We start from the raw sequence: 53906 nt of genomic DNA, 5'->3' as shown, positions 1-53906 counted from the left end.
GCTCGTCGATCGACTCCGCGCCGATGACGCCGAGCATGTCGGCGCGATCTTCGGGGGTAAGGGGGAGGTAGCGCATGAGATCACCTGGGGCTGTCATCCCGGCCGTAGCGGAGCGAAGAGCCGGGACCGCCGGAAGCGCGTGCGCTCTGGGTCGGTCCCGGATCGGCGCGCTGCGCGCTTGTCCGGGATGACAAGGAAATTAGAGGGTCGAGAGGAACGCTTCGTACGCGTCGCGATCCATCAGGACGTCGAGCTCGGCCGGATTGCTCAGCTTGATCCTGGCGAACCAGCCGCCGGTTTCCGGCAGGGCGTTGACGGTCTCGGGGCTGTCGGAAAGCTCGCCATTGGCCTCGACCACCTCGCCCGACACCGGGGCGTAGACGTCCGACGCGGCCTTGACGCTCTCGACCACGGCCAGGGCCTCGCCCTGCTTGACGGTCTTGCCGACGTCAGGCGTCTCGACGAACACCACGTCGCCCAGCTGCTCGGCGGCGTAGGCGGTGATGCCGACCGTGGCGATGTCGCCGGCGACTTCGACCCACTCGTGGTCCTTGGTGAACTTCATGGTCTGGCCCTTTGGTCTGAGTGCTAGATCTTGCGCACGTAGCGGGTGGGAACGAACGGCGAGGTCACGACCTCGGCCCTCTGCGGCTTGCCGCGGACGATGACGTTCAGGGTCGAACCGACCACCGCCAGGGCGGGCGGAACGAAGCCGATGGCGATGGCGCCGCCGAAACTGGGACCAAAGCCGCCGCTGGTGACCCTGCCGACGACGTTTCCAGCCGCGTCGGCGATCTCCGCGCCTTCGCGGGCCGGCGCGCCTTCCAGCACCTTCAGATTGACGCGCACGCGCGCGAGGTCGCCGGCCAGTTCCTTGAGGATCCGTTCGGCGCCTGGGAAGTCGCCGGCCTCGCGGCGGCTCTTGCCGACGGCGAACGGCATGCCGGCCTCGATCGGCGAGACGGTCTCGTCCATGTCATGGCCGTACAGCGGCAGGCCGGCCTCCAGCCGCAGGCTGTCGCGGGCGCCCAGGCCGATGGCCTTCACGCGCTCGTCTTCCAGCAGGGTGTTCCAGATGCGGGCGGCTTCGGCGGCCGGCACGGAAATCTCGTAGCCGTCCTCGCCGGTATAGCCCGAGCGGGAAATGATGGCGTCGGTCCCGAAGGCGGTCACGGCGGCGGTGTCCATGAACACCATGGTCGCCGCTTGCGGGACGTGGGCGGCCATGACGGCGGCGGCCTCGGGGCCTTGCAGGGCCAGCAGGGCGCGGTCTTCCAGGCGCTCGACGGTCGCCTCGCCCTCCAGGGCCTCGGCGATGATCCTGTAGTCGTTGTCCTTGCAGGCCCCGTTGACGACGATGAACAGGCCGTCATCGTCGGGACGGGCGGTCATCAGGTCGTCGATCACCCCGCCCTGGTCGTTCAGCAGCACCGCGTAGCGCTGCTTGCCGGGCTTGAGGCCCTGGTAATCGGCCGAGACCAGCTTCTCGAAGCTCTTGGCGGGGTTCTCACCGCGCAGCCGGGCCTGGCCCATGTGCGAGACGTCGAACAGGCCCGCGTGCTCGCGGGTCCACAGGTGCTCCTTCAGCACCCCGTCCTTGTACTGCACCGGCATGGAATAGCCCGCGAACGGGACCATCCGCGCGCCGGCCGCGACGTGCGCGTCGTACAGCGGGGTCTTCTTGAGGTCTTGCTCGGACACGCTTTGGCTGGACAATGGGGGCTCCAATCGGGGTCGGCGACGCCGCCCGGCTTTCGCCAGGTGGTCTCGCCCCCGCTGTCCCTTTGACCTGAGAGATTCCGGCCTTGTGAAGAGGCCTTGCTCCTTCGGCGGGCAGTGCTTTCACACTGCCTCTTTCCAGCGTTCCTAAACCCGCGCGGTCCTTTTGCCTGAGCGTTTCCGGGGCGGTTGCGCCTTCGGCCTCGGGACAGAATCCCGACGTCTCCCGCGAGGGTCGTGGCGTGTTTGGGCGACGGGGCGACGGGAGTCAACTGGGGAGGCGGAAGGGCTTTGCGATGGATACACTTACAAATTGCAATCCACCACGCGCGTCGCCAAACTTGAGGTCACAATTTGCAACCTCAAAAATCGGGCATGACCAGCGAACGCGCGCCAACCACCAGCTTTGAAGTCGATCAGGCGCCTCCGGTCTTGGAGGTCCGTGGGCTTTCGGTCATCTTGGACGCTGATCTTGCTAGACTTTTCAACGTCGAAACGAGACGCCTAAACCAACAGGTCCGTCGCAACACAACCAAGTTCGACGGCTTCGCCTTCCAGCCGACATCGGCCGAAGTCGCCAACTTGAGATCACAGATTGTGATGTCAAGTTCGCCGCACGGCGGCTCTCGTCATCGCCCCTACGTCTTCACCGAGCACGGTGTCGTTATGGCTGCGACGGTTTTACAGTCCGAGCAGGCCATCGCCGCCTCGCGTTTCATCATCAAGGTATTCGTCGAGGCTCGCCGCAAATCGCTGGTCTCCGACGGCGCCAACCTGCCGTCGCTGATCGACGCGCGCGGGCTGCTGCCGCTGGAGCGCGAAGCCCGCACCGGCCTGATGAGCAAGCTCAACGACGCCCTGGGCCGGGTGCTCGACGCCATCGCCGATCCGGAGACCCAGACCACCGTCCGCGACGAGGCTCACGCCATCGCCGCCGAGGGCCTGCGCAGCATCAAGGACTATCTGAAGCGGGCCGGCGTCCAGAACGAGAAAACCCTGGCCGAGGTCCGAAAGCTGCTGGCCGAAGCCGACGCCCTGGAGGCCGAGACCGCCCAGAAGCGCACCGAGAACCAGCACCGCCAGCTGGCCCTGCTGGCCAAGCAGCTGCGCCTGGTGCTGGTGGCCCAACAGTATCTGGAAACCGGTGGGGTCGAGGGCCTGCTGGCGACGCTCAAGGACCTTGAGCGCCCCTAGCGGCCTACATCCGTTCCGGCGCTTCAATGCCCAGCAGGTTCAGCGCCAGTTCCAGCTGCTTCAGCGTCGTCTCGGCCAGGGCGAGGCGCGAGGCCCGGACCGCTGGCTCGTCGGCGGTCAGGATCGGACAGGCGGCATAGAACCTCGAGAAGGTCTGGGCCAGCTTGTAGGCGTGCTCGGCGACGAAGTTGGGGGCCTTCTTGTCGTAGGCCTCCGACAGGGCGCCCTCGAACGCGTCCAGCAGCAGGGTCAGGTCGCGCTCGGCCGGCTCGCCGACGACGATCGGGCCCGAGGCGACCTTCTGCTCGGCCGCCTTGCGCAGGATGCTCTTGATGCGCACCGACTGGTACAGAAGGTACGGTCCGGTCTTGCCCTCGAAGCTGGTGAAGCGGTCGAGATCGAAGACGTAGGACGTGCCGCGGAAGTTCTGCAGGTCGGCGAACTTCAGGGCCGCGACGCCGACCTTGTGGGCGATGTCCTCGAAGGCCTCGTCGGAGAGCTCGGCGCCGAGGCCGGCTTCGCGCAGGCGCTCGCGGGCCTTTTCACGGGCCATTTCGATCAGGTCGTGCAGCTTCAGCACGCCGCCGGCGCGGGTCTTGAACGGCTTGCCGTCGGCGCCGTTCATGGTGCCGAAGCCGATATGCTCCAGCCCGCCCGGTTCAGCGTAGCCGGCCAGGTACGAGGCGCGGAACACCTGCTCGAAGTGATCGGCCTGGCGCTGATCGACGGCGTAGAGGACCAGGTGCGGGTCGAACGACCGGCGGCGGTCCAGGACCGTGGCTAGGTCGGTCGTGCCGTACATGGCCGAGCCTTCCGACGACACGACCAGCAGCGGGTCGGGGCTCTCGACCTCGACCACCGAACCGTCGGGCAGCTTCTTCTTCTTGGTCTCGCCGGGACGCGCGACACGAACGATCCGGGCGCCCTGGTCGTCGACCAGCAGGCCCTTGTCCTCCAGCTCGCGGACCATCGGGGCGATCAGGTCCTGCACGTCGCTCTCGCCCTTCCAGAGGTCGAAATCGACGCCCAGGGCGTGGAACTCGCGCTCCAGGGCCACGCGGCTGATGTTGACGAAGTGACGCCACAGCAGGCGGTAGCCGAAGCGACCGTTCTGCAGCTCGGCGGTGGCCTTGCGGGCCCGCTCCTTGAACTCGGGATCCTCCTTCTGGCGCGCCGAGGCGGCCGGGTAGAGGCGGTCCAGGTCCTCGAGGCTGACGCGCGAGGCGAACTCGGCCATCACCTGGTCCTCGTCGGCTTGGGAAAAGCCGTTCGGGGCCTCGACCAGGCGCTCGAGCACGGCGCGGATCGCGGCGTCCTCCTCCATGATGGCGCTGATCAGCAGCCCCATCTGGAAGCCCCAGTCGCCGAAATGGGCGTCGCCCACCACCTCGTCGCCGCGGAAGCGGTACAGGCGCTTGACCGACTCGCCGATGATCGAGGCGCGCAGGTGGCCCACATGCATCGGCTTGGCGACGTTCGGCCCGGCATAGTCGACCAGCACCCGGCGCGGATTGGCCAGCGGCTCGGCCCCGGCGCGGGGGTCGGCGGCGATCTCGTTGGCGCGGACCGACAAGGCCTCGCCGGAGACGCGCATGTTGATGAAGCCGGCGCCGGCGATCTCGACGGAGGCCAGGCGCGGATCGGCCTTCAGGATGTCGACGACCTGCACGGCGATCTCGCGCGGATTGCGCTTGGCGCTCTTGGCGGCCGCCAGGGCCCCGTTGCATTGGAAGTCGGCCAGGTCGGGCCGGTCGGACGCGGTGACGCGACCGAAGTCGGGGGACAGTCCGGCGGCCTGGAAGGCGGCCGCGGCCGCCTCGCTCAGGGACCGCTTCAAATCACTCATGGCTTGGGCGTGTTTCCGGGTTGGGCCGTCTGGGCCTGCTGCGTCTGGCCGGCGTTGACGCGGAAGCGCTTGCCGTCGCGGTTGAAGGCGGCCATTTCCGGGGTCACGTCGAAGCCGATCAGGACCTCGAAATTGCTGCCGCTGACCTTCTCGTCGGCCCGCGGGATGGTGATGGTCTTCAGGGTCTCGGTGGCGTAGACGCGATCCTGGCCCTCGCGGAAGGTCACTGGCAGGTCGAAATACTCCTTGGCCAGGACGTCCTTGTTGCGCTCGGTCACCGCGACCCAATAGCGATAGGCCTTCTGGCCGCCCGTCGCCTGCGGGCCGCGGCCCAGTTCGAACAGGATCTGGACCTGCATCTTGATCGGGTCGTTGCTCTTGTACGCGCAGCCCGAGCTCAGGCCCTGGATCTCGCCGGTATAGGCGGTCTGGGCGGCGGACTCCTTGCCGTCCTTGAATTCGACATAGCGGCTGGCGTCGTACAGCACCTTCACATAGGGGCACGGGCCGGCGTTGCGCAGCTGGGCCAGCGGAGCCTTGGGCTGGTTCCACTCGTCGTCGCGCTTCTTCCTCTTGGCGGCCTGGTCGTCATCGCCGCCGCCTTGGTCCTGGCCGCCCCGGCCGCCCATCTGGGCGTGGGCGGTCGCCGCCGTGGCGGCGATCGAAAGGGCCATCAGGGCGCTGAGGGCGACGGAAAGGTTACGGCGCATGAAACGTCCGGTTCGAAATTGGAAAGCTTGAGCGGGAATTCCCACCAGCGTCATGGAGCCTGATAAAGGCATATGCGTGACGTCGCAATGCGCAGCAGATTTCACGGAGTTTCCGTCGGATGCTGGCGCGGACGGCCGGGAACCCTTAGGTTCGGCCCCATGAACGCCCATTCGCCCATCTCCAGCCCCAGCCGGCGCGAACTCCGCGTGGTCCTGGCCAGCCCGCGCGGCTTCTGCGCAGGCGTCGACCGGGCGATCCAGATCGTCGAGCGCACGATCGAGAAGTTCGGCGCGCCGGTCTATGTGCGCCACGAGATCGTCCACAACCGCCACGTCGTCGACCGGCTGAAGGCCCTGGGCGCGGTGTTCATCGAGGAGCTGGACGAGGCCCCGGCCGACCGTCCCGTGGTGTTCTCGGCCCATGGCGTGCCCAAGTCGGTGCCGGCCGAGGCCAGGTCGCGCGAAATGGTCTATCTGGACGCCACCTGCCCGCTGGTCTCCAAGGTCCATGTCGAGGCCCAGAAGCACTATGACGCCGGCCGCGAGATCGTGCTGATCGGCCATGCCGGCCACCCCGAGGTGGTCGGCACCATGGGCCAGCTGCCCGAGGGCACGGTCACCCTGATCGAGGACATCGACGACGCCCGCGCCTGGGTCCCCAGGAACCCGGCCAACGTCGCCTTCCTGACCCAGACCACCCTGTCGGTCGACGACACCGCCGAGATGGTCGAGCTGCTCAAGCAGCGCTTCCCCGGCATCGCCGCCCCGCACAAGGAAGACATCTGCTACGCCACCACCAACCGCCAGGAGGCGGTGAAGATGCTGGCCGGCGTGTCGGATCTGATCCTGGTGGTCGGCTCGAGGAATTCCTCCAACTCGGTGCGGCTGATGGAGGTCGGCAAGCGGGCCGGCGCCAGGGACGCCCGGCTGATCGACGACGCGCGGGGCATCGACTGGTCGTGGTTCGAGGGCGTGACGACGGTCGGCATCACGGCGGGAGCCTCCGCGCCGGAGGACCTAGTCCAGGGCGTGATCGACGCCATCGCCACGCGCTACGACGTCACGGTCGACGAACTGGTCGAGGCTCGCGAGACGGTGACCTTCAAGCTGCCGCGGCTGCTGACGGCCTGAGGCGATCACTTGCGGGAAACGACCGGGAAGGCGAACTTCAGGTTTTCTCGGGCGCGAACGACGAAAAAGCGCGGACGCTCGCTCTTGACCGCCAGCGCCTCGTCCCGCATCCCCGCCCCATGGCCGTCTATACCGACATCACCGACGACGAACTCTCAGCCTTCCTGGGCGACTATGACCTGGGCCGGGCCCTGGCGTTCAAGGGCATCGCCGAGGGGGTGGAGAACTCCAACTTCCTGCTGGAGACCGAAAGCGGTCGCTTCATCCTCACCGTCTACGAGCGACGCGCCAAGCCCGAGGACCTGCCCTATTTCCTCGACCTGCTGACCTGGCTGGCCGATCGCGGCTATCCCAGCGCCAAGCCGATCGCCGACCGCGCGGGGGCCACCCTGAAGACCATCCGCGGCAAGCCCGCCGCCCTGGTCGAGTTCCTGCCCGGCCTGTCGGCCCGTCGCCCGACCGTGGCCCACTGCCGCGAGGCCGGCGAGGGCCTGGCCTGGCTGCACCTGGTCGGCGAGGGCTATCCGGCCCGCCGCGCCAACGACCTGGGCCAGCCGCACTGGGCGCCGCTGTTCGCCAAGCACCGCACGGCGGCCGAGGCCCTCAAACCCGGCCTGTCGGCCACCATAGACAGGGACCTGGCCGAGCTGGCCCTGGCGTGGCCGCGCGGCCTGCCGTCGGGCGTGATCCATGCCGACTACTTTCCCGACAACGTGTTCTTCCGGCCGGACGGCAAGTTCGCCGCGGCCATCGACTTCTACTTCGCCTGCGACGACGCCTACGCCTACGACATCGCCGTGACCCTGAACGCCTGGTGCTTCGAGGCCGACGGCAGCTTCAACATCACCGCCGCCCGGGCGCTGGTCGCCGGCTACGAGCGCCGCCGCCCGCTCAGCCCCGCCGAGCGCGACGCCATTCCGATCCTGGCGCGCGGCGCGGCGATGCGCTTCTTCCTGACCCGCCTGGCCGACTGGGGCGCGACCCCGGCCGGAGCCCTGGTCAAGCCGAAGGACCCGCTGGAGTACGAACGCAAGCTGGCCGTGCACCGCGAGGGCCTCAGCCTGTTCGGGGCCGGCGCGTGACCCCCAGGCTGGTGATCTATACCGACGGCGCCTGCCGCGGGAATCCCGGCCCCGGCGGCTGGGGCGCCCTGCTGATGTACGGCGACAAGAAGAAGGAAATCTGCGGCGGCGAGCTGGCGACCACCAACAACCGCATGGAGCTAATGGCGGCGATCCAGGCCCTGGAGGCCCTGAACAAGCCGACCAAGGCCGAGCTGCACACCGACAGCCAGTACGTGATGAAAGGCGTCACCCAGTGGATCCATGGCTGGAAGGCCAAGGGCTGGAAGACCGCCGACAAGAGCCCCGTCAAGAACGTCGACCTGTGGCAGCGCCTCGACGCCGCCCGGGCCCGCCACGAGGTCGACTGGCGCTGGGTCAAGGGCCACGCCGGACACGTGCATAACGAGCGCGCGGACGAGCTGGCGCGGCTGGGCATGCTGAAGGCCCTGGGCGAGCGCGCTTAGGGAACCGTCGAACGTCGGTCGGAAGAAAAAGGGGCCGGCCCACGAATGGACCGGCCCTCAGGGGCTTCACGAGGAGAGTGAAGATCAGAAGGTGGCGCGCGCCGTCAGGGTGTAGGTGCGGCCGTCATAGTCGACCCAGCGCGAGACCCGATGGTCGTTCTCGTATTCGAACCGCTTGGCGTTGGTCAGGTTGTAGGCGTCCAGCGACAGGGTGAAGGTGTCGGTCACGTTGTAGGAAGCCGACAGGTCCAGCTGGCCGCGCGCCTTCACCGAACGGGCGCCGCCGGTATAGGTGCCGTTGGCGTTCAGCGGGTAGTCCGAGCGATAGTTGTAGACCGCGCGCACGCCGTACTTCGGCGTCTCGTAGTAGCCGATCAGGTTGACGTTGTGCTTGGAGATGCCCGGGAACGGCGCGATCGCCGGACTCTTCGACGTCGTGTAGGCATAGTTGAAGCTGCCGCCGAAGTTCGCCCAGAAGCCCGGCAGGAAGTCGAGGTTCTGCTGGATGTTGAACTCGACGCCCTCGACCGTGGTCTTCTTGTCGAGGTTGTAGGCGCCGCTGGCGTTGACGTGGACCTGCTTGGTGGCGCTGGAGAGGCTGGTAGCGTTGCAGTAGGTCCCATCCCAAGACAGGGCGCCGAAGCCCCAGGTCGAGCCGTCGGCCGGGCACAGCAGGGCCGGATCCGAGGTCGAGGCGATGCGGCCAGTGATGTTCTTGCGGAAATAGGCCAGCGAGATCAGGCCGTTGGGGCGATTGTACCACTCCAGCGACAGGTCGAAGGACTCCGCCAGATAGGGCCGCAGCTTGTTGTTGCCGATCGCCACCGAGACGTCGTAGACGCTGACCGAGCCTGAGCTGAGGCCGGTGTTCAGGATCTGGCCGGGATTGACCTTGGTCGACGGCGAGTATTGACGCGGGTGCGGGCGCACATAGGTCTTGTAGTAGGCGCCACGCAGGATCAGGTCGTCGGTGACGTCGGCCACGAAGATCGCCGACGGCAGGAAGTAGTCGTACTTGTTGACGTATTGGTCGGTCTTGAAATCGTTCGGCGAACCGATCGAGTCGACCGGCGGCTTCGTCCGGTCCAGAGTCGTGATGGTGTTCTTGGTGTCTTCGTAGCGGCCGCCGAAGTTGCCGCGCACGCCGTGGCCGAAGATCTCGGTGTCGTACTTGGCCTGGATATAGAACTGATTGATATCGTTCTCGTTGGTGAAGTTCTTGTCGTAGTAGGCGCCGTCCGAGTATTGGATGTTCAGGCCCGTGGGCGACAGGCTGCCGCCCGGATAGACCGCGACGGGGGTGACCGCGTTCAGGAAGCCGCGGATGTCCAGGGTCTGCCAGTTCTTGGTGTAGTTACCGGCGGCGCCGCCCATGAAGTCTTCGACGAACGGGGCGGTGCTCAGCATGCCAGGCGTGATCTTCGACAGCTGAATGCCGTAACCGAACACGCGATAGCCGGTCGACACGAACTTCTCGCGCTCGAAGCGGGCGCCAGCCTGGATGCTCTTGATCGGACCCCATTCGACGAAGCGCTCGCCGTCCAGGCTTAGGCTGTTCAGGTCGTTCTTGGCGTAGCTTTGCGAGCCCTCCATGCCCAGACGGGCCGAGCTGTTGGCCGATGTGCCGTTGTTGTAATACGAGACCGGGTCGTTGACGCCACCCCAGGTCCAGACGGCGCCCGCCGGGCCCAGCGAATTCTGCGGGCTTAGCTGGGTGACGTAGGAGAAGCCGCCGATATCGTCCAGGCCGGTGGAGATGGAACCGTTGATGCCGTTGCCGCCCGCGCGGGTGGGGTTGACCACGTCGACCGAGGTCTCGACCGAGGCGTTGGAACCCGACGACAGGCTCAGGGCGGCGGCCAGGCGCCACTTGTCGTTGCTCCAGTCGATGTTGCCGATGACACCGTTCGACTTCTGGTGCTGCGAGTACAGACGCGTCGACGACAGCCCGTTCATGTTGGTGAAGTCGTAGCTTTCGTACAGGTAACGGCCGTCATTGGTCTGGATCGGCGTTCCGGTCGGCGTGATCACCGTACCCGCGCCCGGGGTCGAGGACGGCGCGACGTAGTTGATCAAGAAGTACTGGACGGTGTCGGGCAGGTTGCGATCGGTCGAGAAGCCGATCAGGCCGACCTTGGTGTTGTCGTTCGGCTTCCACTCGACGCCGGCCGCGCCCGACCAGACCTTGCCCACATTCATGCGGGTATACTGACGAATGGCGCTGTTGGCCCAGAGGCCGTTGGTGCTCTTGGAGCCGGTGTTGCTGGTGACATAGGGCGTCGCGTTCGCCTGCGACAGGCCCAGGGCCTGGCCCAGCGAACGACAGTACGAGGTCGTGTTGCTGGCGCAGGCGGTCGGGGAGAAGTACTGGCCGTAGGCGGCGTTGAACTGGGTCGGCGTCAGGCCCGTCATCGCCGAGGTCAGATAGTCGTAGTTGTTCAGCCGGATCGTATCGCGGCGGAAGTTCTCCTTCTTGTAGGCGATCGTTCCGAAGACGGCGAAATCGTCCGTCAGGTGCTTGTTGTAGCCGATCGTGGCGGCCGGGGCGTTGAGGTCGCCCAGGGTGTTGTGCTCGTAGGACAGCTTCACCGAGCCGCCGTCCTTGCGCGACAGGGCCGGGGCGATCTGCATGTCGACATTGCCGGAAAGGCCGCCGGACACGGTGTTGGCCATCGGCGACTTCTGGATCACGAACGCCGAGAAGATGTCGGAGTTGAACGCGCCCAGCGGCGAGCCCTGGTTGTCGCGCAGCAGGGCGGGTCCGGCGAACGACTGGCCGTTCAGGGTGTTGCGGGCGTATTCGCCCGGCATGCCGCGCAGGTTGATGGTGGCGTCGCGGCCCTCGGCCTCGCGGTTGATCTGGACGCCCGGGATGCGCTGGAGGGCTTCGCCGACGTTCAGGTCCGGAAAACGGCCCAGGCCGTCCGAAGAGATGCCGTCGGTGATCTCGACGGCGTTCTTCTTGGCCCGTACGGCGTTGGCGTAGCTCTGCTTGAAGCCCGTCACGACGACCGCGTCGAGCGTATCGCCCTGGGACGCGGCCTGCGGCGCGGCCGCCTCTTGGGCCGCGGCGAGCGCGGGCGCTCCGCCGATGAAGGTGGCCGACAGGAGCGCGACCTTCAGGGCGCGCGCGGATCCGGTTCTCAAGCTCAAGTCATCCCTCCTTGCGTACCGAGCCGCCTTGGCGCGGCCCTTATTGGCCTGACCTCTTCATGTTTCCCACCCGGCCAGCCACAGGCAATTTCTCATATAAATATTATTTTGTGAATGAAAAGCTTTTGTCGCAGGCGGAGATTTTCATTAAAATATTGATTTTATTAGCAATATTCCTTCGTCCTGGCGGGGCGGAGAATTCTTACCTGCACACATGTTGGAACAAGTATTTCAAATAGTGGAATTGGTCAGGCCAAAAGCCGACCGTCGCCACGGTCCGGCGACGGAGACGGAAAGGCGCGCGCCCGACTTCCCGGAAATCGCGGCTCGTGATCCGCGGCCGGTCCGCGATGACGACGGCTGAGCCGCTGAAAGCCGCGAAACGACGGACGGAGTGGGGACGGGGAGCCGGGCCACGACGCCGGCCGCCTCGCGGTCCAGGAAGGTCTGGTCCAGAGACGGAGGCGATGCATCGCCGCGAACGACCGCCGGTGAACCCCAGGCCTAGAACGGCTTCCGAGAGTCGGGCCGCCCGCAGCCCGCGTCCAGGACAGGGCGCATGAAGCTGCGCTGGTAGCTGACGATGCAGCGTGTCCGGTCGGCCAACGCCAGGGCCTCCCGGCATCCGGGATCCCCCGGGATCCTCGCGCGATAGGCCTCGTAGGCGGCCAGGCTGGGAAAGCTGAACAGCGCCACGGCGATGTTGTTGGGGCCTTCGCCGGGCAGGAAGTAGCCGTGATGGATCCCGCCCATCCGGTTGACCAGCGGGATCCACAGTTTCGCATAGGCCTCGAACTCGGCCAGCTTGTAGGGGTCGATGACGTAGCGCAGGTAGCAGGTGATCATGCGGGGTCTCCGTTCCGCGACCTAACCTGGATGGGGCGCAAGGCGGCCGTCGCTCCTGGAAGAGAGGCCCAGAAGCGACGGCTCCGGGTTACGCCGTCATCGCTCCCGGCTTCGGGCCCGTGGCGAACTGCAAGCCTTCGTCGTGCCAGCCGGTGACGCCGCCAATCATCAGCTTCACGGGACGGCCCAGCATCGCCAGCTTCAGCGCAGCGCGGTCGGCGCCGTTGCAGTGCGGGCCTGCGCAGTAGACCACGAACAAGGTTTCGGCCGGCCACGCCGCCATGCGTTCGGCCGTGATCTCGGCGTGGGGCAGGTGCAGGGCGCCGGGCAGGTGCCGGCGGGCGTAGGCCTGGGGCGTGCCCACCACGTGCAGCAGCACGAAATCGACCTCGCCGGCCCGGATCGCCGCCGCCACGTCGGCGCAGTCCGTCTCGAGGCTGAGCCGACGGGCGAAATGGGCGGCGGCTTCCGGCGACGGCGCGGCGGGAATGGCGGAAACAAAGCTCAAGATGGCCTCCTCTGCTGACGGGGAGACTTGCCCCAGACGGCCGTCCGGGGTTAGCAGGCACGATCGCCATAGACCGTAAAGATCATGCCAAACCCATCGCGCGTTTCCGGTCCCGCCAACCGGCCGAAGAACCTGAAGGTCGTCGCCCTGGCCTATGACGGCCTGCGCACCTTCGAGTTCGGGTCGATGGTCGAGCTGTTCGCCCTGCCCCGGCCGGAAATGGGTCCCGTCTGGTATGAGTTCGCCACGGCGGCGATCGAGCCGGGCCCCCTGCGCGGCCTGGGCGGCGTCCAGGTCGTCGCCGACGGGGGACTCGAGCTGGCCGAACGGGCCGGCACGATCATCGTCGCGGGCTGGCGCGGCGCCGACACGCCCGTGCCCGCATCGCTGATCGAGGCGCTGCGGAAGGCCCACGCCAACGGCGCGCGGGTGTTGTCGGTCTGCTCGGGCGTCTTCGTGCTGGCGGCGGCCGGCCTGCTGGCGGGGCGGCGGGCCACCACCCACTGGCATGACGTCGACAAGCTGCGCGCCCGCTATCCCGACATCGATGTGCAGCCCGACGTGCTCTATGTCGACGAGGGCCAAGTCCTGACCTCGGCCGGCAGCGCCGCGGGCCTGGACCTCGGCCTGCATCTGATCCGCCGCGACTTCGGCCCGGAGGCGGCCAATATCGTGGCCCGGCGGCTGGTGATCCCGTCGCACCGCGACGGCGGCCAGGCCCAGTTCATCCAGCGGCCGGTTCCGACCGCGCACGAGGCCTCGCGCCTGTCGCCGATCCTGGACCGCATGCGCGCCGACCTCTCGCGCGAGCACACGATCAAGGCCCTGGCCGACGCGGCCGGCATGAGCCCGCGCACGTTCCTGCGGCGGTTCGAGGCCGCCACCGGCACGACCCCGGCCCGCTGGCTGCTGGCCGAGCGCCTGGCCCAGGCCCGAGAACTGCTGGAGACCACCCCGGCCGGCGTCGAGCAGATCGCCCACGCCGTCGGCTTCGGCGCCGCGGCCCTGCGCCACCACTTCAGGAAATCGCTGGCCACCACGCCCCAGGCCTATCGGGCGCGGTTCGGGGGCTAAACAGTGGGATTAGCGAGACGGCGGGAACAAGGCCGCCAACTTCTGGAGATAGGCCGCGCGGAACAGGGTTGAGGCAAGCCGCCCGACCTGCTTTCCCGTCTGCGTGTCGAAAGCCCCATAGCCTGGCGCCGCCGCACCGTCGTGGACAACGCCCGCGCGGAGTTCGGCGCGGTCACGCGCCACCGCCCAGCCGACCTCAAGGGCGGCCAGGTAGCCGCCGCCGTTTCGAAGCAAGTCACCGGCGCAGGCCGCAGCGGCCAGGGCCAGCGAAAGGCCGGCATAGCCTCGCAACCGTTCCCGCCAGGATCTGATCATGTCCGGCGGCATCGGGATCTCCCGCCCGTCCCGCCCCAGCGGCGTCATCGCGTCCCCACCAAGCTTGACCGTCGACCCAGCATCGCTGGAGCCGGAGCAAAAGCCCTGCTCGCGCGGAAGGTGTCGCTCGACACAAGGTCGCACTACCGTAACGAACTCGCCGCGAAATGACCTTGGTCGCGCCGTTGCGAAGCCCCGTTCGGATCCCAATCTCTTACTCGACGCGGACAACCCGGCTTCTCCCCCCCGGCCGGCCCCAGCGTCCCTAGAAGCGCAGCGTCCGTGCCCTCCCCCTCGGCACGGGCGCTGTTTGCGTTTCGGGCCTTGGCGGCCGCTCAATCGAACATTGTTCTGGTAACGCTAACATTCCGCGCTATCCTGCGGCCCGAAACCTTCCGTCCGTCGAGACCGAAGGATCACGGGAGCGAAGCGGTCATGCGGGCATGGGCCTACGCCTTGACGATCCTGGTCGCGTGCGGCGCCGCCCGGGCCGCCACGCCGCCCCGTCCACCGGCGAGGCCGCCGATCGTCTCGGTGTCGCACCTGGCGGTTCACGCGGCCGACCCGGCCAGGAGCGAGGCCTTCTACCTCCATGACCTGGGCGCGGTGAAAGGGCCCGACCCCGAAAACCCCAAGGGCGCGCGCTACTACTTCAGCCCCACCCAGTTCGTCGAGGTCCTGCCCCCGCCGCCCGGCCCGCCGTCCATCGACCGGCTGGACCACGCCGCCTTCAACACCACTGACGCCGAGGCTCTGCGCGCCTACCTGGCCTCCAAGGGCGTGACCGTTCCGGGCCGGGTCGAGACGGGCGCGGACGGCGGCCGCTGGTTCGACGTTGCCGATCCCGAGGGCGTGCGGATCCAGTTCGTCCAGCCGCCGGCGACCCCACCCGCCATCGCCGTCAATCCGCTGTCCAGCCGCATCATCCATGTCGGCTTCATCGTCCACGACCGGGCGCGGCAGGACGCCTTCTATCGCGGGATCCTGGGTTTCAGGCCCTACTGGTTCGGCGGAATGACGGACGAGGCGCCGTCCTGGGTCTCGCTGCAGGTTCCCGACGGGTCCGACTGGCTGGAATACATGATCGTCGCCCCGCCCGACGGCCGCGGGCCGCCGCCCGGCATGAGCCAGGCCACGGCCGGCGTGCTCGACCATTTCTCGCTGGGCGTGCCCGACACCCGCCTGGCCTACACCCTTCTGTGGAACGGCGGACGCCTCGAGGGCCAGAAGGAGACGCCGAAGATCGGCCGCGACGCCAAGTGGCAGCTCAACCTGTTCGACCCCGACGGCACGCGCGCCGAGATCATGGAGTTCCACGCCGTCGGCAAGCCGTGCTGCTCGCCCTTCACCGCCGACGATCCCAGACCCTAGCCACGACAATCCGCTTGAAGCCGAAGGAGAGACCGATGCCCATTTCCAGACGCAGCCTCCTGGGCGCGGCCGGCGCCTCGGCGGCCCTGGCCCCCGCCGTCGCCAAGGCCAGGGCGGCGCAGGCCGCCCCGTCCGACAAGGTCGGCTTCGCCATCGTCGGCCTTGGCAAGCTGAGCCTGGGCCAGCTGATCCCCGGCCTGAAGGTCGCCAAGGGGGCCCGGCTGGCGGCCGTGGTCAGCGGCCATCCCGACAAGGCCCGCCGGGTCGCCGCCGAAAACGGCCTGCCGGCCGACGCGGTCTACGGCTACGACGACTACGACCGCATCGCCAAGGATCCGCGCATCCAGGTCGTCTATGTGGTGCTGCCCAACGCGATGCACGCCGACCACACGATCCGGGCGCTAAAGGCGGGCAAGCACGTGCTGTGCGAGAAGCCGATGGCCACCAGGATCGAGGACGCCGAGGCGATGATCGCCGCCGCCAAGGCCGCCCAGCGCCACCTGATGATCGCCTATCGCTGCCACTACGAACCGATGAACCTGGACGTCATGCGCCGCCTGCGCGCCCGGTCGCTGGGGCGGGTCCGGCAGATCAACACCACCATGGGACGGCAGGCCGACCCTTCCGATCCCTCCGACGCCTGGCGGCTGGACGGCGAGATGTCCGGCGGCGGGGCCCTGGGCGACATGGGCGTCTACGGGATCAACGCCGCCCGCTACCTGCTGAACGAGGAGCCGATCGCCGTCCAGGCCTGGGCCCAGACCGACCGGTCCGATCCCCGGTTCAAGGAGACGCAGGACCTGATCAACTGGCAGTTCCGCTTTCCCTCGGGCGTGATCGCCAACGGCTCCACCTCGTTCGCCTACGCCCCGACCATGGCCTTCGAGGCGATCTGCGAGCGGGGCCGGCTGATCGCCGATCCGGCGGCCTTCTACGGCGGCAACCGCCTGACCGTGGTCAAGGGCGGCCAGGCCCAGCCGCCGGTCCCCGCCCCGCCCGGCGACCAGTTCGCCCGTGAGATGGACTGGATGGCCGACGTGGTGCGCGGCAGGGCGCCGATGGTCTCTCCCGGCGAGGAGGGACTGCAGGACATGCGCCTGATGCAGGCGATCCTGGAGTCCGCGGCCAAGGACGGGGCGACCGTGCGGACGGACTGGGGGTACAGGCGAGCGGTCGATCCGGCGGTCGCGGTGGATGCGCCCAAGACCATCTGACTTACCCCTAAAAACTCCGCTCATCCCGGCGAATGCCGGGACCCAGATGGAAGGGCGGCGTGGCTGACGCCAGGTGCGCTGAGCCCTTCCAGTCATGCGCTCCGCCAAGGGATCTGGGTCCCGGCATTCGCCGGGATGAGCGGATGAAGGGGAAAGTCACCTCCCCCGCAGCAACCGCCACCAGCTCTCCGCCAGCGCGTCCAGCAGCGGTTCCAGCGGGGCCGAGGCGCGCTGCACGAGCATCACGTAGGACAGGCGCTCGAACTGCACGAGCTGCATCAGCATCCGCGTGCGCGCCGCCGGCCGCTCGGCGTCGGAGAACCGCGCCAGGTAGTTGGGCATGGCGTCGATGAACAGGTTGATGAAGCGCAGGTAGTCGTCGGCGAGGCCGGGATCGGCGACATTGGCCTCGGTGGCCACGGCCAGCAGGTTGCGGCGCTCCTCGGTCTGCTCGGCCATGCCCTGGGCCAGCCAGGCGCGGACGTCCGCCAGGCTCGGATCCGGGATCGCGTCGAGCGCGGCGAAGGTGGCCTGGATGTTGGGGACCAGCCGGTCGCCGATGGCGTTGGCCACGTCCTCCTTGTTGCGGAAGTGCAGGTAGAAGGTGGCGCGGTTGGCGCCGGCCTCGGCGGCGATCTGCTCGATGGTCACCGCCCTGAAGCCGCGCCGGCCGAACAGGGCCACGGCGGCGTCGACCAGCCGCTCGCGGGTCAGCCGGCGCTGGGCTTCGCGCAGGCCGCCCGTTCGCTCCGCCGATCTCGCCAAGGTTCGTTCTCCGCCATTGCGTGCGTCGCGGACAGACAGTTGTTCTCCGGCGTTCGCCCAAGACGCGGAGCGCTCGGAGACGAGCGTCCGTCCCGTCCGATCCACGAAGGTTCTGCCACGTCCCCAGATTCGACGCTAGTCGATTGACTCGACATGTGTCGTCTGAACTACTCGCCGACGCCACGCGACGGAGCGCGCGGGCTCACAGGGAGGACGCCCATGGCCATGCAGCTTGTCAGCGAAACCGCGTCCGACGGAATCCCGGGCCCCGGCGCCCCGACACTGTTTCCGACGCTGGACGGGATCGACCTCTCCAACATCGAGCAGTTCACCCGCGGCCAGCCCTATGGCGACTTCGCCCGGCTGCGCGCCCAGGCCCCGGTCATGTGGCACCCCGAGCCCTACGGCGGGCCGGGCTTCTGGGCGGTCACCCGCCACGCCGACATCATGGCCGTCGAGGCCGATCCCCAGACCTTCTCGTCGCGCAAGGGCGGCATACTGATGGCGCATGGCGACCCGCAGAAGCGCCACGCCCTGCTCTATCGCGCCTCGATGGACGCCATGATCAATCTCGACGGCGCCGAGCACCTGCAGCTGCGCCGCGAGCACATGGCCTATTTCACGCCGGCCTATCTGCGCGGGGTCGCCGAGGCGGTGCGGGCCGAGGTCGGCCGGCTGCTGGACGAGATGGCGCCGCTGGGCCGCTGCGACCTGGTCGAGGCGTTCTCGTCCAGGCTGCCGCTGTTCACCCTGTGCGAGATCCTGGGCGTGCCGGCCGAGGACCGCGGCAAGTTCCTGACCTGGATGCACTACCTGGAGATGGCCCAGGACCTGGCGCTGAAGCAGCACCTGGCCCCGATCGAGCCGACCCTGGAGCTGATGCAGTTCGTCCAGGACTTCAACACCCAGGTCGAGGCGATGTTCGAGTACGGCCGGACCATGCTGCACAAGCGTCGGCTGGAGCCCAGGGGCGACCTGATGAGCGCCATCGCCCGCGCCCAGGTCGACGGGACCCTGCTCAGCGACGAGTACCTGGACGGCTCGTGGCTGCTGATCGTCTTCGCCGGCAACGACACGACGCGCAACACCCTGTCGGGCACGATGAAGCTCTTGACCGAATTCCCCGACCAGAAGGCGCGGCTGATCGCCGATCCGTCGCTGATCGGCGGGGCGGTCAACGAGTTCATCCGCATGGTCAGCCCGGTGATCTACATGCGCCGCACCGCGACCCGCGACGCGCGGATCGCCGGCCAGGCCATTCGCGAGGGCGAGAAGGTGGTGATGTACTACGGCGCGGCCAACCGCGACGAGGCGGTGTTCGCCTACCCCGACCGGCTGGACATCACCCGGACCAACGCCGACAAGCACATCGCCTTCGGCTACGGCCCGCACGTCTGCATCGGCAAGCGGGTGGCGCAGATCCAGCTGGAAGAGGCCTACCGCCAGATCCTGGGCCGCTTCCCCGATATCCGCTGGACCGGCGGGATCGACATCGCCCCCAACAACTTCGTCCACGCCATCAGTAGGCTGGACGTCGAATTCACTCCGGGCGGGACGGCCTGAGACGGAACGCGAGGCCGCCGGAACAGGTCCAGGGATGACGGCGGGGTGGGAACGCGGAAGCGAACTCACAAACTTCCGCTCATAAGCCCTATCAGCCCTAGCCAAGTCGCCGCCCTGGCCCCATCTGGCTCAGGCGGCCCGGTTCCAGGGCGGGACGGCCGCTCACCAGGGGCCCCATGGCGATCATTTCCGTTTCCGGTCTGACCAAGACCTATGCTTCAGGCCACCAGGCCCTGAAGACCGTCGACCTCGACATACGCAAGGGCGAGATCTTCGCCCTGCTCGGCCCCAACGGGGCCGGCAAGACCACGCTGATCAGCATCATCTGCGGCATCGTCAATCCCAGCACCGGGACGGTGACGGCCGACGGCCACGACGTGGTCAAGGACTACCGCGCCGCCCGCACCAAGATCGGGCTGGTGCCGCAGGAGCTGCACACCGACGCCTTCGAGACCGTCTGGGCCACCACCAATTTCAGCCGCGGCCTGTTCGGCAAGGCCCCGAACCCCGCCTATATCGAGAAGATCCTCCGCGACCTGTCCCTGTGGGACAAGAAGGACGCCAAGATCATGACCCTGTCGGGCGGCATGAAGCGACGGGTGATGATCGCCAAGGCCCTGAGCCACGAGCCCACCATCCTGTTCCTGGACGAGCCCACCGCCGGCGTCGACGTCGAGCTGCGCCGCGACATGTGGGAGATGGTCCGCAAGCTGCGCGAAAGCGGCGTCACCATCATCCTGACCACCCACTATATCGAAGAGGCCGAGGAGATGGCCGACCGGATCGGGGTGATCAGCAAGGGCGAGATCATCCTGGTCGAAGACAAGGACGTGCTCATGCGCAAGCTGGGCAAGAAGCAGCTGACCCTGCAGCTGCAGAGCCCGCTGGAGGCCATCCCCGCCCGTCTGTCCGACTATCCGCTGGAGCTGGCGGCCGACGGCCACGAGCTGGTCTACACCTTCGACGCCCAGGCCGAGGAGACCGGCATCGCCGGCCTGCTGCGCCGCCTCTCCGAGGAGGGCGTCGACTTCAAGGACCTGCACACCAGCCAGAGCTCGCTGGAAGACATCTTCGTCAGCCTGGTGAGGGCGCCGCAATGAACATCCACGCCATCAAGTCCATCTACCGCTTCGAGATGGCGCGCTGGTTCCGCACCCTGGCCCAGAGCGTGATCTCGCCGGTGCTGTCGACCAGCCTGTATTTCGTGGTGTTCGGCTCGGCGATCGGCTCGCGCATGCAGGCCATCGACGGGGTCAGCTACGCGGCCTTCATCATCCCGGGCCTGATCATGCTGTCGCTGCTGGGCGAGAGCATCTCCAACGCCTCGTTCGGCATCTACATGCCCAAGTGGGCCGGCACGATCTACGAGCTTCTGTCGGCGCCCGTGTCGTGGATCGAGACGGTGATCGGCTATGTCGGGGCGGCGGCGACCAAGTCGGTGTGCCTGGGCCTGCTGATCCTGGCCACGGCCCGGATCTTCGTGCCCTACGAGATCGCCCACCCGTTCTGGATGCTGGGCTTCCTGGTGCTGACGGCGATCACCTTCAGCCTGTTCGGCTTCGTGATCGGGGTCTGGGCCACCGACTTCCAGAAGCTGCAGATCGTGCCGATGCTGGTGGTCACGCCCCTGACCTTCCTGGGCGGCAGCTTCTATTCGATCAGCATGCTGCCGCCGATCTGGCAGAAGATCACCCTGTTCAACCCGGTGGTCTATCTGGTCAGCGGCTTCCGCTGGAGCTTCTACGGCGTGTCGGACCTCAACCCGATCGTCAGCTTCGGGGCGACGCTCTGCTTCCTGGCCGCCTGCCTGACGGCGGTGTGGTGGGTGTTCAAGACCGGGTATCGGCTGAAGGTCTAGACGTGGCCGGGGGCATGCACGTGGCAGGTTCCCGTCACTTCACCGTCAGCACCGCGCCATCGACGGCCACCACCAGCACCCGCTGGCCCGCCGCCGGGGCCGCGCCGTCGGTCGCGACCGCGGCCCAGTCCTTGCCGTCGACGAACACCCGGCCCTTGCCGTTGACGAAGGCGTCCAGCACCTCGCCATCGCGGCCGACCAGGCGCAGCGACGGGTCGTTGAGGTCGGGGTTCTTGGCGTCCAGCACCGGCCTGAGGAATCGCCGGGCCAGATAGGTCGTCGCGATGGTCAGCACCGCGAACAGGGCCAGCTCGACCGGCAGCCCCAGGGGCGCGGCCAGGGAGAGCAGCCCCACCAGGAAGGCGCTGGCGGCCGGCCACAGCAGCCAGCCCGTGCCGGTGGCCACCTCGACCGCCAGGAAGATCGCCGCCACCGCCAGCCAGACCCAGAACGGATGGGTCGCGTAGAACGCCATCAGGCCGTGCATGGCGCTAGGCTCCGCGCTTGGGCGTCGGCGGGACAGCCGGACGCGCCCCGCCCTCGGCGCCGCCCAGGGTCTTCACCAACTCGGCGACGCCGGCCACCGTGCCGGTCAGGCCGGCGAAGTCGGCCGGCACGATCACCGTCTTGGCGTTGGGCGAGCGGGCCAGGTCGCCGAAGGCTTCGACGTACTTCTGGGCGATGAAATAGTTGATGGCGTTGACGTCGCCCTTGGAGATGGCCTCCGACACGAAGGCCGTCGCCTTGGCCTCGGCCTCGGCCTCCCGTTCGCGGGCCTCGGCGTCGCGGAAGGCGGCTTCGCGGCGCCCCTCGGCCTGCAGGATGGCCGACTGCTTCTGGCCTTCGGCGCGGGCGATCTGGGCCTGCTTCTCGCCCTCGGCCTCGGTGATCACCGCGCGGCGCTCACGTTCGGCCTTCATCTGCCGGGCCATGGCGTTGGTGATGTCGGCCGGCGGCGTCAGGTCCTTGATCTCGATGCGCGCCACCTTGACCCCCCAGGGGTTGGTGGCGTGGTCGATGGTGGCCAGCAGCCGGGTGTTGATCAGGTCGCGCTGGCTGAGCACCTCGTCCAGCTCCATCGAGCCGACCACGGTGCGCAGGTTGGTCTGGGTCAGCTGGGTGATGGCGTACATCAGGTTGTCGACCCGGTAGGCGGCCTGCGAGGCCTCCATCACCTGAATGAAGACGATGGCGTCGACCTTCACCGAGACGTTGTCCTTGGTGATGACCTCCTGCTGGGGGACGTCCAGCACCTGCTCCATCATGTTCACCCGCCGGCCGATGCTCTCGACGAACGGGGTCAGGATGCTGATGCCGGGCTTCAGCGTGCGGGTGTAGCGGCCGAACCGCTCGACGGTGAACTCGCGCCCCTGGGGTACGATCTTGATAACGTTGACGACCAGGAAGATCGCCAGCGCCACGAGCACCAGCGGAACAAGGTAAGACAGCACTGGAGAGCCTCCCACAACCGATGGAAGCGACCCTAGCGCGTGGGTCAGTGGTCCGCCACGGATTCCGGCGCCGCTTGGTCGGAAGGCGGGCGAACCCGCATCGAACGGGCCAGCCTGGCCGCCAGGGTCCGCCCCTTGACGGCCGCCTGCTGCTCGGCCCGCAAGCTGGCCTCGCCGCATTCCGTGAACTCGCCCTGGCCGGCGGCGAAGCCGGTGTTGAACCTGTCGCGCAGCTGGGCGTCGAAGGCCTGGTCGGCCTTTTCCACGTCGGTCAGCCGCATCATGCGCGAGCGCCAGTACTGGTCGCCCGCCCCCTCGCAGACCTGTCGCAGGGCGTGGCTTTCACCCAGGGTGAAGGCCAGGTCGAGAAGGGTCTGGCGCTCCACCGGGCCTCGGTCCTGGGCCAGGGCCGAACCGGTTCCGACGAGAGCGGTCAAGGCGAGCAAGGCGTTGAGCGGCAGGCGTTTCATGGCCCGCACTATCTCCGCTGGCGGCTGTCCTGTCACCGGTCCACGCGCCTTGGGCGAACGGCTTGGCGAACCAAGACTCCGATAGGCCTTGCGAAGGCCTCGGATCGGAGCGACCCTGTGGATAACGTGGGGAACAACACGCGCAGGGAGGTCGTCATGGCTGAAGTGCATTACGGGGTGGTTCGCGTTGGAGAGACCTGGGCCATCATCGGCGACCAGCTTCGGGTTGGCGCCTACGCCACGCGCCGGCAGGCCGAGACCGCCGCCCGGCGCCTGGCCGAACAGGTCACGGGCGTGGGGCTTCCCGTCCGCATGCACCTGCAGGACGACACCGGACAGTTGCACAAGCCGACGCTGCTGAGCTGACGGCCCGCGACGGCGCCAGGCCGGCAGGAAACTGATCGCGTCGTCGCGCGCTTTGCTCCTGAAGAAGCTCGGCTGTTTTTCAGGAGGCGAACGTGGCCGATACCGCTGAATTGGCCCCCGTGGGTACAGTCCTGCCGCCGGGCTGCGCGGGCAACCGCCTGTTGGCCGCCTTGCGTCCCGGAGACCTGGCGATGCTGGCCCCGCACCTGTCGCCGCTGGCCCTGAGCACCGGCCAGACCCTGTTCGAGGCCGGCGAGGACGTCGCCACCACGGTCCTGCCCTGCTATTCGACCATGGCTTCGCTGCTGGTCGTGACGCGCGACGGCGACGAGATCGAGGTCGCCTCGATCGGTCGCGAGGGGGCCATCGGCGGCATCGTCAGCGCCGGCTTCAAGCCCGCCTACGGCCGCGCCGTGGTCCGCATCCCCGGCGCCGCCCTCAGCCTTCCCACCAACCGGCTGGAGGAGGCCAAGCTGCGCTCGCCGGCCCTGGCCGACCTGTTCGCCCGCTACGCCGACGTGCTGCTAGCCCAGATGATGCAGTCCTCGGCCTGCAACGCCCTGCACAGCATCGACCAGCGGATGTGCCGCTGGCTGCTGTCGACCCACGACCGGGCCAATGACGCCACGATCCGCCTGACCCAGGAGACCCTGGCCGACATGCTGGGCGTGCAGCGCACCACGGTCACCGCCGTGGCCAAGGCCCTGCAGGACGAGGGGCTGATCCGCACCGGCCGCGGCCGCATCGAGATCCTCGACCGGCCGCGCCTGGAACGCCGGGCCTGCGAGTGCCACGCCCAGGTCGAGGCGCACTTCCAGCGCATGCTGCCGGAGGTGAAGACCTGAGGCGCCGCGGCGGCTGGCGCTGCCCCTTGTGGGTCGCTTCGCGGTCAGGCAGGGGGCAAGTCAGTGGCCCACCAGCCCCGCCGTCCGCCCGATCGCCGCCTCCGCCTCGGCCATGATCCGGCGCACGATCTCGCCCGCCGGCAGCACGTCGCGGATCCCGCCGGCGCTCTGGCCCATGGCGAAGCACGACCGGTCGGGGTCCAGCCCCTCGACCTGGCCGCCGACGCCGCCCATGGCCCCGGCCTGGATCGAGACGATGGCCTGCTGCGGAAACGGCTGGATATCGGCCGGGCGAGCCTCCCAGTCGTCGACCCAGGCGTTCTTGCGCACCCGCATCGGCTTGCCCGAATAGGCGCGGGTGCGGACGGTGTCCTCGTCGGCCGCCGCCAGCACCGCCTGGCGATAGAGGTCGCCGGCGTGGGCCTCGGTTGAGGCGATGAACCGCGTGCCCATCCACACGCCCTGGGCGCCCAGGGCCAGGGCCGCCGCCAGGCCGCGTCCGTCGAACAGGCCGCCGGCGGCGATCACCGGGATGTCGACCGCGTCCACGGCCTGGGCGACCAGCGGCAGGGTCCCGACCAGGCCGGTATGGCCGCCACCTTCGCCGCCCTGGCAGATCACCGCGTCGCAGCCGGCCGCCTGCGCCCTGACCGCGTGCTTCACCGCCCCGCAGACGACCATGACCTTCAGTCCCGCCCCCTTCAGCGTCTCGATGATCGGCAGGGGCAGGCCCAGGCCGGCGACGAACGACGAGGCCCCGCCGGCGATGATCGCGTCGACCGAGGCCGTCAGGGCGTCGGGCGTGGCGGCCAGCAGGTCGACGCCGAAAGGCCTGTCGGTCAGGTCGCGGACCTGGGCCATCTGCAGGCGGATGAAGTCGGGACTGGTTCCGGCCATGCCCAGCACGCCGTAGCCGCCGGCGTTCGACACCGCGGCCGCCAGCGGGGCGTAGGACACCCCGCCCATGCCGGCCAGCAGGATCGGATGCTCGACGCCGAGCAGGTCGCATAGCGGAGTGCGCAGGGACATGGGGATCCTCCCGTCGTTTCCGGAAGGATGGGCGCTTCAGGCCTGGCGGCAAGCGTGCCGCGAGGGCAGGCCTAGTTGTTCAGTCCCGCGAGACGAACTCCGGCTGGACCTCGGCCTCCGACGTCCAGAAACAGGCCGCCATCGAGGTCAGGATCATCGCGATCAGGGCCAGCATGCCTCTGGGCGGGGCCAGGCCCACGATGTCTTGCGGCGTCATCCGTCGTTTCCTCCGACGACGCCCGGGTCTGAGGCCCAGGCTGTCCAGGAAACCTTCCCATCGACCGAACGGTTCCACAAGTCTCTAATTTATAAGGACATTTACTGGACTTCACGGTCCAGCTTTCCTCCCGCCGGCTTGTGCCCGCCCCTACCCGCCGAACCGCTCGAACGTGTCGGCGATGACCTGGCGCGTCACGTCCCACTCGACCATGGCCAGCGCCTCGTCCAGCGACACGAACCGGGCGTCGGCCGCGTCGTCGCCGGCCACCGGTTCGCCCGACACCCAGCGCGCGGCGTAGTCGATCATCACATAGTGCCGCGTCGTCTCGCCGGTCTCGCGCGAGGTGAACAGGCCGTCGACCACGTCGACCAGGCCCAGCAGCTCGGCCTGCACGCCGGTCTCCTCGGCCAGTTCGCGCAGGGCGGCGACGGCCGTGGTCTCGCCGCGTTCCAGCCGGCCGCCGGGCAAGCTCCATTGGCCCAGCCGCGGCGGCGTGCCGCGCTTGATCAACAGCACCTGGTCGCCGCGCAGGCAGACGACGCCGACGGTGGGGACGGGGCGCCCGGACGCGACAGGCGCGGACGAAGGAACGGCGGAAGCGGAAACCATGGCGCGTCAGATACGCCCGGCTCGGGCCGCGTCAAGCAACTGGGACGTCAAACTTTTCGGTTGTCATCCCGGACGAGCGCGCAGCGCGAAGATCCGGGACCGACTCGTGAACTCGGCGCTTCCCGCGGTCCCGGATCGGCGGCCCTTCGGACCTTGTCCGGGATGACAGTTGAGGAGTTCACGGAAACCCGGCCTTCAGGTCCAGGCTGGAACTGACCCCCACCTGGGTCACGCAATCGCCCAGCCAGTCGTCGGCGGCCTTGTATCCCCGCGCGCGCAGGTCGGTCAGGAAGCTCCATTCGGTGTCGAACTTGCTGCCCAGCGACAGGTCGGCCAGGGCTTTGTCGGCGGTGATGGCGTGCATCAGCATGCGCCGGTAGCGGCCCCGGGCGTTGTCCTTCAGGAGGCCTTCGTCCAGCAGCTTCCGCACGAATCCGATGGCCCGCAGCTCGCTGGCCAGGGCGGCGTTGAAGGTGATCTCGTTCAGCCGGTCCATGATCTCGCCCGGGGTCTTGGGCGTCTCGTCGCGGACGAACGGATTGAGGCTGACCAGCAGGATGTCGTCCGGCGTGTCGTCATAGAACAGCGGCCACAGCGGCGGATTGGCCAGGAACCCGCCGTCCCAATAGGGTTCGCCGTCGATCTCCACCGCCTGGAACACCTGGGGCAGGCAGGCGCTGGCCATGATGTGGCGGGCGGTCAGCTCGGTCTCGCGGAACACCTTGGCCCGGCTGGTGCGCACCTGGGTGGCGGCGATGTAGAGCTTGATCGGCGAGCGCTCGCGCAGCGCCTTGAAGTCGATCTCGCCCTCCAGGGCGTCGTGCAGCGGGTTCAGGTTGAACGGGTTGAACTCGTAGGGGCTCATCGACAGGGCGAAGGTCTCGGCCAGCCGCCAGCCGGGGCTGTTCTTGAGCCAGTCGGCCCCGCCGGCGAAGGCGTTGGTCCAGATGCTGGTGTCGCCGAACACGTTGCGGCCGCCGTTGCGGTTGACCTGTTTCCAGAACCGTTCCAGCCGGGCCTTGGCGCCGTCGCGGCCGCCGTCGATCAGGCCCTGGGCCAGGCAGACGGCGTTCATCGCCCCGGCCGAGGCGGCGGTCGCCGCCTGGATCTCCAGGCTCTCTTCCTCCAGCAGGCGGTCCAGCACGCCCCACTCGAACGCCCCGTGCGAGCCGCCGCCCTGCAGGGCCAGGGTGATGGGCCTGGGGCCGGCGGGCTTCTTCTTGAACGGAGGGATGGGCATGGGGACTCCTGTTCGAGACAACTGGACGCTTCCTCGCCCCCGACGTTGTCATCGCGGAAAGCGCATAGCGCTTGTCCGGGACCCAGGTGAGCCGCACCGCCTTCGCCCAGTCCCCTGGGTCCCGGACAGCCTCTGCGAGGCTTCCGGGATGACAACCGGCTTTTGGGCCTGACGCCCTACTACCGCTACTGCGCCGTCCAGCCGCCGTCGATGCTGAAGGCCGCGCCGTTGGCCGAGGCCCCGGCGTCGGAGACCAGGTACAGCAGCATGCCGTTCAACTGGTCGAAGGTGACGAACTGCTTGGTCGGCTGGGCGGCCAGGATCACGTCCTTCATCACCGCCTCCTCCGAGATCCCCCGAGCCTTGGCCTGATCGACGATCTGAGCCTCGACCAGCGGGGTCTTCACGAAGCCCGGACAGATGGCGTTACAGGTGATCCCGAAGGTGGCGGTTTCCAGCGCCACGGTCTTGGTCAGGCCCAGGATCCCGTGCTTGGCGGCGACATAGGCGCTCTTGAACGGCGAGGCGACCAGGCCGTGGGCCGAGGCGATGTTGACGATCCGCCCGCGCCCCTGCTCCTTCATGATCGGCACGGCCGCGCGGGTGGCGTGGAAGGCCGACGACAGGTTGATGGCGATGATCAGGTCCCACTGGTCGACCGGGAAGTCCTCGATCGGCGCCACGTGCTGGACGCCGGCGTTGTTGACCAGGATGTCCAGCTCGCCGAACTCGGCCTTGGCCGCCAGCACCATCTCGGCGATCTGGCCGGGCTTGGTCATGTCGGCGCCGTTGTAGAGCACCTCCACCCCATGCTTCTCGGCCAGTTCGGCGCGGGTCTTCTCGATGGCGGTCATCTCGCCCAGGCCATTGAGGACGATGTTGACGCCCTGGGCGGCCAGGGCGTCGGCCATGGCGTGGCCGATGCCGCTGGTCGAACCGGTCACGATCGCGACCTGACCCTGCAAACCGAAATCCACGGCCATCGGCGTCTCCCTGGGCTCAGCGCTCATAATGCTGCAACGCAACATACAGCTCGCACCCGCCCAAGTACACTGGCGATCCGCGAGCCTCTTTTATTTCACCGGTAGATGAAATCAGGGCTGGAGGCGAGCGAAAACCCAGTCGGCCGGCGTCGAGAGGTCGGCGCGGTATTTGTAGCCGTCCAGGTCGAAGGCCTTCAGGTCGTCGACGCGGTCGATCCGGTTGTCGATGGCGAAGCGGGCCATGCGGCCGCGGGCCTTCTTGGCGAAGAAGCCCAGCACCCGCAGGGCGTTGCCCTTCTCTTCCTTGAAGTGGCAGGTGACGGTCGGCAGCTTCAGGGCCTTGGCGTCGACGGCGCCGAAATATTCCTGGCTGGCCAGGTTCACCAGGGTCGGGTCGGCATGGTCCTGGGCGGCGGCGTTCAGGGTCTTGGCGATGGTCTCGCCCCAGAAGTCGTAGAGGTTGGCGCCTTTCTTGGTCTTCAGGCGCGTGCCCATCTCCAGCCGGTAGGCCTGCAGGGCGTCCAGCGGCCGCAGCACGCCGTACAGGCCCGACAGGATGCGAAGATGGTCCTGGGCCCAGTCCAGGGCGGGACGGTCCAGTTCACGCGCGTTCAGCCCGGCATAGACGTCGCCGTTGAAGGCGATCACCGCCTGCAGGCCGTCCTCGACCTGGGCGTCGAAGTCCTGGAACCGGGCGTGGTTCAGGGTCGCCAGCTTCTCGGAGATATGCATCAGCCGGCGCAGGTCGGCGACCGTCAGCTTGCGCGCCGCCTTGGCCAGCTCGGCGATCTGCGGCTTCAGCTCGGGCGTGGTCAGCGGCAGCACCTGGTCGGGCGCGGTGAAGTCCAGCGATTTGGCGGGGGAGATGACCATCAGCATGGCGGTGCAGATAGAGGCTTGGAAGGGCCAGGGCTAGTGCGGCGCTGGACAATGGCCTTGCCGGCCGCGATGTTGCCGATAGTAAAGCTTCGGGGGACGGCATGATTGATTTCGCAGCGGCCTGGCGTAGGGCGGGGCTGATGGCGATGTGCGTCGCGGTGATGGCCCTGGCCGGCTGCAAGGCGCCCGCCTTGGACCCCGAGACCGACGCCATGGCCCGCGCGGTCTACAGCGACCTGAGGACTCACTCGCCCGCGCTGAAGGCGAAGCTGGCGCCGGAGCTCATGACCCCGACGACCGACGCCGAAATCACCAAGGTGGAGGCGTATATTCCCACGGGCGAGCCTGGCCTGGGCAAGGCCGTAGGCTGGAACTATGTGTCCATGGTCGGCCAGGGCAAGACAGCCACCCTGAACCACGAGTACGACTATCCGGGCAAGGTCGTTCTGGCCCAGGTATCGCTCAAGCGCCCCGAAGGCGCCAAGGCCTGGACCGTCACGGGCTTCCACATCCAGACCGCCACGACGCAGGAGCTCAAGGCTCTCGACTTCTCGCTGATCGGCAAATCCCCGGTCCACTACATCTTTCTGACGGCGATGCTCGCCAGCTTCGGCCTGATGCTGGCCGCCGCGCTCAAGGTGGTCCGCACTCCAGGCCTCAAGCGCAAGTGGCTGTGGGTGATCGCCTCGGCGTTCTGTGTCCTGGGCTTCCAGATCAACTGGTTCAACGGCGCGGTAACCTGGAAATTGAACTTCGGGCTGATAAACGCCGGCGTGCTGAACGGGACGTCGCGTTTCGACCCCTGGATCCTGTTCTTCTCGTTGCCGTTGGGCGCGATCTTGATCCTGGCCGGCGTCTGGGCCAAACCCAAGGCCGCTCCGCCCGTGGACACCGCGTTCTGATGCCCCATACCCTTCCCACCGCCCTGGGCCTCCTAGCCGCCCTTCTCTGCCCGCTGGTGATGTTCGTGGGCCTGTTCCTGGTGATCCGCACGCCGGGCCTGAAATGGCGCATCGCCTGGGCGGTGCTGTGCTTCGTCGGGATCGGGGCGTTCTGGATGCGGGCGTCCACGGGCGAGTGGGGCTTCATGCCGGCGGCGATCAACCTGTTGGGTCCGGGCCAGCAGCCCGGTTTCTACAAGGCCACGATCCCGGTCGGCGCCCTGGCCTCGATCTTCGTGTGCGTCAGCGTCCGGCGCGCCCAACGGGCGGCCCTGGCGGCGAAACAGACCGACGACGCGGCTTAGAGCCCAGTCCGAAACCTAGAAAAGCACCCGCGGATTCATGATCCGCTTCGGGTCCAGGGCCGCGCGGACCGCGCGCAGGGCCTCGACCTCGACGGCGCTCTTGTAGCGCAGGGCCTCTTCCGACTTCATCGCCCCCAGGCCGTGCTCGGCGCTGATCGAGCCGTTCAGGCTGGCGACGATGTCGTGGACGATGCGCGCGCCCTCGTCGCGCAAGGCGTCGTGAGCGTCGTCGGAGCCGCCGTCGGCGCGCAGCACATCGTAGTGCACATTGCCGTCGCCGACATGGCCGAAGGCCACCACCCGCACGCCGGGCGACAGCCTTTCGACCGCCGCCGTGGCCCGGTCGATGAAGTCGGCCACCTTGGAGACCGGGACGGAAACATCGTGCTTCCAGGCCGCGCCCTCGAGCTTCTGGCCGCCGGACTGGTTCTCGCGCACCGCCCAGAAGGCGTGGGCCTGGGCTTGCGTCTGGGCGATGGCGGCGTCCTGGATCAGGCCGGCCTCCAGCGCCCCGGCCAACAGGCGCTCCAGGGCCGCCTCGGCCGCGCCGGGCTCGCCCGAGGCGGTCTCGACCAGCACGTACCAGGGATGCACGGCCTCCAGCGGCTCGCGCAGGCCGGGGATGTTCTTGAGGGCGAAGGCCACGCCCAGGCGGCTCATCAGCTCGAAGGCCTCGACCGCCCCGCCCGTCTCGTCCTTGGCGCGGGCCAGCAGGGCGATGGCGTCGTGCGGGGTCGCCACGGCGGCGATCCCCACGCTGCGCGAGGCCAGCAGGGGATGGAGCTTGAGGCTGGCGGCGGTGATGATCCCCAGCGTGCCCTCGGCCCCGATCAGCAGGTGCTTGAGGTCGTAGCCGGTGTTGTCCTTGCGCAGGCGCTTGAGGCCGTTCCAGACCTCGCCGTTGGGCAGCACCGCCTCGATCCCCAGGATCTGGTCGCGCATCACCCCATAGCGCAGCACGGCCGTGCCGCCGGCGTTGGTCGAGGCCAGGCCGCCGATGGTGCACGAGCCCTCGGAGGCCAAGCTTAGCGGAAAGCGGCGGTTGACCGACAGGGCGACCTCGTGGGCCTTGGCCAGGGTGACGCCGGCCTCCAGCACCATCACGTCGTCGAAGGCGTCGACATCGCGTACGACAGTCAGTTTCTCGGTGGAGAGCAGGATCTCGCCCCGCGGGATCTGGCCGGCGACCAGGCCTGTGTTGCCGCCCTGCGGGGTGATGGCCACGCCGTCGGCCGCGCAGATCCCGACCACCGCCGCGACCTCCGCCGTCGAGCGCGGCAGGGCCAGGAGCGGCGTCTCGCCGGTCCACCGTCCGCGCCATTCCTGGAGCTTGGGGGCCAACCGGTCGGGGTCCTGGCTCCAGCCGCCCTCGCCGAGCACGGCCTTCAGGCGGGACAGGGTGTCGGCGGGAACGGGCTTGGTCATGGCGGCGGAGGATACGCTTCCGGGCGGCCGGGGCATAGTATATACTCGATATATACCGGAGGCCGTCATGGGCATCTTCATCAAGAACCCCGAGACCGAGAAGGCCGTGCGCGAGATCGCCGCCCTGCGGGGCGAAACGATCACGGGGGTCATCGACGCCCTGGCGCGCGAGGCGCTGGAGCGGGAGACGCCGGCTCCGCCGAAACGACGCCCGACTCTCGCGGAAATGATGGCCGCGACCGACGAGTTTCGTCGCGCCGTCGGCCTGGACAAGCGCAAGCTCAACGTCACCAAGGCCGACTTCGACGAGTTGAACGAAATCCCCGGGCTCGAACTGCGCGATGACGCCCCGTGATCGTGGTCGACGCCTCGGCCCTGGTCGCGATCGGCGATCTCGAGGATGACGCGGAGCGTTTCGCCGACGCCATTTCCCGCGCCTCGGCGGCGGTCATCTCGCCGATCAACGCGGTCGAGGCCGGCCTCATCCTGATCGGTCGCCACCGCTTCGCCGACATCGCCGACTTCAATCGATGGCTTGCGAGGCTTGGCGTCGAAGTCAGCAGCGAGCCGGTGGATCATTCAGCAGCGCTGGCCGCCTATATGAGCTTTGGCCGCAACTATCATCGCGCGCGTCTCAACTTCGCCGACTGCTTCGCCTACGCCCTGGCCAAGTCGCTCGACGCGCCCCTGCTCTACAAGGGCGACGACTTTCCCATGACGGACGCGCCCTCGGCGCTGGGCTAGAGCATTTCCCGACCTGACTGCGTCAGACCTGGGCTCTAGACACTTGCTTTAACGCATTTTCTGACGACGAACCGGTGTCCACATCGTCGGAGAAAGACTCTAGATCTTGGCCCTAGGCAGGCCGCGAATGTCGCGCCAGTATTCCTCGGCGACGTCGGCGTCGATTTCCACGGCGGCGCCGCCGGGATAGAGCCGGTCGGCGCCGTCCTTGCGCGGACCCGAGATCCAAAAATGCTCCCCGGTCGCCTCGTCGAAGTAGTTGGCCTTGAAGCCCCGGCCGCCGAGCCCCAGGAAGGTGCGCCCGCCGTAATAGATCGACTTGCCAGTCTTGGAATAGGTCACGCGGCCAATGCGGGCCGGCCCATTCAGGCCCTGCGACTTGTCCTCGATGTACATGATCCGGGTCTTCATCGCGATCACCCCACGAACCCCGCCGCCCGGCGCAGGCGGTCATTGATCGCCTCGCCCAGGCCCTCGTCGGGGATCGGGGCGACGGCGATGGCGGAGGGCTTCACCCGGTCGGCGGCGCGGAGATAGGCGAACAGGTTGGCGGCCGCCTCGGCCAAGTCGCCGGAGGGGCTGAGGTTGAACACGCCCTCCCTTTCCGGCCATTCCCCGAAAGCCAGGAACGCCTCGCCGGCCTCGGGCGCCGCGGCGTCGATCCGCACCGGGGCGTCGGGCGCGTAGTGCAGGGCCAGGCGGCCGGGCGAGCGCCTGGCGTCGTTGTCGGCCTGCGCCAGGGGACCGACCACGGCCTCCAGCTGGGCGCGGGTCACCGCGCCGGGGCGCAGCAGGCGGACCGGGCCGTCGAGCACGGCGACGACCGTGGACTCCAGGCCGACCGCGCAGGGCCCGCCGTCCAGGGCGGCGGCGGCCTTGTCGCCGGTCTCGGCGAAGGCGTCGTCGAAGGTTGTGGGGCTGGGCCGGCCCGAGCGGTTGGCCGAGGGCGCGACCACCGCCCCCCCGAACGCCGCCAGCACGGCGCGCGACAAGGGGTGGCCCGGCACGCGGATGGCCACCGTGTCCAGCCCCGCCCGGGCCAGGTCGCAGACGGCGGCCGGATCGCGGATCGGGGCGACGATGGTCAGCGGACCGGGCCAGAACGCCTTCGCCAGGGCCCGGGCGCGGTCGTCGAAGGCGGCGATGCGGCCCGCCGCCTCCGCGTCGTGGACATGGGCGATCAGCGGGTTGAAGCGCGGGCGGCCCTTGGCCTCGAAGATCGCCGCCACGGCCGCGGGGTTCGAGGCGTCCGCGCCCAGGCCGTAGACGGTCTCGGTCGGCAGCAGCACCAGCCCGCCGTCGCGGAGGGCCCGGGCCGCGGCGTCTATTTCCGCTTGGCCGTGATGGCGAAGCTGACCTTCACCTTGCCGCTGATCTGATCCGTAGACGCCCATTCGCCCTGTCCAACCCCGAACGCCGTCCGGTCCAGGGTGGTTACACCGCGCGCCGTGGCCGTGTCGCCGTCGATCTTCAGGGTGAAGGGCAGGCTGACCGGCTTCCTGACACCGCGCAGGTCCAGCGTCCCGTCGGCGACGAACTTGCCCTCGCCGGTCTTGCGGAACTTGCTGGCCGTATAGGTCGCCTTGGGGTGGCTGGCCGTGTCGAAGAAATCCCCGCTGGGCAGGCTGGAGTCGCGCTGGTCGTCGCCGGTGGCGGCCGAGCCCATGTCGATGCTGACGGTCAGCTTCGAGCGGTCCAGGGCCTCGGGCGAGAACAGGATGTCGGCGGTCCAGCGCTTGAACTGGCCCTCGATGGCGTCGCCGGCCCAGGACGCCGTGAAGTTCAGGGTCGAGCCCTTGGCCACGGCCCAGGCGACGGGGTCCTTCAGGGCCTTGTCCGGTTCGGCCGGCGCGGCGGTCTCGGCCGGCGGGGCGACCGGGGTCGGCGCGGCGGTGGCGGCCTCGGCCGGAGGGGCCGGCTCGGCGCTCGGCGTTCCGGCCTGGGCGTCGGCGATGTCGGCCGGCGCGGCGGGGGCCTTGGCCTTCGGGGCCGGCTTGTACAGATAGCCCACCGCCACCACGGCGATCAGGCCGGCGGCGGCCAGCCAGGCGCGCGGCTCCAGCCAGCCCGGCCTGGCGCCCGGGGCCATGTGGCCCAGCACCTCGTCGCGGTCGAGGATCTGGTGCTTGGCCACCGCCCCAAGGTGCAGGGCCAGCAGCAGGTAGGTGGTCTTGACCAGCAGGCCGTGGCCGTTCTCGCCGATCTCGTGCCAGAGGTGCTTGGGACCCGCCGCCAGCTCGGGCAGGAACGGCAGGTGCGGCCAGGGGATCGCGCCGTACAGCACCGTCGGGATGGTCAGCTTGCTGGTCGAGACGATGATCCAGCCGGTGACCGGCAGGCCGATCATGATCACGTAGAAGGCCACGTGGACGATCTTGGAGGCGAGGGTCTCCCAGCGCGGCTGGGTCGCCGGATGCGGCGGCGGCCGATGGGTCAGCCGCCAGGCCAGGCGCGCCAGGCTGAGCAGCAGGATCGTAATGCCGATCGACTTGTGCAGCTGGAAGATGGCGTAGGTGGCCGGCCCCTTGGGCTCGTCGCCCATCCGCCAGCCCAGGATGACCTGGAAGATGATGGCGGCGGCGATCAGCCAGTGCAGGAGGATGGCGACGGTCGTGTAGCGAACGGGACGACCCGCCGCCGAAGGGGTTTCGACAGGCGCTTCGGCGGTCATGGTCGTCCTCGTCTCAACTCTAGTGCGCTGGCTCCACCGTCCGGTGGGTCCGGCCCTCGTCCTTCGACAAGCTCAGGATGAGGGCTACTTTAGCGGTTCAGTAGAAATCCTCATCCTGAGCTTGTCGAAGGACGAGGATTTCGGACCAAGGCCGCCTCCCACCAAAACCCTACTTCTTCGGATTGAACTCGGCTTCGATCTCCAGGTCGACCTCGTCGCTGACCATCGGCACGAGGTGGCTGAAGCCGAAGTCCGAGCGCTTGATCTTGCCCGTGGCCGAGAAGCCCATGATCTGCGAGCCGAACGGGGTCTTGGCGTAGCCGTTGTACTTGACGTCCAGGGTGACCGGCTTGGTCACGCCTCGGAAGGTCAGGTCGCCGGTCAGCTTGCCCGGCTCGACCTTCGTCGAGACGAAGGTGATCTTCGGATACTGGGTCCCGTTGAAGAACTTCGCGTCGGTGCCGATTTCCTTGTCGAAGTCCGGCAGGCCCGTATCGACCTTGGTGGCGTCGATGGTGATCGACACCTTGGTGTTCAGCGGCTTGGCCGGGTCGTAGGCGTACGAGCCGTCGATGGCGCCCTGGGCGAAGCGGAAGGTGTAGTGCGACGTGCCGAAGTGCGTGACCTTCATCGTCAGGCTGGCGTGGCGCTTGTCGAGCGTCCAGGTTCCGGCGGGGGCGGCGGCCGGATCGGTCGCCACCTGGGCGGAGGCCACGACCGGAAGGGCGGCGGCGGACGCGGTCAGAAGAGCGCCGGCCAGAAGGGCGGAGGCGAAGCGGCGGTTCATGGCGCGTTTCATGAGGGGACAGTCTCCAAACTGTAATAGCATCGGTTGCTGAACCCCCAACTTAGGAAGCTTGGCCCGGGGATGAAGAGGCCGCCCTTCACGAAGCCGTGATCAGAGCGACTTTGCAAGGCGCGTCGCGACATCTAAACGAAGTTCAGTTGAGCCCGCCAGATCGGACCGATCCCATGACCTACCGCGCACCCGTCCGCGACCTCGCCTTCGCCCTGAAGCACGTGGCCGGGTTCGACCGCCTGGCCGCCGCCTTCCCGGAGGCGGACGCCGACACGGTGGAGGCCGTTCTGGAGGCGGCCGGGGTGTTCGCCAGCGAGATCCTGGCCCCGCTCAACCGGGCCGGCGACCTGGTCGGCGCGAAACTCGAAAACGGCGTGGTCCGCGCCGCGCCCGGCTTCGCCGACGCCTACCGCCAGTTCGCGCAAGGCGGCTGGACCAGCCTGGCGGCGGCGCCCGAGCACGGCGGCCAGGGCCTGCCCAAGACCCTGGAGGTCGCGGTGCTGGAAATGGTCCAGGCCGCCAACATGGCCTTCGGCCTGTGCCCGATGCTGAGCCTGGGGGCCATCGAGGCCCTGGCCCATCACGGCTCCGACCGCCAGAAGGCGCTCTACCTGCCCCGCCTGGTGTCGGGCGAGTGGACCGGCACCATGAACCTGACCGAGCCCCAGGCCGGCTCGGACCTGGGCGCCCTGACCACCCTGGCCACCCCGGACGGCGACGGCGGCTACACCCTGACCGGCCAGAAGATCTTCATCACCTGGGGCGACCACGACGCGGCCGACAACATCCTGCACCTGGTGCTGGCCCGCACGCCCGACGCCCCGCCCGGCGTCAAGGGCATCTCGCTGTTCCTGGCCCCCAAGGTGATGGTCGACGAGGCCGGCGGCCTGGGCGCCGCCAACGCCCTGCGGGTCGGCGGGCTGGAGCACAAGCTGGGCATCCACGGCTCGCCCACCTGCGTGATGCTGTACGAGGGCGCCAGGGCCGAGCTGGTCGGCCAGCTGGGATCGGGCCTGGCCCACATGTTCACGATGATGAACGCCGCGCGGCTGCAGGTCGGGGCGCAAGGGACGGCCATCGCCGAGCGGGCTTACCAGCAGGCGCTGGACTTCTCGCTGGAGCGCGCGCAAGGCCGCTCGGCCTGGACCGGGGTCCATCCCGCGCGCCTCTACGACCATCCCGACATCCGCAAGACCCTGGTGCTGATGAAGGCCAAGATCGAGGCGGCGCGCGGGATCTGCCTGTCCACCGCCGTGGCCGCCGACCTCTCCACCCACGCCGCCACCCAGGAAGAGCGCGAGACCGCCAAGCTGCGCGAGGAGTTGCTGACCCCGATCGCCAAGGCCTGGTCCACCGACGTCGGCGTCGAGGTCGCCTCCCAGGGGGTGCAGGTGCACGGCGGCATGGGCTTCATCGAGGAGACCGGCGCGGCCCAGCACTATCGCGACGCCCGCATCGCCCCGATCTACGAGGGCGCCAACGGCATCCAGGCCATCGACCTGATCGGCCGCAAGCTTCCCCTGTCGGAAGGCCAGGCGATCGCCGACCTGATGGACGACATGCGCGACACCCAGGAGACCCTGGAGGCGGCCGGCGGCGCGCTGGGCGGCTTCGCCCTGCGCTTCAAGGCGGCCCTGGACGCGGCCGGCTCGGCCACGGCCTGGCTGATCGAGCGCCGGGCCCGGGCGATGCCGGACGCCCTGTCGGGCGCCACCGCCTATCTGAAGCTGCTGGGCGACACGGTCGGCGGCTGGATGCTGGCCAAGGGCGCCCTGGCCGAGCCGCAAGGCCTGCGGCTGGCCCTGGCCCGGGTCTATGGCGAGACCGTGCTGGCGACCGTGCCGGGACAGGTCGCGGCGGTGACGGGGGGGGCCGCGGACCTGGAAGGCGTGACGCCGGAGATGCTTGGGGCGTGACCCCCTCCGGCCCTTCGGGCCACCTCCCCCAGAGGGGGAGGATCTGGTCGGTCGCCGCACCGCGTAGCTGCTCCCCCTCCGGGGGAGCTGTCGCGAAGCGGCTGAGGGGGTCTCCCCCACGCAAAGAAAAAGGGCGGCTCCTCGCGGAGCCGCCCTCTTCGTAATCCCTGGGCGGGACCCTACAGCTGGCCCAGCATGTAGTCGGCCGACGAGACCTTGAATTCCCCGCCCTCTTCAATGTTCAGAGTCTCGACCACCCCGTCCTTGGCGATCAGCGAGTAGCGCTGCGAGCGCAGGCCCATGCCGAACTTGCTGCCGTCGAACTCCAGGCCGACGGCCCGGGTGAACTCGCCGTTGCCGTCGGCCAGCAGCAGCACCTCGTCGGTGATGCCCTGGTCGGCGCCCCAGGCCTTCATCACGAACAGATCGTTGACCGAGACGCAGGCGATCGTGTCGACGCCCTTGGCCTTCAGTTCGGCGGCCTTCTCCTTGAAGCCCGGCAGGTGCTTGGCCGAGCAGGTCGGGGTGAAGGCGCCGGGGACGGCGAACAGGGCCACGGTCTTGCCCTTGAACAGCTCGTCGGTCGTGACCGGAGCCGGGCCCTCGGCCGTGCTGGTCATGAAAGTCGCCGAAGGAAGCGTGTCGCCAACCTTGATCGCCATGTGCGGTGTCCTGTGGGTTGTCCGGGAAATGGATAACGCGCGTTGAGCGCGCGTCACCGAGATAAAGGCCCCGAAGCGGATCGCCAAGCGAAGGTTGGACTTGAAACCGACGCGTTCCAACCCGATCCTCTGATCATGGACACGTCGCGCAAGGATCCCGAAGTCGACAACCCGAAGGGCGGGCAGGACGGCTTCCTCGCCGGACACATGCTGGTGGCCATGCCCGGCATCGAGGACCCGCGCTTCGAGCGCGCCGTGCTGTACGTCTGCGCCCACGACGCCGAACAGGCCATGGGCCTGGCGGTCAACCGCCCGGTCGAGGGCCTGACCCTGTTCGAGTTGCTCAGCAATCTGGGGATCGCGCCCGAGATCGAGGCTGGCGGCGACCTGGTGATGCTGGGCGGCCCGGTCGAGCGCGAGCGCGGCTTCGTGCTGCACACCGACGACTATGTCTCGCCGGACTCCACGGTGCCGGTGGCCGACGGCCTGGCCCTGACCGTGACCCGCGACGCCCTGGACGCCCTGGGCAGCAAGATCCGCCGGCCACGGCACGCCATCCTGGCCCTGGGCTATTCCGGCTGGGGCCCCGGCCAGCTGGAACAGGAACTGCGCGACAATGTCTGGCTGATCTGCGACGCCGACGAGGCCCTGCTGTTCGGCGACGACTACGACAACAAATGGACCATGGCCCTGGCCAAGATCGGGGTCACGGCCGATCACCTGTCGTCGCAGGCGGGGCGGGCCTAACAACCTCGGAATACACAGTCTTTACTATGTAAAGTAGTACAGATTGACTTTTCTTAAATATAGATCTTCTATATTTACATGCGGGGTTTCGGTTCGGATCGACTGGCGCACTCTGGGGTGCGTCCGATCCTGGGCGGTGCTCATGACCTATCTGCGCCTGATACCGTCGCACGAGGAAGGCTTGGGCCAGGGGCTCCATCCGACGCCGCCCAGGCGTCGGCCTCCGGCCCTCTCGCTGTCGATCGCCATCCTGCTGGGGATGTCCGGCGCGCTGCTGATGCTGAGCGAGGTGCGCGACGCGCCGCCCATCACCCCGCCCGTTCGCCCGCCTGAACGTTTCGACCCCGATCCCCCGGCGACGTCCCCCCCGCGCTTGAGGATTGTCGTGGCCCCGTCGACCGTCGTCGCCACCCACCCCGAGACCTGGGCCGCGCTGCCCACGGCCCTCACCGCTCCGGTGGTCGCCACGCCCCTGGCCGACCCCCGCGCGGCGACGGAACAGGCCGCGATCTGCCGCGAGGCCCCCGGCATGGCCACCCAGATGGTCTGCGTCGATCCGCTGCTGGCCGTCGCCGACCGCCAAGCCGCGGACGCCTACGAGGCGGTGCTGGCGGCGGGCGTCTCGCACGCCGCCCTGGGACGCTCCCAGGCGCGTTGGATGCTCGCCCGAGAGGAAGCGGCGCGATCCTCGCCGGAAGACTTGCTGGCGGCCTATCAGGACCGGATAGGGCGCCTGCGGGCGACCGCGGCGGCGCTGGTGTTGCGAAATGAGCCGTTCACGGGCCCTCGCCCCGTGAAGGAGCCCAACGCCGGCCGGCCCGCGAGCCCTTTGAAGGCGGCGATCACGCAGCGGTCGGCGACCCACGCGAAGGAGACCATTGCACGGCGACCGACGAACCCGGGGAAGGAGGCGATCACGCGGCGGTCGGCGAGTCCGGCCAAGGCGACGATTGCTCGCGGAGCGGCGAACCCCGTGAAGGAGACCCTTGCACGGCGACCGGCGGGTCCGGGGAAGGCGGCGATCGCGCGGCGGCCGGCGGACAGAAAAACGGCCATGAGAGGTCCCCCTTCCCCTCGGTCGCCTACGGCGACGCCGCTCTCACGGAAGAAGGCGGTTACCCCCGCGCCTTGACCGGCGCGGCGCCGTCGACATAGGCCTCGTTCAGATAGACCTCGGCCTCCTGCGGCGACAGGGCCGGCGCGTAGCCGAAGCCCTGGCCGTAGTCGCATCCCAGCGCCTGGAGGGCGCGGGCCATCTCGGCGTTCTCGACGCCCTCGGCGACGACCTCCAGGTCCAGGTCCTGCCCCAGCTTGACCACCGAGCGGACGATCTTGGCCGAACCGGCGTTGCTGCCCATGGTCCGCACGAAGTAGCGGTCGATCTTCAGCGTGTCGAACGGCAGGCGGGTCAGGTAGGACAGCGACGAGAAGCCCGTGCCGAAGTCGTCCAGCGCCAGGCCCGCGCCGGCCTCGCGCAGGGTCGCCAGGATCACGGCGGCCCGCTCGGGATCGCGCATGATGTCGCTTTCGGTGACTTCCAGCTTCAGGGCGCCGCGTGGCAGGCCGTGCTCCTTGAGCACCTGGCGCACGTCGTGGACCAGGCCGGGGCGGTCGATCTCGCCGGTCGACAGGTTGACGCTGACGGTCAGGGCGCCGACGGCCGGATGCGAACGGCGCCAGGCGGCCAGCTGGCGGGCCGAGGTGCGCATCATGTGCTCGCCCAGCTCGCTCATCAGGCCCATCTCCTCCACCAGCGGGAGGAACTCGTCGGGCGGCAGCATGCCGCGGCGGGGGTGGATCCAGCGGGCCAGGGCCTCGAAGCCGGACAGGGCGCCGGTCGACAGCCGCACCACGGGCTGGAAGAAGGGGGTGATCTCGCCGCGGCCAATGGCGCCGCGCAGGTCGGCCTCCAGGGCCAGGCGCGACAGGCCGTCGGTCTCCATCGAACGGCCGTAGGCGGCGGCGCCGCCCCGGCCCGCGGAGCCGGCGGCTTCCACGGCCAGTTCGGCGCGACGCAGCAGTTCGGCCGCCTCGGGCGCGTCCTCGCCGCCCTCGGCCGAGACCGCGCCGATCGACAGGGTCGGGTGGATGTCGAAGCCGGCCACCCGCAGGGGCTGCTCCAGGGCGGTGCGCAGCAGCTCGGCGGGCTCGAAGCCGGCCGGGTCGCACAGCACCGCGAACTCGTCCTCGCCGATCCGGCCCAGCAGGGCCTCGGACGGGAAGGCGGCCGCCAGGCGCGAGCCCAGGGCGGCCAGCACCAGGTCGGCGCGCTCGTGGCCCAGGGCCTCGTTCAGACGGCGCAGGCGGTCGACGTCGGCGACGACCAGTTCATGGACGCCGCTCTTGCCCAGTCGCTCGCGGGCCCGGGCGATGAAGCTCTTGCGGTCCAGCAGGCCGGTCAGGGTGTCGCGCTCGGAGGCGGCGAACTTGACCTCGGGGGCGATGACGCCGGCGGCGCGCACCCCGTCCTCCAGCCAGGTGCCACGCCAGATGCAGATCTCGCCGCCCCGCATGCGCAGGCGGGCGACGATCTCGCTGCCCGGCGGGCGGACCTTGAGGATGTCCTCGGCCTGGGCGCGATCCTGGGGCAGGGTCAGGGCGCGGAAGGCGGCGGAGGAGCAGTCCGGGGCCAGCGGCCCCAAGCCTAAAGCCCGCGAAGCCCCGTTGACCCGCAGGCGGTCGGCCTCGGGCTCCCAGAGCCAGAGCGCGACCTCGGCGGCGCCCAAGGCCTCGAGCGTGGCCGTGGCGTCCCATACGCGTCGCTGACTGATCTTGAACGACATGCCCTGATCCCACGCCCGAAGGCGCCGCGCCCGGGCCCGCGCTAAGATTCCTCCCCGAAGAGAAGACCGGCTAACCAGCCGGGGGCGCGACCATCCCGAACAGACGATGATCTCGCCACTCGCCGTTAATTTTCAGATAAGCGGGGGCATATCCCTCCTCCCTGAAGCCCGATTTCAGCAAGACGGCGGCCGAAGGTTCGTTTTCCGGCATGCAGGCGGCCTCCAGCCGGTGCAGCGCCAGTTCGCCGAACGCGAAGTCGATCGCGGCCCGAACCCCGTCCTGCATATAGCCTTGGCGGGCGTAGGGCTGGCCGATCCAGTAGCCCAGCACCGCCGTCTGCGACACCCCGCGGCGGATGTGGAACAGCCGCACCCCGCCGATCAGCGTCCCATCGTCGCGGCGGAACATGAAGAACGGAAACGCCTCCCCCACCTCCAGCTCGCGGGCATAGGCGTTGAGCCGGGCGCGGAAGGCCGGGCGGGTCAGGTCGTCCTCGGGCCAGGTCGGCTCCCAAGGCTTGAGGAAGGCGGCCGACCGGGCGCGCAGCTCGGCCCAGGGCTTGTAGTCATGCAGGCGCGGCAGGCGCAGGAACACCGTCTGGCCCTCGAGGCGCGGGCCGGGATCGGTCTGGAAGAGGCGGAGAAAAGCGGTCACGCGGAAGGTTCTCGTTCAGGGCCGCACCTTCGAGCGTCAGGGCGCCGGAGGCAATAGGGCGCGCCGTCTTGACGCGCCCGCGCTCGAAACCTTGCCGCCGCGCGGCAATAGCGTAGGACACGGCGTTCATGACACGCGCGACGCGGATTCGACGCAAAGCCACGACAGCTTGCCGCTGGCGTCGCCGTGTCGCGCGACGGCGATTTTCGGCGGATGAGACGGCTGACCAAGTTCTACAGGACCAAGCACAACACCTTCGCCCGTCGACGGCGCCCCGGCTGGCGGACGATCCTGGCGATCCTCCTCCTCGTGGCCGGGGTCGCGGCCCTCGCCTGGACAGCGGTCCACCGGGTCCGCGCGCCGAAGGCCGCCCCTGTCGCGACCGCTCCGACGGCCCCGCCGACGCCCCTGGTCCTGCCCCTGAAGCCGGGGGACTGGCGCGGCCGGATCGACTATCGCGCCCTGGACGCCCGCATCCAGGCGATGATGGCCGACCGGTCCATGGAAGGCCTGGCGATCGCCGTGGTCGAGGACGGCCGCCTGTCGTTCGTGCGGGGCTATGGCCGGACCGCTCCCGAGGACGGCGAGGCCGTCGGCGCCGACACGGTCTTCCGCTGGGCGTCGCTGTCCAAGACCGTGGCCGGGACGCTCAGCGCCCGCCTGGCCGGGGACGGGGTGTTGTCGCTGGACGACCCGCTGGGGAAATTCGGCACCAGCCTGCGCCTGCCCGGCGACGCCCAGAACAGCCTGACGATCGAGCAGTTGCTGTCCCAGCGCACGGGCCTGCCCCGCAACGCCTATGACGGCTGGCTCGAGGGCGGCCGTGACCCGAGGATGATCCGCCAGAGCCTGGCGATCGTGCCGCCGCAGTGCCCGCCGGCCACCTGCCATACCTATCAGAACGTCGCCTACGACACGATCCGCGAGGTGGTGGAGACCGCCACGCACCGGCCCTACGCGGGGGAGGTCCGCCAGAAGCTGTTCCTGCCCCTGGGCATGGCCAGCGCCACGATCGGTCTCGACGGCCTGCGCGGCGCCCGCCATTGGGCGCGGCCGTCCCGCGGCGGCCGCGCCATTCCGCTGGTCGACGCCTACTACCGGGTCCCCGCCGCGGCCGGGGTCAATTCCGATATCGTGGATCTGGCGCGGTGGATGCAGGCCCAGATGGGCCAGGCCCCCGCCGTCCTGCCCGCCCCGGTGCTGGCGGAAATCCAGCGTCCGCGCGTCAACACGGGCCGGCCCTACGGCAACTCGCCGCTGGGCCGGTCGTTAGACCATCCCGGCTACGGCCTGGGCATGCGCAGCTTCACCTATCAGGACCACCGCCTGGTCGGCCACAGCGGGGCGGTGGACGGCTATCGCTCGACCATGATGTTCGACCCGGCCAGCAGGACCGGCGTGGTGGTGCTGTGGAACAGCGAGAGCAGCCTGCCCTTCAAGCTGCAGGCCGAGATCTTCGACCTGTACTACCACCTGCCGTTCACCGACTGGCTGCAGCTGAAGAACGACCGGACGCCCGCGCTCGAGCCTTGAGCGGTGGGGGCGGCCCCGCGCGACGCCCTCAGCGCATGCGCTCGAACGCATACTGCCCGGAACCGCCCCACTCCTTGGTCCAGTGCGGCGCGACCGCCATGATGTTCGCCGAGGTCGGATAGGCCGTGTACCGCAGGCTGCCTGTGGCGCCGTCCAGGGCCAGGCCGAACTGCACCGCGCCGTCCTGGTCGGCCTTCCACTCGCCCTTCCAGAGGGGCTTGTCGGTGATCTTCCCCACCTGGGTGACCTTGCCGTCGACCGTGAAGTTGAGCACCGAGTTGCGGCGCCTCTGCTCGATCCACAGGCCCAGGACGTCGCGCTCGGCCTTCAGCTGCGCCTTGGACTTCACGAGGCCTGGCCGGAGCGGAACCGCCCTGATCGGCGGCCTGAGGACGATCGGCCGGAGCGGCTTGGTCGGCACGAAGGTGGCCGGCGCGTCCGGCGTGGTGGTCGGGGTGACGCCAGGCGCGGGCGGGGTCGGCGTTTCGGCCACGGGCTCGGACACCGCGGGTTCCGTCGTGGCGGGGGGCGGCGTTGGCGAGGGGGGGACCGCGGGCGCGGGCGGCGCCGTCGGGGTTTCCGTCTTCGGCGGCGGCGGCTTGGCCGCCTCCTTCTTGTCGCAGCCGGCCAGCGCCAGCGCGACGAGGCCCACCGTGATCCAGCGTCCAGTCATGTCATCGCTCCCGAAGGCCCGACGTCCCTCCGTGAACGGCATTCAAATCCCGATGTTATGCGAACTCAAGCAAAGATTGCGGATCGCACGTTTTGCGAGAGCTCAGCCCAACGCCGCCTCGAACACCTCGCCGGCCTTCAGGGCCGTCTTCGCGCCGAGGATGGCGCTGGCGGCCCTGGCGGGGCCCAGGATCGCGCGGCCCAGGCGCTGGAGATCGTCGACGCTGACGGCGTCGACGGCCTGGGCCAGCTCGGCGGGGGTGTAGAGGCGACCGAACATCAGGGCCTGGCCGGCCGCCTGCTCGGCCCGCGACAGCGGCTGCTCGCGGGCCATGAACATGTGGGCCTTCAGCTGGGCCTTGGCGCGGGCCAGTTCCGCGTCGTCGATCCGATCCGCCAGCAGGCGGATCTGCTCTGCGCAGACCTTGGCGGTCTCGGCCGCGTCGCCGGCCGCGCAGCCGGCATAGACCCCCAGGGCCCCAGCGTCGGCATAGGTGTCGGCATAGGCGTCGATATTGTAGGCCAGCCCCCGCTTCTCGCGGGCCTCCTGGAACAGGCGCGACGACATCCCGCCGCCCAGGGCCTCGGCGAAGATCCGCAGGGCGAAATAGTCGTCCTCGCGGGCGCTGACGGCCGGCAGCATGAACACCAGGTGCGCCTGCTCCAGCTTGCGGGCCTGGCTCTTGCGGCCGCCGACGAAGCCGGCGGGTTCCGACGCCGAGGCGCCGGGCGCGGCGGGCATGGACCCGAACTCGCGGCGGGCCAGGTCCAGCACCTCGTCCAGCGCGACCGCGCCCGAGCAGCTGACGATCAGCCGGTCGGCGGCGTAGAGCTGGCCGCGCCAGTCGGCCAGGCCCTCGACCGTGGCCGCGTTGACGCTGTCGACCGTGCCCAGGATCGGCCGGGCCAGCGGGTGGTCGCCCCAGGCGGCGGCCTGGACCAGGTCGAACACATAGTCGTCGGGGGCGTCGGCGGCCTCGGCGATCTCCTGGGCCACCACCTGCTTTTCGCGGGTCAGGTCGCCCTCGTCGAGCGTCGGACGCAGGACGAGGTCGGAGAGCACGGCCATGCCCAGGTCCAGCCCGCCCTTCAGGGCGCGGACCTGGAAGCTGGTGCGCTCATAGCCGGTGGCCGCGTTGATCTGGCCGCCCTCGGCCTCGATCACCTCGACGATGTCGCGCGAGGAGCGCTGGCCCGCGCCCTTGAACACCATGTGCTCGAGCAGGTGCGACCAGCCCGACCGGGCCGGATCCTCGTAGGCCGCGCCGCGCCCGGCGACGACGGAGAGCGCGATGGTCTCCAGGCCCGGCATCGGATCATGGACGACGCGGACGCCGTTTTCGAGGGTGTGGAGGGTGGTGGAGGCGGCCATTCAGTCTTTCTCCTCCCCCGTGCAGCGGGCAGGGCTATCGCATATGGAAATTCCGGCCCAAATCAGGGTTCGGACCGGCTTTGGCGCCACCTGGATCGACCCAAGGAAAGCTTCGGATCGCGCGCGAATACTGACTTTCGAGTCGGCTCCACTGCGCACCGAGATGGCCGTTTTTCCATATGCGATACCCCTGGTGCAGCGGGGGAGGTGGCCGCGAAGCGGACGGAGGGGGCGTCGGAGCGGCGGCAGGACGCCCCCTCCGTCACGAGGCTGCGCCTCGCGCCACCTCCCCCGTTTCACGGGTGAGGAGCAAAGACGCCCCGTATCACAGACCCGCTGACGCGAACACCCGGACGAACGCCTTCACCGTCTCGGCGTCGGCCGGCAGGCGGTCGAACTTTTCGGGCTTCTTGGACAAGTCCGGCGTGGCGCGCGGCGTGGCCGGCGTGACGCCGGCCGCGGCCGCGACGGCCTCCGGGAACTTGGCCGGATGGGCGGTGGACAGCACCACGACCGGGGTCGCCGGATCGGCCAGGCGCAGGACGTTGGCGGCGGCGACGCCGACGGCGGTGTGCGGGTCGATGACCTCGCCGGTCTCGTTCAGGGTCGACAGGATGGTCTTGGCGGTGTCGGCCTCGCTGACCGACGCGCCCTGGAACAGCTCGCGCATCTTGGCGTGGGCGGTGGGCGGGATGTCCAGCAGGCCCGTGCCGGCGAAGGCGCGGAACGCGCGGCCGGTCTCGACGCCGTCGCGGCCGACGGCCTCGAAATAGAGGCGCTCGAAGTTGGAGGCGACCTGGATGTCCATGGCCGGGCTCTGGGTGGCGGCCACGGCGCCGCGCGCATAACGGCCCTCCTCGAAGGCCCGGGCCAGGATGTCGTTGCTGTTGGTGGCGGCCACGATCCGGGCGATCGGCAGGCCCATGCGGCTGGCGACATAGGCGGCGTAGGCGTCGCCGAAATTGCCGGTCGGCACCACGAAGGCGACCTTGCGGGCCGGCGCGCCCAGGGCGACGGCGGCGGTGAAGAAATAGACGCTCTGGGCGGCGATCCGCGCCCAGTTGATCGAGTTGACGCCCGACAGGTCGACGGCGTGGCGGAACTGGTCGTCCGAGAAGGCCTGCTTGACGATGGCCTGGCAGTCGTCGAACGAGCCCTGGATCGAGACGCAGGCGACATTCTTGTCGGTCGCCGTGGTCATGAACCGGCGCTGGACCTCGCTGATCCGGCCTTCGGGGAACAGGGCGACGATGCGGGCGTGCGAGCGGCCGCGGAAGGCCTCGACGGCCGCGCCGCCGGTGTCGCCCGAGGTGGCGCAGATGATGGTCATGGTCCGCGACTGGCGCGACAGCACGTAGTCGTACAGCCGCCCCAGCAGCTGCATCGCCACGTCCTTGAAGGCCAGGGTCGGGCCGTGGAACAGCTCCAGCAGGTGGCGGCCGGGGGCCAGCTGCTTCAGCGGGACGACGGCGGCGTGGGCGAAGGTCGAATAGGCCTCCTCGCACATCTGCCGCAGATCGTCGGCCGGGACGTCGTCGCCGACGAACTTGCCGACCACGGCGGCGGCCACCTGGGCGTAGGGCTGGCCGGCGAAGGCGGCGATCTCGTCCGGCGTGAAGGTCGGCCAGCGCTCGGGCACGTACAGCCCCCCGTCCGGGGCCAGGCCGGCCAGGACCGCGTCCAGGAAACCGATCGACGGGGCCTCACCCCGCGTGGAGACGTAGCGCATCAGGATCTCATCTTCCGCCAGAGCATGGCGGCATAGATAAACAGGAGGGTTACGGCAAGACCGAACCACGTCAGCGCGTATTCCAGGTGCCGATTGGAAATTTCTGCCGGAAGGGGCGCGGGGGTGACGCCGGGCGGAACGGGGGTCGCGGACTCGACCATCAGGATGTAGGGCGCGGGCTTGTCGGCGGAGAAACGGGCCACCGTCGCGGCGCGGTCGCCGCCCAGCGACTTGGGCGCCATCAGCACGCCCACGGCGTGGGCGGGGGCGCCCAGGGCGACGGGCGCGGGGGCCGATTGCCCGGTCAGGGCCGTGACCACGCCGAGGTCCAGCAGGATCGCGCCGTAGCCGGACGCCGAGGTCCGGCAGAGGGCGGTGGCGCGCCAGACGATGTCGCCGTCGCGCACGCCATAGACCAGCGGCAGGGTCTCGGCCCGGTCCGACGCGCAATCGACGGCGGTCCGGGTCCACGCCACGTCCTCGCCCTTCGCCGCCCGCGCCATCACGGTCGCCAACGGCTGGGCCGGCGCGGTCTTCAGCGCCTCGATCCGGGCCAGCAGGTCTTCCTTCCAGGCCAGGCGCTTGAGCTGCCAGCCGCCCAGCACGCAGAGGATGGCGAAGGCGATCAGGGTGGCGATGGTCAGGCCGATGGGAAGGCGGCGGTCCCTGGGGGCGCCCTCTGGTGGCTTGGAAGCGTCAGACATCGTGGCGGCCGGCCTCGGAGGCGTTGTTGGCGATGTGGGCCGCGACCATAAGGCCCTTGGCCGGGCGCATCAGGCCCAGGCACGCCACCAGGGTGATCGGCAACCAGACCACCAGCAGCAGCCAGGCCGGCCAATTGAAGGCGAACATCGAGAACAGCGCCCCGAAGGCGCACAGGAAGCCGGCGATCAGGATCACGAAGGTCGCCCCGCCGTCGCCGGTCTCGTGGGCCCCGAGGTCGAAGCCGCAGGCCTCGCAGGTGCGCGAAACCTTCAGGAACCCGTCGAACAGCATCCCGTCGCCGCAGTGCGGGCAGCGGCCGGTCGCGCCGGCGAGGTAAGGGTTCACTTGGGCCATGGGGCTATTCCTTACACCGCGCCACGCTCGTCATCCCTACCAAACAGTTGTCATCCCGGACGAAGCGCGCAGCGCGAAGATCCGGGACCGGGACCAAAGCGCCGCGCTTCCGGCGGTCCCGGATCGGCGGCCCTGCGGGGCCTTGTCCGGGATGACAGCTTTTGGATGCGAGACGAACGGAGGCGGGCGGACTCCAAAAACAAAAAGGCCCGGAACACCGCTTGGCGTTCCGGGCCCTCTCGAAGCGGATGATCTAGTGCGGCGAGGCGCCGAAGATCACGTAGACGAAGGCGAACAGGAACAGCCAGACCACGTCCACGAAGTGCCAGTACCAGGCGGCGGCCTCGAAGCCGAAGTGCTGCTTGGGGGTGAAGGCGCCGTTCATCAGCCGGATCAGGCAGACGATCAGGAACAGGGTGCCGACGAACACGTGGAAGCCGTGGAAGCCCGTGGCCAGGAAGAAGGTCGAGCCGTAGAGGCCCGAGTTCGCCGCGGCTTCCGAGTAGAACAGCTTCTCGTGGTTGATGTGGGCGTATTCGAACACCTGGATGCAGGTGAACAGCGCGCCCAGCAGGATGGTCAGGATCAGGCCCCACTTGGCGCCCTTGCGGTCGCCTTGCTGCAGGGCGTGGTGCGACCAGGTGATGGTGGTGCCCGACAGCAGCAGGGTCAGGGTGTTGACCAGCGGCAGGTGCCAGGGCGAGACGGCCTCGACGCCGGCCGGCGGCCAGGTGGCCCAGGCGGCGCGGACTTCCTCGATGCCCGACAGGGTGCGGTGGTGATGGAACAGGGCCATCTCGAAGAAGATCCAGAACCACGCCACGAAGAACATCACCTCCGAGGCGATGAACAGCACCATGCCGTAGCGCAGGCCGATCGAGACGACGGGGGTGTGGTCGCCGGCGTTGGCTTCCTTCACCACGTCGCGCCACCAGCCGAACATCGTGTAGAGCACGCCGGCGATGCCGGTCGCGAACAGCCACCACTGGCCCTTCTCGATGCCGAAGACGCCGCCCTTGATCCAGGCGATCAGGCCGAGGGCCATGACCGTGGCCGAGGCCGAGCCGACGAACGGCCACGGGCTGGGGGGCAGGATGTGATAGTCGTGTTTGACGGCGCCGTGGGCCATGTGCGTGCTAACCCTTTAATCCCTCAAGAGCGTGATCGCCGAAGACGGAAGCCGTTGCCGGCGGCCTTCACGCTCTCACCCTGTAAATCCAGCCCATCGACCCGGTTCCCCCTGCCGACGCGCCCTGTGTGAAACGCTATAGCGCCCTCGGCGGCTTGCCGCCAAGGGGTTCGACGATGCGCGGCGGGCTCTCCGCCTGTTTCGCCCCGGCCGCGTCAGGAACCGCCGGGAAGAAGGTGTAGGACAGCGTGATCGTCGACTTGTCCTTGGTGTCGGCGTCGGTCACGAAGCCGGGGTCGACGAAGTAGACGACCGGGAACTCGACCGTCTGGCCCGGCTCGATCGTCTGGTTGGAGAAGCAGAAGCATTCCAGCTTCTGGAAATAGGCGCCGGCCTGCTCGGGCACGACGTTGTAGAGCGCCCGGCCGGTCATCGGCTTGTCGCCCTTGTTGGTCACCTTGAAGAAGGCCAGGCCCGTGTCGCCGATGCGGACGTCCTGGCTGGTCTGCATGGGCTGGAAGTCCCAGGGCAGGGTCCGGACGTTGGCGTCGAAGCGGATTTCGACCTTGCGATCCAGCACCTTGGTCGGCTTGGCCGCGGCCTTGCGCACCGTGCCGTCGAAGCCGGTGGCCTGGCAGAACAGCTTGTACAGCGGGACCGCGGCATAGGCCGCCCCGACCATGCCGAAGAAGGCCAGGCCGCAGATCGCCGCGACCTTCAGGTGGCCGCGCCCCTTCGGCCGGGGCCCGACGCCGACCTGGTTGTCGGCCTCGATCTTGGCCAGATCCTCCGGCGACAGGCCGTCCTTAGAAGTGGGGGCCAACATTGCCTCCCAGCTTCACGACGGTGACCACGAACACCAGGATGACGAACGCCGCCAGGCCCAGGCCCAGGGCGATGTTGCGGCCGCCGCGCGCCTTGGCGGCGGGATCCAGGTCCTTGCGGCTCATAGCGGCAGCTCCAGCAGTTTCAGGCCCCAGACGGGCAGGCCCAGCACCGCCTCGGCCAGCAGGGCGGCGAACAGGGCGAACAGGTAGAGGATCGAGAAGGCGAACAGGTTGCGGGCGTCCTTGGCGCCGCCCACGGGCTTGCCCTTGGCCGCGGGCGCCTCGTCCTTGACCTCATAGAGGTCGCGGTCGGCCGGACGAGGGTCGGCGGCGTCGCCGGCGGTGCTGGCGAACACCCGCCATGCCAGGGTCAGGAACACCAGGCCGCCCAGGCCCGAGACCGCCAGGTACAGCCAGCCGCCCAGGCCGGTGAACACCGGCGCCACGCAGACGGGGATCAGGACCAGGCTGTAGAGCAGGATCTGCCTGCGGGTCTCCCTGGCCCCCTTGACCACGGGCAGCATCGGCACGCCGGCCTTGGCGTAGTCGGTGCTGATGTACAGCGACAGGGCCCAGAAGTGCGGCGGGGTCCACAAGAAGATGATCAGCACCATCAGCCAGGCGTTCAGCGGCGCGTGCCCCGTCGCGGCCGCCCAGCCGATGACCGGGGGCAAGGCGCCGGCCAGGCCGCCGATGACGATGTTCTGGGCCGTCCAGCGCTTGAGCCACATGGTGTAGACCACCGCGTAGAACACGATGGTGAAGGCCAGAAGGCCCGCGGCCAGCCAGTTGATCGCCATGCCCATCAGCATGACCGACAGCAGGCTCAGAACCACGCCCAGGGTGGCGGCCTCCTCGCCCTTGACCAGGCCGGCGGGCACCGGACGGCCGCGCGTGCGGCGCATCTTGGCGTCGATGTCGGCGTCGTACCACATGTTCAGCGCGCCCGAGGCCCCGGCCCCGACGGCGATGCAGAACACCGCCACCGCGCCCAGCAGCGGATGGATCGGCGTGCGGGCGGCCAGCAGGCCCGTCAGGGCGGTGAACACCACCAGCGACATCACCCGCGGCTTCATCAGCTGGAAATAGTCCTGCCAACGGGCGTGGCGGACCGTGGCGGTCGCCTCGTCGTCGGGGGTCAGGACATCTCCAGAAAGAGCTGGGGAACGGGCCATTTTACTTAAGGGTTCGGGTCTTGATGGGCGAAGGGCGCGGACTGGATTCTCATCCGGCCCGCGCCCCCGCGTTTTGCGTGTCTAGTCTACCAGATTCAGTGGCTGTCGGCCTTGATGACCGGCGGATCGCTGAACTGGTGGAACGGCGGCGGCGAGGACAGGGTCCATTCCAGGGTGGTGGCGCCTTCGCCCCACGGATTGGCCTCGGCCTTGCGACGGCGAACGGCGGCTTCCAGCAGGATCACCAGGAACACCACCACGCCCACGGCCGTGATCGCGTAGCCGACCGACGAGACGTAGTTCCAGTGCGCGAAGGCGGTCGGATAGTCCACGTAGCGGCGCGGCATGCCCTGCAGGCCCAGGAAGTGCTGCGGGAAGAAGATCAGGTTGACGCCGACGAACATGATCCAGAACTGCACGCAGCCCAGGAACTCGTTGTACTTCACGCCCCACATCTTCTCGAACCAGTAGAAGAAGCCGGCGAAGATGGCGAACACCGCGCCCAGCGACAGCACGTAGTGGAAGTGGGCGACCACGTAGTAGGTGTCGTGCAGGCTGTAGTCGATGCCGGCGTTCGACAGGACCACGCCGGTCACGCCGCCGACGGTGAACAGGAAGATGAAGCCGATCGCCCACAGCATGGGCGTCTTGAAGCTGATCGAGCCGCCCCACATCGTGGCGATCCACGAGAAGATCTTCACGCCGGTCGGAACGGCGATGACCATCGTCGCGGCCACGAAATAGGCGCGCAGGTTGATGCTCATGCCGACGGTGTACATGTGGTGGGCCCACACGATGAAGCCGACGAAGCCGATGGCGACCATGGCGTAGGCCATCGCCAGGTAGCCGAAGATCGGCTTCTTGGAGAAGGTCGAGACGATGTGGCTGATGATGCCGAAGCCCGGCAGGATCAGGATGTACACTTCCGGGTGGCCGAAGAACCAGAACAGGTGCTGGAACATGACGGGGTCGCCGCCGGCGGCCGGGTCGAAGAAGTGGGTGCCGAAGTTGCGGTCGGTCAGCAGCATGGTGATGGCGCCGGCCAGGACGGGCAGCGACAGCAGCAGCAGGAAGGCGGTGATCAGCACCGACCAGGCGAACAGCGGCATGCGGTGCAGGGTCATGCCCGGCGCGCGCATGTTGAAGATCGTGGTGATGAAGTTGATCGCGCCGAGGATCGAGCTGGCGCCGGCCAGGTGGAGGGCCAGGATCGCCAGGTCCATCGACGGGCCGGTGTGGCCGGTGGTCGACAGGGGCGGATAGATCGTCCAGCCGCCGCCGAAGCCCTTGCCCGGGCCGCCGTCGACGAACATCGAGGTCAGCAGCAGCACCCAGGCGGAGACCAGCAGCCAGAACGAGATGTTGTTCATCCGCGGGAAGGCCATGTCCGGCGCGCCGATCATGATCGGCACGAACCAGTTGCCGAACCCGCCGATCATCGCCGGCATGACCATGAAGAAGATCATGATCAGGGCGTGGGCGGTGACGACGGCGTTGTAGCCGTGCTTGGACTGCTCGACCAGGCCCATCAGGCTGACCGACGAGTTGGGGCCGAAGATCTGGATGCCCGGCTCGGCCAGCTCCCAGCGGATCAGGCCCGACAGCGCGCCGCCCACCAGGCCCGCCATGATGGCGAACAGGATGTAGAGCGTGCCGATGTCCTTGTGGTTGGTCGAGAAGAACCAGCGCTGGAAGAACGGCGGCTTGTGGTCGGCGTCGTCGTGCGCGTCGTGGTGATCGATGTCAGCGGCGTGAGCCATCGGACTTAATCCTGCAATCGTATCTTAGGCCGCCGGCGCGGCGGGAGCCGCGGCCGGAGCGGAAGCGGGGGCGGCGGCCGGCGTCGCGGCGGCGGGAGCGCCGGCGGCGGGGGCC

The 53906-nt window shown here is 68.9% G+C and carries 57 protein-coding genes, 1 pseudogene and 1 riboswitch (1 of these 59 running past the window's edge); of the genes and pseudogenes, 20 read left to right on the top strand and 38 right to left on the bottom strand.

Annotated elements, in window-relative coordinates; genetic code table 11:
- From gcvPA to gcvT, 3 genes are all read right to left on the bottom strand, one after another.
- Nucleotides 1-76, bottom strand: partial view of an aminomethyl-transferring glycine dehydrogenase subunit GcvPA gene (gcvPA, locus tag AC07NX_RS13305; RefSeq protein ID WP_494642353.1) — the 5' end (the start) only. The gene continues 1271 nt to the left of window position 1, outside the view; only the first 76 of its 1347 coding nucleotides appear in the window; it begins with the start codon at nucleotides 74-76; the stop codon falls past the left edge of the window.
- A 123-nt stretch (nucleotides 77-199) separates the two neighbouring features.
- Nucleotides 200-565, bottom strand: coding sequence for a glycine cleavage system protein GcvH (gene gcvH / locus AC07NX_RS13300; RefSeq protein ID WP_494642351.1), 366 nt, complete (start codon nucleotides 563-565; stop codon nucleotides 200-202).
- Between the two features lie 23 nt (nucleotides 566-588).
- Complete coding sequence (gene gcvT / locus AC07NX_RS13295; protein WP_494642350.1) at nucleotides 589-1716, bottom strand: glycine cleavage system aminomethyltransferase GcvT; 1128 nt, start codon at nucleotides 1714-1716, stop codon at nucleotides 589-591.
- Between the two features lie 151 nt (nucleotides 1717-1867).
- Nucleotides 1868-1958, bottom strand: a riboswitch (glycine riboswitch).
- A gap of 136 nt (nucleotides 1959-2094) precedes the next feature.
- Here gcvT and AC07NX_RS13290 point away from each other — a divergent pair.
- Nucleotides 2095-2913, top strand: a complete 819-nt coding sequence (locus AC07NX_RS13290; protein WP_494642349.1) for an ORF6N domain-containing protein — start codon at nucleotides 2095-2097, stop codon at nucleotides 2911-2913.
- Between the two features lie 4 nt (nucleotides 2914-2917).
- Here AC07NX_RS13290 and AC07NX_RS13285 read toward each other — a convergent pair whose 3' ends face one another.
- A complete protein-coding gene (locus AC07NX_RS13285) occupies nucleotides 2918-4759 on the bottom strand; it encodes an arginine--tRNA ligase (protein WP_494642347.1) in 1842 nt (613 codons plus the stop codon).
- Nucleotides 4756-5469 (bottom strand): Tat pathway signal sequence domain protein, encoded by a 714-nt coding sequence (locus tag AC07NX_RS13280; RefSeq protein ID WP_494642346.1) that lies wholly within the window; start codon nucleotides 5467-5469, stop codon nucleotides 4756-4758. The genes AC07NX_RS13285 and AC07NX_RS13280 overlap by 4 nt, the downstream gene beginning before the upstream one ends.
- Nucleotides 5470-5628: 159 nt before the next feature.
- Between AC07NX_RS13280 and ispH the strand changes: the two genes are divergently transcribed.
- The 3 genes from ispH (at nucleotide 5629) to rnhA (ending at nucleotide 8128) form a co-directional block, all read left to right on the top strand.
- Nucleotides 5629-6600: a 4-hydroxy-3-methylbut-2-enyl diphosphate reductase gene (gene ispH / locus AC07NX_RS13275; RefSeq protein WP_494642345.1), complete on the top strand. Its 972-nt coding sequence runs from the start codon at nucleotides 5629-5631 to the stop codon at nucleotides 6598-6600.
- A gap of 119 nt (nucleotides 6601-6719) precedes the next feature.
- On the top strand, nucleotides 6720-7682 hold the full coding sequence (thrB, locus tag AC07NX_RS13270; protein ID WP_494642344.1) for a homoserine kinase: 963 nt from the start codon (nucleotides 6720-6722) through the stop codon (nucleotides 7680-7682).
- Nucleotides 7679-8128: a ribonuclease HI gene (gene rnhA, locus AC07NX_RS13265; RefSeq protein ID WP_494642342.1), complete on the top strand. Its 450-nt coding sequence runs from the start codon at nucleotides 7679-7681 to the stop codon at nucleotides 8126-8128. The genes thrB and rnhA overlap by 4 nt, the downstream gene beginning before the upstream one ends.
- Nucleotides 8129-8212: 84 nt before the next feature.
- Here rnhA and AC07NX_RS13260 read toward each other — a convergent pair whose 3' ends face one another.
- The 3 genes from AC07NX_RS13260 to AC07NX_RS13250 form a co-directional block, all read right to left on the bottom strand.
- Entirely contained in the window at nucleotides 8213-11281 is a 3069-nt protein-coding gene (locus AC07NX_RS13260) for a TonB-dependent receptor (RefSeq protein WP_494642340.1), read from the bottom strand.
- A gap of 504 nt (nucleotides 11282-11785) precedes the next feature.
- Nucleotides 11786-12127: an NIPSNAP family protein gene (locus tag AC07NX_RS13255; protein WP_494642339.1), complete on the bottom strand. Its 342-nt coding sequence runs from the start codon at nucleotides 12125-12127 to the stop codon at nucleotides 11786-11788.
- 88 nt (nucleotides 12128-12215) lie between these two features.
- Complete coding sequence (locus AC07NX_RS13250; RefSeq protein WP_494642338.1) at nucleotides 12216-12635, bottom strand: rhodanese-like domain-containing protein; 420 nt, start codon at nucleotides 12633-12635, stop codon at nucleotides 12216-12218.
- 84 nt (nucleotides 12636-12719) lie between these two features.
- Here AC07NX_RS13250 and ftrA point away from each other — a divergent pair, with 84 nt between their 5' ends.
- Nucleotides 12720-13709 carry a transcriptional regulator FtrA gene (gene ftrA / locus AC07NX_RS13245; protein ID WP_494642337.1) on the top strand — a complete coding sequence of 330 codons (990 nt, stop codon included), beginning with the start codon at nucleotides 12720-12722 and terminating at the stop codon, nucleotides 13707-13709.
- 9 nt (nucleotides 13710-13718) lie between these two features.
- On the opposite strand, the gene AC07NX_RS13240 is transcribed toward ftrA, so the two are convergent.
- Entirely contained in the window at nucleotides 13719-14036 is a 318-nt protein-coding gene (locus tag AC07NX_RS13240) for a hypothetical protein (protein WP_494642335.1), read from the bottom strand.
- Between the two features lie 423 nt (nucleotides 14037-14459).
- On the opposite strand from AC07NX_RS13240, the gene AC07NX_RS13235 reads away from it, so the two are divergent.
- Nucleotides 14460-15395 carry a VOC family protein gene (locus tag AC07NX_RS13235; RefSeq protein WP_494642334.1) on the top strand — a complete coding sequence of 312 codons (936 nt, stop codon included), beginning with the start codon at nucleotides 14460-14462 and terminating at the stop codon, nucleotides 15393-15395.
- Between the two features lie 35 nt (nucleotides 15396-15430).
- A complete protein-coding gene (locus AC07NX_RS13230) occupies nucleotides 15431-16609 on the top strand; it encodes a Gfo/Idh/MocA family protein (protein ID WP_494642333.1) in 1179 nt (392 codons plus the stop codon).
- 156 nt (nucleotides 16610-16765) lie between these two features.
- Here AC07NX_RS13230 and AC07NX_RS13225 read toward each other — a convergent pair whose 3' ends face one another.
- Nucleotides 16766-17374 carry a TetR/AcrR family transcriptional regulator gene (locus AC07NX_RS13225; RefSeq protein ID WP_494642332.1) on the bottom strand — a complete coding sequence of 203 codons (609 nt, stop codon included), beginning with the start codon at nucleotides 17372-17374 and terminating at the stop codon, nucleotides 16766-16768.
- A gap of 225 nt (nucleotides 17375-17599) precedes the next feature.
- On the opposite strand from AC07NX_RS13225, the gene AC07NX_RS13220 reads away from it, so the two are divergent.
- The 3 genes from AC07NX_RS13220 (at nucleotide 17600) to AC07NX_RS13210 (ending at nucleotide 20795) form a co-directional block, all read left to right on the top strand.
- On the top strand, nucleotides 17600-18937 hold the full coding sequence (locus AC07NX_RS13220; RefSeq protein ID WP_494642492.1) for a cytochrome P450: 1338 nt from the start codon (nucleotides 17600-17602) through the stop codon (nucleotides 18935-18937).
- A 176-nt stretch (nucleotides 18938-19113) separates the two neighbouring features.
- Nucleotides 19114-20037 (top strand): ABC transporter ATP-binding protein, encoded by a 924-nt coding sequence (locus tag AC07NX_RS13215; RefSeq protein WP_494642330.1) that lies wholly within the window; start codon nucleotides 19114-19116, stop codon nucleotides 20035-20037.
- Nucleotides 20034-20795 (top strand): ABC transporter permease, encoded by a 762-nt coding sequence (locus AC07NX_RS13210; protein WP_494642329.1) that lies wholly within the window; start codon nucleotides 20034-20036, stop codon nucleotides 20793-20795. The genes AC07NX_RS13215 and AC07NX_RS13210 overlap by 4 nt, the downstream gene beginning before the upstream one ends.
- Nucleotides 20796-20829: 34 nt before the next feature.
- Here AC07NX_RS13210 and AC07NX_RS13205 read toward each other — a convergent pair whose 3' ends face one another.
- The 3 genes from AC07NX_RS13205 to AC07NX_RS13195 are packed head-to-tail and all read right to left on the bottom strand — an operon-like array spanning nucleotide 20830 to nucleotide 22716.
- Complete coding sequence (locus AC07NX_RS13205; RefSeq protein WP_494642328.1) at nucleotides 20830-21282, bottom strand: NfeD family protein; 453 nt, start codon at nucleotides 21280-21282, stop codon at nucleotides 20830-20832.
- Nucleotides 21283-21286: 4 nt separating this feature from the next.
- Nucleotides 21287-22243, bottom strand: coding sequence for an SPFH domain-containing protein (locus AC07NX_RS13200; protein ID WP_494642490.1), 957 nt, complete (start codon nucleotides 22241-22243; stop codon nucleotides 21287-21289).
- A gap of 47 nt (nucleotides 22244-22290) precedes the next feature.
- Entirely contained in the window at nucleotides 22291-22716 is a 426-nt protein-coding gene (locus AC07NX_RS13195) for a TIGR02301 family protein (RefSeq protein WP_494642326.1), read from the bottom strand.
- 156 nt (nucleotides 22717-22872) lie between these two features.
- Between AC07NX_RS13195 and AC07NX_RS13190 the strand changes: the two genes are divergently transcribed.
- Both AC07NX_RS13190 and AC07NX_RS13185 read left to right on the top strand, forming a co-directional pair.
- Nucleotides 22873-23082 (top strand): hypothetical protein, encoded by a 210-nt coding sequence (locus AC07NX_RS13190; RefSeq protein WP_035076813.1) that lies wholly within the window; start codon nucleotides 22873-22875, stop codon nucleotides 23080-23082.
- Nucleotides 23083-23174: 92 nt separating this feature from the next.
- Nucleotides 23175-23927, top strand: coding sequence for a Crp/Fnr family transcriptional regulator (locus AC07NX_RS13185; protein ID WP_494642324.1), 753 nt, complete (start codon nucleotides 23175-23177; stop codon nucleotides 23925-23927).
- Between the two features lie 60 nt (nucleotides 23928-23987).
- Here the strand turns inward: AC07NX_RS13185 and AC07NX_RS13180 are convergent, their stop codons facing one another.
- From AC07NX_RS13180 to yaaA, 6 genes are all read right to left on the bottom strand, one after another.
- The gene (locus tag AC07NX_RS13180; protein ID WP_494642322.1) at nucleotides 23988-24956 is read right to left on the bottom strand and encodes an NAD(P)H-dependent flavin oxidoreductase; all 969 of its coding nucleotides are present in this window, start codon (nucleotides 24954-24956) and stop codon (nucleotides 23988-23990) included.
- A 79-nt stretch (nucleotides 24957-25035) separates the two neighbouring features.
- A complete protein-coding gene (locus AC07NX_RS13175; protein ID WP_167337049.1) occupies nucleotides 25036-25173 on the bottom strand; it encodes a hypothetical protein in 138 nt (45 codons plus the stop codon).
- Nucleotides 25174-25323: 150 nt separating this feature from the next.
- A complete protein-coding gene (locus AC07NX_RS13170) occupies nucleotides 25324-25785 on the bottom strand; it encodes an NUDIX hydrolase (protein ID WP_494642320.1) in 462 nt (153 codons plus the stop codon).
- Between the two features lie 178 nt (nucleotides 25786-25963).
- Entirely contained in the window at nucleotides 25964-27025 is a 1062-nt protein-coding gene (locus AC07NX_RS13165) for a patatin-like phospholipase family protein (protein WP_494642318.1), read from the bottom strand.
- A 185-nt stretch (nucleotides 27026-27210) separates the two neighbouring features.
- The gene (locus AC07NX_RS13160) at nucleotides 27211-28008 is read right to left on the bottom strand and encodes a 3-hydroxybutyrate dehydrogenase (RefSeq protein WP_494642317.1); all 798 of its coding nucleotides are present in this window, start codon (nucleotides 28006-28008) and stop codon (nucleotides 27211-27213) included.
- Nucleotides 28009-28119: 111 nt separating this feature from the next.
- A complete protein-coding gene (gene yaaA, locus AC07NX_RS13155; RefSeq protein ID WP_494642315.1) occupies nucleotides 28120-28887 on the bottom strand; it encodes a peroxide stress protein YaaA in 768 nt (255 codons plus the stop codon).
- Nucleotides 28888-28988: 101 nt separating this feature from the next.
- On the opposite strand from yaaA, the gene AC07NX_RS13150 reads away from it, so the two are divergent.
- Together AC07NX_RS13150 and AC07NX_RS13145 are read left to right on the top strand one after the other, a co-directional pair.
- Nucleotides 28989-29789, top strand: coding sequence for a hypothetical protein (locus AC07NX_RS13150; protein WP_494642314.1), 801 nt, complete (start codon nucleotides 28989-28991; stop codon nucleotides 29787-29789).
- Complete coding sequence (locus tag AC07NX_RS13145; protein ID WP_494642312.1) at nucleotides 29789-30133, top strand: hypothetical protein; 345 nt, start codon at nucleotides 29789-29791, stop codon at nucleotides 30131-30133. Before AC07NX_RS13150 ends, AC07NX_RS13145 begins: the two co-directional genes overlap by 1 nt.
- 15 nt (nucleotides 30134-30148) lie before the next feature.
- Here AC07NX_RS13145 and AC07NX_RS13140 read toward each other — a convergent pair whose 3' ends face one another.
- Nucleotides 30149-31558, bottom strand: coding sequence for an FAD-binding oxidoreductase (locus tag AC07NX_RS13140; protein WP_494642310.1), 1410 nt, complete (start codon nucleotides 31556-31558; stop codon nucleotides 30149-30151).
- A 67-nt stretch (nucleotides 31559-31625) separates the two neighbouring features.
- Here AC07NX_RS13140 and AC07NX_RS13135 point away from each other — a divergent pair, with 67 nt between their 5' ends.
- Both AC07NX_RS13135 and AC07NX_RS13130 read left to right on the top strand, forming a co-directional pair.
- The gene (locus AC07NX_RS13135) at nucleotides 31626-31913 is read left to right on the top strand and encodes a type II toxin-antitoxin system VapB family antitoxin (protein ID WP_494642309.1); all 288 of its coding nucleotides are present in this window, start codon (nucleotides 31626-31628) and stop codon (nucleotides 31911-31913) included.
- Nucleotides 31910-32302, top strand: a complete 393-nt coding sequence (locus tag AC07NX_RS13130; RefSeq protein ID WP_494642307.1) for a type II toxin-antitoxin system VapC family toxin — start codon at nucleotides 31910-31912, stop codon at nucleotides 32300-32302. The genes AC07NX_RS13135 and AC07NX_RS13130 overlap by 4 nt, the downstream gene beginning before the upstream one ends.
- 99 nt (nucleotides 32303-32401) lie before the next feature.
- Here AC07NX_RS13130 and AC07NX_RS13125 read toward each other — a convergent pair whose 3' ends face one another.
- The 5 genes and pseudogenes from AC07NX_RS13125 to AC07NX_RS13105 all read right to left on the bottom strand — a co-directional run bounded on the left by AC07NX_RS13125 (nucleotide 32402) and on the right by AC07NX_RS13105 (nucleotide 35772).
- Nucleotides 32402-32713, bottom strand: coding sequence for a 1-deoxy-D-xylulose-5-phosphate synthase (locus tag AC07NX_RS13125; RefSeq protein WP_494642306.1), 312 nt, complete (start codon nucleotides 32711-32713; stop codon nucleotides 32402-32404).
- Nucleotides 32714-32718: 5 nt separating this feature from the next.
- The gene (locus tag AC07NX_RS13120) at nucleotides 32719-33696 is read right to left on the bottom strand and encodes an L-threonylcarbamoyladenylate synthase (protein ID WP_494642304.1); all 978 of its coding nucleotides are present in this window, start codon (nucleotides 33694-33696) and stop codon (nucleotides 32719-32721) included.
- Nucleotides 33627-34973: a YceI family protein gene (locus AC07NX_RS13115; RefSeq protein WP_494642302.1), complete on the bottom strand. Its 1347-nt coding sequence runs from the start codon at nucleotides 34971-34973 to the stop codon at nucleotides 33627-33629. The genes AC07NX_RS13120 and AC07NX_RS13115 overlap by 70 nt, the downstream gene beginning before the upstream one ends.
- 53 nt (nucleotides 34974-35026) lie before the next feature.
- Nucleotides 35027-35112 (bottom strand): annotated as a pseudogene (locus AC07NX_RS13110) (hypothetical protein); the annotation flags it as partial.
- Between the two features lie 30 nt (nucleotides 35113-35142).
- The gene (locus AC07NX_RS13105; protein ID WP_494642301.1) at nucleotides 35143-35772 is read right to left on the bottom strand and encodes a YceI family protein; all 630 of its coding nucleotides are present in this window, start codon (nucleotides 35770-35772) and stop codon (nucleotides 35143-35145) included.
- A gap of 173 nt (nucleotides 35773-35945) precedes the next feature.
- Between AC07NX_RS13105 and AC07NX_RS13100 the strand changes: the two genes are divergently transcribed.
- Nucleotides 35946-37688 (top strand): acyl-CoA dehydrogenase, encoded by a 1743-nt coding sequence (locus tag AC07NX_RS13100; protein ID WP_494642300.1) that lies wholly within the window; start codon nucleotides 35946-35948, stop codon nucleotides 37686-37688.
- A 179-nt stretch (nucleotides 37689-37867) separates the two neighbouring features.
- Here AC07NX_RS13100 and AC07NX_RS13095 read toward each other — a convergent pair whose 3' ends face one another.
- Nucleotides 37868-38350, bottom strand: a complete 483-nt coding sequence (locus tag AC07NX_RS13095) for a peroxiredoxin (protein WP_494642299.1) — start codon at nucleotides 38348-38350, stop codon at nucleotides 37868-37870.
- Nucleotides 38351-38485: 135 nt separating this feature from the next.
- Between AC07NX_RS13095 and AC07NX_RS13090 the strand changes: the two genes are divergently transcribed.
- The gene (locus AC07NX_RS13090) at nucleotides 38486-39097 is read left to right on the top strand and encodes a YqgE/AlgH family protein (protein WP_494642298.1); all 612 of its coding nucleotides are present in this window, start codon (nucleotides 38486-38488) and stop codon (nucleotides 39095-39097) included.
- A gap of 142 nt (nucleotides 39098-39239) precedes the next feature.
- The gene (locus AC07NX_RS13085; RefSeq protein WP_494642297.1) at nucleotides 39240-40229 is read left to right on the top strand and encodes a lysozyme inhibitor LprI family protein; all 990 of its coding nucleotides are present in this window, start codon (nucleotides 39240-39242) and stop codon (nucleotides 40227-40229) included.
- Here the strand turns inward: AC07NX_RS13085 and AC07NX_RS13080 are convergent.
- Nucleotides 40213-41880 carry a putative bifunctional diguanylate cyclase/phosphodiesterase gene (locus AC07NX_RS13080; RefSeq protein ID WP_494642295.1) on the bottom strand — a complete coding sequence of 556 codons (1668 nt, stop codon included), beginning with the start codon at nucleotides 41878-41880 and terminating at the stop codon, nucleotides 40213-40215. The two genes, AC07NX_RS13085 and AC07NX_RS13080, sit on opposite strands and share 17 nt — an antisense overlap.
- Before the next feature lie 70 nt (nucleotides 41881-41950).
- Nucleotides 41951-42535, bottom strand: coding sequence for a GNAT family N-acetyltransferase (locus AC07NX_RS13075; protein ID WP_494642294.1), 585 nt, complete (start codon nucleotides 42533-42535; stop codon nucleotides 41951-41953).
- A gap of 213 nt (nucleotides 42536-42748) precedes the next feature.
- Between AC07NX_RS13075 and AC07NX_RS13070 the strand changes: the two genes are divergently transcribed.
- Entirely contained in the window at nucleotides 42749-44068 is a 1320-nt protein-coding gene (locus tag AC07NX_RS13070) for a serine hydrolase domain-containing protein (RefSeq protein WP_494642293.1), read from the top strand.
- Between the two features lie 28 nt (nucleotides 44069-44096).
- On the opposite strand, the gene AC07NX_RS13065 is transcribed toward AC07NX_RS13070, so the two are convergent.
- From AC07NX_RS13065 to ctaD, 10 genes are all read right to left on the bottom strand, one after another.
- Nucleotides 44097-44741 (bottom strand): hypothetical protein, encoded by a 645-nt coding sequence (locus AC07NX_RS13065; protein WP_494642292.1) that lies wholly within the window; start codon nucleotides 44739-44741, stop codon nucleotides 44097-44099.
- A gap of 102 nt (nucleotides 44742-44843) precedes the next feature.
- Nucleotides 44844-46112, bottom strand: a complete 1269-nt coding sequence (locus AC07NX_RS13060; protein ID WP_494642290.1) for a M16 family metallopeptidase — start codon at nucleotides 46110-46112, stop codon at nucleotides 44844-44846.
- 325 nt (nucleotides 46113-46437) lie between these two features.
- A complete protein-coding gene (thrC, locus tag AC07NX_RS13055; protein WP_494642289.1) occupies nucleotides 46438-47841 on the bottom strand; it encodes a threonine synthase in 1404 nt (467 codons plus the stop codon).
- Complete coding sequence (locus AC07NX_RS13050; RefSeq protein WP_494642288.1) at nucleotides 47841-48545, bottom strand: SURF1 family protein; 705 nt, start codon at nucleotides 48543-48545, stop codon at nucleotides 47841-47843. Before AC07NX_RS13050 ends, thrC begins: the two co-directional genes overlap by 1 nt.
- Complete coding sequence (locus AC07NX_RS13045; RefSeq protein WP_494642286.1) at nucleotides 48538-48900, bottom strand: DUF983 domain-containing protein; 363 nt, start codon at nucleotides 48898-48900, stop codon at nucleotides 48538-48540. The genes AC07NX_RS13050 and AC07NX_RS13045 overlap by 8 nt, the downstream gene beginning before the upstream one ends.
- A 253-nt stretch (nucleotides 48901-49153) precedes the next feature.
- A complete protein-coding gene (locus tag AC07NX_RS13040; protein ID WP_494642285.1) occupies nucleotides 49154-50029 on the bottom strand; it encodes a cytochrome c oxidase subunit 3 in 876 nt (291 codons plus the stop codon).
- A 136-nt stretch (nucleotides 50030-50165) separates the two neighbouring features.
- Nucleotides 50166-50804, bottom strand: coding sequence for a cytochrome c oxidase assembly protein (locus AC07NX_RS13035; RefSeq protein WP_494642489.1), 639 nt, complete (start codon nucleotides 50802-50804; stop codon nucleotides 50166-50168).
- Between the two features lie 31 nt (nucleotides 50805-50835).
- Nucleotides 50836-50979, bottom strand: a complete 144-nt coding sequence (locus AC07NX_RS13030; protein ID WP_018061469.1) for a cytochrome c oxidase system small membrane protein — start codon at nucleotides 50977-50979, stop codon at nucleotides 50836-50838.
- A complete protein-coding gene (gene cyoE, locus AC07NX_RS13025) occupies nucleotides 50976-52031 on the bottom strand; it encodes a heme o synthase (protein WP_494642284.1) in 1056 nt (351 codons plus the stop codon). The genes AC07NX_RS13030 and cyoE overlap by 4 nt, the downstream gene beginning before the upstream one ends.
- 95 nt (nucleotides 52032-52126) lie before the next feature.
- Nucleotides 52127-53791, bottom strand: a complete 1665-nt coding sequence (gene ctaD / locus AC07NX_RS13020) for a cytochrome c oxidase subunit I (RefSeq protein ID WP_494642282.1) — start codon at nucleotides 53789-53791, stop codon at nucleotides 52127-52129.
- Nucleotides 53792-53906: the final 115 nt, after the last annotated feature.

It is taken from the genome of Caulobacter sp. GW821-FHT09A05 (assembly GCF_059418465.1).
This window is presented reverse-complemented; position numbering and strand designations above follow the sequence as displayed.

Bases quoted from the DNA above. Each gene is read 5' to 3' on its own strand.
- gcvH (WP_494642351.1), bottom strand. From the start codon at position 565: ATGAAGTTCACCAAGGACCACGAGTGGGTCGAAGTCGCCGGCGACATC.
- AC07NX_RS13290 (WP_494642349.1), top strand. From the start codon at position 2,095: ATGACCAGCGAACGCGCGCCAACCACCAGCTTTGAAGTCGATCAGGCG.
- AC07NX_RS13285 (WP_494642347.1), bottom strand. From the start codon at position 4,759: ATGAGTGATTTGAAGCGGTCCCTGAGCGAGGCGGCCGCGGCCGCCTTC.
- AC07NX_RS13280 (WP_494642346.1), bottom strand. From the start codon at position 5,469: ATGCGCCGTAACCTTTCCGTCGCCCTCAGCGCCCTGATGGCCCTTTCG.
- ispH (WP_494642345.1), top strand. From the start codon at position 5,629: ATGAACGCCCATTCGCCCATCTCCAGCCCCAGCCGGCGCGAACTCCGC.
- thrB (WP_494642344.1), top strand. From the start codon at position 6,720: ATGGCCGTCTATACCGACATCACCGACGACGAACTCTCAGCCTTCCTG.
- AC07NX_RS13255 (WP_494642339.1), bottom strand. From the start codon at position 12,127: ATGATCACCTGCTACCTGCGCTACGTCATCGACCCCTACAAGCTGGCC.
- ftrA (WP_494642337.1), top strand. From the start codon at position 12,720: ATGCCAAACCCATCGCGCGTTTCCGGTCCCGCCAACCGGCCGAAGAAC.
- AC07NX_RS13240 (WP_494642335.1), bottom strand. From the start codon at position 14,036: ATGCCGCCGGACATGATCAGATCCTGGCGGGAACGGTTGCGAGGCTAT.
- AC07NX_RS13235 (WP_494642334.1), top strand. From the start codon at position 14,460: ATGCGGGCATGGGCCTACGCCTTGACGATCCTGGTCGCGTGCGGCGCC.
- AC07NX_RS13230 (WP_494642333.1), top strand. From the start codon at position 15,431: ATGCCCATTTCCAGACGCAGCCTCCTGGGCGCGGCCGGCGCCTCGGCG.
- AC07NX_RS13220 (WP_494642492.1), top strand. From the start codon at position 17,600: ATGCAGCTTGTCAGCGAAACCGCGTCCGACGGAATCCCGGGCCCCGGC.
- AC07NX_RS13215 (WP_494642330.1), top strand. From the start codon at position 19,114: ATGGCGATCATTTCCGTTTCCGGTCTGACCAAGACCTATGCTTCAGGC.
- AC07NX_RS13210 (WP_494642329.1), top strand. From the start codon at position 20,034: ATGAACATCCACGCCATCAAGTCCATCTACCGCTTCGAGATGGCGCGC.
- AC07NX_RS13205 (WP_494642328.1), bottom strand. From the start codon at position 21,282: ATGCACGGCCTGATGGCGTTCTACGCGACCCATCCGTTCTGGGTCTGG.
- AC07NX_RS13195 (WP_494642326.1), bottom strand. From the start codon at position 22,716: ATGAAACGCCTGCCGCTCAACGCCTTGCTCGCCTTGACCGCTCTCGTC.
- AC07NX_RS13190 (WP_035076813.1), top strand. From the start codon at position 22,873: ATGGCTGAAGTGCATTACGGGGTGGTTCGCGTTGGAGAGACCTGGGCC.
- AC07NX_RS13180 (WP_494642322.1), bottom strand. From the start codon at position 24,956: ATGTCCCTGCGCACTCCGCTATGCGACCTGCTCGGCGTCGAGCATCCG.
- AC07NX_RS13175 (WP_167337049.1), bottom strand. From the start codon at position 25,173: ATGACGCCGCAAGACATCGTGGGCCTGGCCCCGCCCAGAGGCATGCTG.
- AC07NX_RS13170 (WP_494642320.1), bottom strand. From the start codon at position 25,785: ATGGTTTCCGCTTCCGCCGTTCCTTCGTCCGCGCCTGTCGCGTCCGGG.
- AC07NX_RS13165 (WP_494642318.1), bottom strand. From the start codon at position 27,025: ATGCCCATCCCTCCGTTCAAGAAGAAGCCCGCCGGCCCCAGGCCCATC.
- AC07NX_RS13160 (WP_494642317.1), bottom strand. From the start codon at position 28,008: ATGGCCGTGGATTTCGGTTTGCAGGGTCAGGTCGCGATCGTGACCGGT.
- yaaA (WP_494642315.1), bottom strand. From the start codon at position 28,887: ATGCTGATGGTCATCTCCCCCGCCAAATCGCTGGACTTCACCGCGCCC.
- AC07NX_RS13150 (WP_494642314.1), top strand. From the start codon at position 28,989: ATGATTGATTTCGCAGCGGCCTGGCGTAGGGCGGGGCTGATGGCGATG.
- AC07NX_RS13145 (WP_494642312.1), top strand. From the start codon at position 29,789: ATGCCCCATACCCTTCCCACCGCCCTGGGCCTCCTAGCCGCCCTTCTC.
- AC07NX_RS13140 (WP_494642310.1), bottom strand. From the start codon at position 31,558: ATGACCAAGCCCGTTCCCGCCGACACCCTGTCCCGCCTGAAGGCCGTG.
- AC07NX_RS13135 (WP_494642309.1), top strand. From the start codon at position 31,626: ATGGGCATCTTCATCAAGAACCCCGAGACCGAGAAGGCCGTGCGCGAG.
- AC07NX_RS13125 (WP_494642306.1), bottom strand. From the start codon at position 32,713: ATGAAGACCCGGATCATGTACATCGAGGACAAGTCGCAGGGCCTGAAT.
- AC07NX_RS13120 (WP_494642304.1), bottom strand. From the start codon at position 33,696: ATGGGCGTCTACGGATCAGATCAGCGGCAAGGTGAAGGTCAGCTTCGC.
- AC07NX_RS13115 (WP_494642302.1), bottom strand. From the start codon at position 34,973: ATGACCGCCGAAGCGCCTGTCGAAACCCCTTCGGCGGCGGGTCGTCCC.
- AC07NX_RS13105 (WP_494642301.1), bottom strand. From the start codon at position 35,772: ATGAAACGCGCCATGAACCGCCGCTTCGCCTCCGCCCTTCTGGCCGGC.
- AC07NX_RS13100 (WP_494642300.1), top strand. From the start codon at position 35,946: ATGACCTACCGCGCACCCGTCCGCGACCTCGCCTTCGCCCTGAAGCAC.
- AC07NX_RS13095 (WP_494642299.1), bottom strand. From the start codon at position 38,350: ATGGCGATCAAGGTTGGCGACACGCTTCCTTCGGCGACTTTCATGACC.
- AC07NX_RS13090 (WP_494642298.1), top strand. From the start codon at position 38,486: ATGGACACGTCGCGCAAGGATCCCGAAGTCGACAACCCGAAGGGCGGG.
- AC07NX_RS13085 (WP_494642297.1), top strand. From the start codon at position 39,240: ATGACCTATCTGCGCCTGATACCGTCGCACGAGGAAGGCTTGGGCCAG.
- AC07NX_RS13080 (WP_494642295.1), bottom strand. From the start codon at position 41,880: ATGTCGTTCAAGATCAGTCAGCGACGCGTATGGGACGCCACGGCCACG.
- AC07NX_RS13070 (WP_494642293.1), top strand. From the start codon at position 42,749: ATGAGACGGCTGACCAAGTTCTACAGGACCAAGCACAACACCTTCGCC.
- AC07NX_RS13065 (WP_494642292.1), bottom strand. From the start codon at position 44,741: ATGACTGGACGCTGGATCACGGTGGGCCTCGTCGCGCTGGCGCTGGCC.
- AC07NX_RS13060 (WP_494642290.1), bottom strand. From the start codon at position 46,112: ATGGCCGCCTCCACCACCCTCCACACCCTCGAAAACGGCGTCCGCGTC.
- thrC (WP_494642289.1), bottom strand. From the start codon at position 47,841: ATGCGCTACGTCTCCACGCGGGGTGAGGCCCCGTCGATCGGTTTCCTG.
- AC07NX_RS13050 (WP_494642288.1), bottom strand. From the start codon at position 48,545: ATGTCTGACGCTTCCAAGCCACCAGAGGGCGCCCCCAGGGACCGCCGC.
- AC07NX_RS13045 (WP_494642286.1), bottom strand. From the start codon at position 48,900: ATGGCCCAAGTGAACCCTTACCTCGCCGGCGCGACCGGCCGCTGCCCG.
- AC07NX_RS13040 (WP_494642285.1), bottom strand. From the start codon at position 50,029: ATGGCCCACGGCGCCGTCAAACACGACTATCACATCCTGCCCCCCAGC.
- AC07NX_RS13030 (WP_018061469.1), bottom strand. From the start codon at position 50,979: ATGAGCCGCAAGGACCTGGATCCCGCCGCCAAGGCGCGCGGCGGCCGC.
- cyoE (WP_494642284.1), bottom strand. From the start codon at position 52,031: ATGGCCCGTTCCCCAGCTCTTTCTGGAGATGTCCTGACCCCCGACGAC.
- ctaD (WP_494642282.1), bottom strand. From the start codon at position 53,791: ATGGCTCACGCCGCTGACATCGATCACCACGACGCGCACGACGACGCC.